The sequence below is a fragment of the Corynebacterium sp. ES2715-CONJ3 genome (assembly GCF_024814365.1).
Classification (GTDB): Bacteria; Actinomycetota; Actinomycetes; order Mycobacteriales; family Mycobacteriaceae; genus Corynebacterium.
The window spans coordinates 115,343-159,706 of record NZ_JANUXS010000006.1; the positions used below are offsets into that span (position 1 = coordinate 115,343).

Sequence of the window (44,364 nt, forward strand, 5' to 3'; positions counted from 1 at the left end):
AGGTGAGGAAGCGGCCGAGGATTGAAGGTGTAGAAAAGCAGGAATGCTTGTATTCTGGTCTTCTGATGAACGCTGAAGATTTGAATCAGAATACTCCTACCACCGGCACCGAGCGTCTCGGCTTCAAACCCGGGATGGTAGTCCAAGAAATAGGTTGGGACGAAGACTGCGACACAACCATCAGTGAAGCAGTCGAAGACGTCATTGGCTCCGAGCTTATCGACGAAGACTCGATTGAACCCTGCGATGCCGTCCTTTTGTGGTGGCGCAGCGAAGACGGCGACCTTGTCGATACCCTCGTCGACACCATACGAGTCCTCGATGAGGGAGGCTGTATTTGGCTTTTAACCCCAGGAACTGGGCAACTAGGCGCTCTCGAGCCGGGAATCATCTCCGAAGCAGCACAGCTTGCCGGGCTCGTACAAACTAAGGCGGAGCGCCTTAGCCAATGGCAAGGGTCCTGCCTGGTGCCAGGTGGAGTCAAGCACAGTTAAAGCGGTAGCAGCGCTCGTTAAAAAGATCTGTGTTAACGTGTATAAGCTGCTGTTTTGTATAACCTAAAGATTTACTGTTAGAGTAACTACTCGTTGCAGTACGCAAGACGTACACAGCGAGTATAAGCGCCTTTAGCTCAGCTGGGAGAGCAGCTGGTTTACACCCAGCAGGTCGGCGGTTCGAGCCCGTCAGGGCGCACCAAGAGAAAAGATCAGCAGCCATGTTTCTAGGTATCACCTTAGGCATGGCTGCTGATCGTTTATGCGGTGACCCCCCTAATGCGTACCACCCGGTAGCTATCTTTGGCCGGTATGCAATATGGGTTGAAAAGAGAATTTATCAACCCACCCGCACAGCTGGGGCCGCCTATGTGGCACTCACCGTTATCCCTCCAGTAGTTTCAACTCTAGCTATCAGTAGAATGCTGCCCCCACGCGGACGCGATCTTCTCCTAGGACTTAGCCTTTTTTCCTCACTCGGTGGCACCACCTTAGAGAGAATTGGGGATAGAATGGCATCCGCGCTCGAAGCTGGGGATGACGAGCACGCCCGCTCCTATATCCCTTGGTTATGTTCGCGCGACCCTGAGCTACTCAACCGCGCCGAGATGGCCCGTGCTACCACGGAATCATTGGCAGAAAATACCTCTGATTCTGCGATAGCCCCGCTGTGCTGGGCACTCTGTGGCCCAGCGGGAGTGGTTTTTCATCGCACTATTAATACTCTCGACGCCATGGTGGGGTATAAAAACCCCCGCTATCAAGAATTTGGGTGGGCAGCGGCACAGCTCGATGATATAGCCGCATATATTCCGGCCCGGGTGACAACCTTCTTCCACCTCATCTATGCGCTTAGGACGGGTCGATTGCCCGAGGGGATACGAGCGCTACGTACCCAGGCCCCCCATCATCCCAGCCCTAATGCAGGGCCCGTGGAAGCCACCGCTGCCGCCGCGCTAGGAATACAACTCGGAGGTCCAACGCACTACCACCATGGGGTGGAAATGCGACCCATTCTAGGTTTCGGCCAACCCCCAGATGTGCCAGCAATTAAGAGGGCCATTAAGCTCTCCCGCTTTACCCAATGGGGTACGTATTGCGCCATCGCGCTCCCGCTCATATGGCGAGCACATAAGAAGCGCTCAACCCCTTAAAGCGCCGATACCCCCCCACGTGTCGCTGGTATTGTCAGTAATCGCGCTGGTAGTAGTTGCGCTTCTGGTCACCGTAGCGAGAGCGCATCTTTCTATCAATTGCGTCCTCTAGGCTTGACTCTTGGTTCTTCTCTATGGTGTCTTCAGCCGGTATATCTGTACGTAGCGGGTCGGGGCCACTGGGATGATCGCTTGCCAATTGGGCCATCTGCTCTTCTTCCTCGCGTGCCCGCCTACGCTCTTTTGATTCCGTGAGAATGAAATACCCCAGACCCAATGGGGCCATCACCCCAAAGGCGATCCACTGGAAACCGTAGGAGAGATGATTACCTCGATCCAGCTTAGGGATGGGGATGGTTTGTAATCCACCGGGCTGATCTTCAGCTAATTGCGCGTAATCTCGCCCCAGATCAGCCCCAATAAGCTCAGCGATCTGTGCAGTATTAATGCCGTAGACCTGGATAGGTTGAGTCGAGGTCATAGGCTGAGTCGAGGGCACAGATTCATTGGTGCGAGCATGAGCAATAATCGTGGTTTCTCCGGTGGGTGCCGGCGGGATGACTGTGGTTGATCCGGCCTTTGATGGGATAAAACCTCGATTGATGAGGATTGTTGGACCGGAGTCGAGCTGAAAAGGGGTCAGTGAGTGGTACGCAGGGGTGCCACCTACGGGCCGCAGCCGTAGGGTTACCGCCTGATCGGGGAGATAATGCCCGGTCAGACTGACCCGCATCCATTCTTGATCATTGGTAATTGCCCCCGAGGCATCGAAGATTTCTTCATAAGGCTGCGGAGCCTCTTTGAAGGCTTGTTCAATATGGGCATTGCGGGAGACGATCATGGCGTCTTTGTTTAACTGCCATGGGGACAAAATGGTAAAAGCCGCATAGGAAAATGCCACGACCAGGAGAGTGGTGATAACCCAGCCGGGGCTAAGAAATGCCCTAATGCCAGTGGTGGTGGGACGAGAACGCATCATGATCTACTCGTCGAGATCAAGTTCGTGACGCAAGAAATTCAAGATACCTGGAACAGCCCGTTCAATCTGCACCCGGGCCACCTCAAAATCCGAAGGATAACCATAATAGGGGTCCTCCACCTCGAGGGAATCCGCATCGGGATCAAAGCTGCGCAGGAGGCGTACTCGAGAGGGATTCACTCCGTAGTTTTTGAGGAAATCCACATGGGATTGATCCATCGCTATGATGAGATCGGCGTTCTCGAAGTCCTCGCCAAACTGTTGGGCGCGATGCTGCGAGCCGTCATATCCAGCCTTGTTCAGTTCGGCGACTGCACGTTTATCGGCGCCCTGGCCGATATGCCAGCCGCCGGTGCCGCAGGAGTCCACGCGAACGAGATCTTTTAAGTTCGCTGTGGTTATCGCATCGTTTAAGATCACGTCGCCCATGGGGGAGCGGCAGATATTCCCCGTGCACAGCACAGTGATGTGATAACTCATAGTAATCCTTTCAAATCAGCAGGTCTGGTTAACTTATAGCGGGCCTGCTCCCACTCGTGAGCGCTCCCATAGCCCCACGTCGCGGCCGCAGCGGGAATCCCATTGAGCTGAGCGCCAAGAATATCGTGGTCCCGATCGCCAATCATAAGCGTGGTCTCTTCCGGTCGCGATTTAGCAAGAGCCTGGGCAATGACCTTTTCTTTGGAATCACGCTCTGGGGTGGAGCCAATAATCGCTGCAAAATAATCGGCGAGGCCATGAATCTGCAGAAATTTTTCAGCCGTGGCCTGGGGTTTATTAGTCGCCGTGACCAGCACATGCCCCTTATTTAGCGCAGCCTCGAGCACGTCGATGATGCCAGGGTATACCGACGCGTGTTGGATGCCGGAGTCGAGATAATAGCCCCGAAACCGCCCTACGGCCTCATCGCCTAAACCGATACGGGCAAAACTGACATTAATCTGTGGTCCGAGGAGATCCTGAAACCACTGCTCATCAGGGTCTGGAACCCCCAGATCATTAAGGGCACGCCGCACGCTGTGGATAATCCCAGGTGCGGAGTCGATGAGTGTTCCGTCGACGTCGAAGATCAGCAGGGCCATACGCTCTATAGTGCCACAGATTTTTCTCCTGCTATTAAAGTGGTAGCCATGCTTTCTCGAACCCACGGCGATACCGACGCCCTCGGGGCCCACCTCGATTTCGCGGTCAATGTCACAGGGCCACCACCACCATGGCTACGCACTGCACTCATCGATGCGCTCGGGGAGATCCACCGGTACCCAGCGGCCCCAGAGGTAGCGAAAGTGGAAGAACTGATCGCTGATTATCATCAGGTCCCACCCGATCATATTCTGTTAATAAGCGGCGCCTCCGAGGGTTTCGCGATGCTACCTCACCTCAAACCAGCGCACCCAGCGGTGATCCACCCTGGCTTCTGCGAACCCGAGCTCATGCTTATCGACGCTGGCTACATTCCAGAGCAGCTCATCGTGGATCCCCCCTTTGATCAGCTGCCTGAGATTCCCGATCACATCGATATGGTGATTATTGGCAACCCCACGAACCCAACAGGCCAGGTTCTTACTCCGGCGCAGCTGGCCACGCTGCGGAAGCCAGGCCGAACGCTCGTCGTTGATGAAGCCTTCCTCGATTGTGTGAGCGAAGAATACTCTATGGTCGGTGCTATAGCAGCAGCAGGTCCAGGGCGAGTGATCGTGGCGCGCTCGCTAACGAAAACCTGGGGGCTCGCCGGTCTACGAGTCGGTTACCTCATAGCTGACCCCGCTACCTTGCGGGAATTATGCCGTCGGCGCGCCCATTGGCCGGTGAGCTCCCTAGCGATCGCTGCGGCGCGCGCTGTCTTTGAAATAGGGATACCTCAGGGTCATCTAGAGCTAGCTCGTGCAGAGATGAGCGCCAAGCGCACGGCAATGATTCCACAGCTAGAAGCAGCGGGTCTGACCATAGCTAGTAACTCTTCCGCCCCCTTCCTGCTGGTTCGTGGGGGGAATGAGCAGCTACGAAGAAGGCTTCGCTTAAGAGGAATCGCGATCAGAGGGTGCGAGAGCTTCCCTGGTCTTGACCAAGGATATTGGCGGTTAGCGCTCAGAGATAGTTCCGAGGTTGAAAAGCTGATAGCCGCCTTCCGCGAAGAGGTCTTGCTAGATACGAACCCCTCAAGCGCGCCCCGTGGTCACAGTTGGTTCGCATAACAGCCGACCGCGGTGACGATATGATTGTTAGCTCTTAGTATTGGCACTTAGAGTGGGAACAGCTCGACAAAAAACAGATAGTTTTCTCCCCAAAGATATAGGCGAATATGATGCACCTTAAAGATATAATCCGCACCCTCGATCAGGCCTACCCGCCCCATCTTGCCGAAAGCTGGGACGCCGTCGGGCTGGTATGTGGTGACCTTGAAGCAGAAGTGAAAACTATATGCCTCGCCCTCGACTGCACCGATGACGTTGTCGATCAAGCCATCGCGCGCGGCGCCGACCTGATTATCACCCACCACCCCCTCCTCATGCGCGGGGTCACCTCCGTGGCCGCTCATACTCCCAAAGGGCGTATCGTGCATGCACTGATCCGCTCGGGCTGCGCTCTTTTCTCAGCCCATACCAATGCCGATAGCGCTCGCCCCGGAGTCAATGACAAATTAGCCGAGCTGGTGGGAATCACCCCAGGGCGCCCCATTGCACCGCAGCTCGACTCCCTCGATAAATGGGGAGTCCATATTCCCCCAGAGCATGCCACAAACTTAAAAGAAGCACTTTTTGCCATAGGCGCCGGAGCAATTGGTGGCTATACCGAGTGCGCCTTCCAATGGGAGGGGCAAGGAGAATTCCGGGCTGGCACATATGCCAACCCCACGATCGGGACCGCCGGAGAAAAAGAAACCCTCAAGGAGGTCCGCATTGAGTTCGTCGCCGCGCGAGGATTGCGCGCACGCCTTATGGACACTCTCCGCAGCGCGCACCCGTATGAAGAGCCAGCCTTTGATATCACCCCACTAGCCCCCACCACGCAGCTCGATAGCGCGCCGGGTCTGGGGAGAATCGGCGAGCTCCCAGAGCCCATGCGCTTTGCTGATTTCGTGCAACAGGTTGCTAATGCACTGCCTGAGACGGTGTGGGGGATTAGAGCCGCAGGTGACCCAGAGCGCATGGTGCAAACGATCGCTGTGAGCTCCGGCTCGGGCGATAGTTTCTTAGAGAAGGTGCGACAACTCGGCGTAGATGTTTATCTCACGAGCGATCTGCGCCATCACCCTGTGGATGAGCACCTGCGTGCCGGTGGTCCGCTGGTTATTGATACCGCCCACTGGGCTAGCGAATACCCCTGGACCTTACAAGCGCAAGAGATCCTCCGCCAGGCCCACCCCGAGCTTGATATAGAGGTTTTAAACTGTCGGACCGATCCGTGGACGCTCTCGGCACACCCGGAACACTAGGGCCCACAATCAGAGGCACCCACCAGCGGAGGCACTCACGGCCAAGGAGCCCAAGACCGGGTGTGCAGGATGTGCACCTTACGGTGGAGAACTGGCGGTGCTTGATGCCGCGTAAGCGAAAAAAGGGGGGGGGCTTACCAAGGCCCCCTTTTTTACTCCTGGGACGTGGAGGCTGGAGAGATAGTAGAAAATGCGCTCCATCCCTTTACCAGCCTCAATCTTCGCACCGCTTCATCTTCGCGGGATAGCAGACTGTTCAAGTTCTGGCGCAAGTTCATCCCCTGAAATCTGCTCTCGAATGTTCAGAGTGGAGGAGCAGCTTTTTATTTGTGCATACCTAAGGACCCACCAGTTTTCCTTTCCTACGAGATCTCTTAAGGTCTTTAGATTTCCACGTACTGTGGGTGGGCGCATCATAGCGCATGAGAAAATAAAAACGCGGCGGCAGAAATCGAAGCAGGGACACTGTGGCTCCAATAACCTTGGCCCCCACCCAACCGGTTAGCGACGGTAATCCTGTACTGTCTTACCGGGTAGCAAGCTGGTCATAGCCTCATAATTGTCTGTGCAGTGATAAAGCGAGGAGCAGAATTTGAAGGCTGCAACCCATGCGCATACGCAGCACGAAGTTACAGATTCAACAATGTGCAGTAGCCTTAAAATTGTAGACACTCCAGCCCACCTCGATCTCCGATTGTGATTCGCTGCTGTTAATCGTATTGGCGCTTATGACGATCGGATTTTCCCCCGATAATCGTCAACAGCGGGCCATCGCACTTGGGTGGACATACCGCACACCGTGATGAGGTGCGAAGCTAGGGTGAGAAGAGAACTCGATAGTTAGACCAAAAGGCACAAGGACAAAACCAAACCGTGAAACTAGAATCCCACCTGCAACCCTTACTCCTCGAACTTGCCACGGCTGAGCGCATTAGCGATACCGGGATCGCTCCAGCGGTCTCGGCAGAACAAAGCGAAGTAGACGCTGCGAAGAAAATTCGCAGCCGTGCTCGTGATTCTCTCGCTGCAGCACAGCTCGCTGTCGACGATATGGAATTGGAAATCCTGCGTATCCAAGAAGAAGAGCGCAAGATGCGCCGCCGCAAGGAGGACTCCGCACGGCAGCTCTCTGCCGCAACCGATAGGGAGTTGCGCAAGGACTTAGAAAAAGACTTGTATTCCTCTAATGCGCGAATCTCCGATCTCACCGGAGAACTCCAGGAAGCACACAACCACATCCACGCGCTGCGCTCCAATATCGATCTTCGTCGTGCTGATCTCGCCGCCGCCGATAAACGCGTGGAAGACGCTGAGAAGGCTCTTGAGAATCTAGGTGAGGATACCACTCTTATCGATCGAGCCTCGCGCATTACTGAGATTAGACAGGCTCTCCCCGCCGATGTTATTGCAGAATACGAGGCGCAGCGCCTCGAGAATGGAGTAGGCGCCGCCCAATTCAATGGTCGCAGTTGCGGTGGGTGCTTTATCATCCTGCCCCCTGCCGATCTCTCGGAGATCCGCCGTACCCCGGCCGATGAGCTCCCCCAATGCCCCGATTGTGGCTCCTATCTCATCCGCAATATCCAAGGGGCCTAGATGAAGCTGGTGATCTATTCCGACGGAGGCTCGCGAGGAAACCCGGGCGTGGCCGGCGCGGGCACCGTCATCTACGACGCAGATAACAACCTAGTACAGCGCATTGCTTATTGTGTGGGTACAGCGACTAATAATGTTGCCGAATATTATGGCCTGCTCAATGGGCTCATAGCGGCTCGCGACTTAGGGGCGAGTGATTTAGATCTTCGTCTCGATTCCAAACTGATTGTGGAGCAAATGTCGGGGCGCTGGAAAATCAAGCACCCCGATATGAAAGAGCTCGCCCTGAAGTGTCGCGGGGTCATGAAGTCTTTTAAGAGCGTGACTTTTACATGGGTGCCCCGCAAGGACAATGCCGCCGCTGATGCCCTCGCAAATGAGGCCATGGACGCCCTTGCCAAAGGTGCTGCGGTTGGTTTTCTCGCGTCGAGCGGTGACCGAAAACCAACAGGTGATACTGCTGCGCCGCAACCTAGCTCGCCCTTTTCACAGGAGCCGGATACAGATACCTCACACCTGAAATCCTCCGGAACATCGGCTCGTTCTACTCAGGGCGAGCGTGGTAAAGACTCGCAGCCGACTGCGCCAGCTCAGTCCAAGACTCGTGACCGGAAACCAAGTGTCATCCCTGAGGCGGGCTCTCAGCTGATCTTCGACGTGGATCTTCCCCCAAATTCCCCCGTGAAACCGGAAACATCCGCAGCTCAAGCCCCCACAATATCTCAGCCAGCTGAAGAGAATCAGCATCTTAATGGCAGCGATCACAAAGAGTTCCAAGGGGCAACTCCTCGGTGGAATGGCGCAACCACGCAGCCCACACGGCTCCTGCTTTTGCGTCATGGGCAGACTGAGTATTCCGCGCACAAGCGATACTCGGGTCGCAGCGATCCACCCCTTGATGAGACCGGTGCCCAGCAGGCTGCCGCCGCTGCGCAGTATCTCCGCAATCGAGACGATATCAGCGCCATTATCAGCTCCCCCCTTAAACGCTGCCAGGAGACTGCCCAGGCGGTAGCCGCGGAACTCGGCCTAGAGGTCACCACCGTCGATGCCTTTGTAGAGCTTGATTTTGGAGATTTTGATGGGTTGAGTTTTACAGAAGCCCACGATAAAGATCCTGAGTTTCACCAGTCGTGGCTGGGGAATCCAGAGATTGCAGCCCCCGGGGGAGAATCCCTTAGCACAGCTTATGAGCGCGTGATGGCCGGCCTTAATGAAGTGCTAGCAGAGCACGCTGGTGATACCGTTGTGATTGTCAGCCATGTCACCCCTATTAAATCCATTATTAGGGCAGTCCTTGGGGGTGCTCCGTCGATGGTGTATCACTTATATCTAGATCTGGCATCGCTGTCGACTGTGGAGTTTTATTCGGACGGGCCACGCTGTATGCGCGAATTCAATAACACGTCTTATCTTTCAAAGAATTAAGTCAATGGGGTAAGATTTTGAATCGCGAATGAGCCGGCCAGGCGATCGCGGCGCAACGTATCTACTCATCCTCATGGGGTGAGATTAGACGATGCGCCGAGGAAAGTCCGGACTCCAAGAAAGCACGGTGGTTGCTAACAGCAACCCAGGGTGACCTGAGGGATAGTGCAACAGAAAGGAAACCGCCGCTGCGTGCATATATGGACGTGGCGGTAAGGGTGAAAGGGTGCGGTAAGAGCGCACCAGCATCTGTGGTGACACAAATGGCTATGTAAACCCCACCGGGAGCAAGGCAAAAGGGCGCATCATCCCTAGTAATAGGAGGGTGTACCTGCCGCAGGCGCAATCAGGAGCTTTCTTCCGAGTCTGCGGGGTAGCTGCTTGAGGTCTCTAGCAATAGAGGGCCCAGATGGATGATCGCCCCCGAGTATATCGGGACAGAATCCGGCTTATAGGCCGACTCATTCGCCTTCGCTTTTCTTATCTTTCAAGGCGTGCTGGTTGGCCGGCATCGATCACCGAGACGAATAAACCATCGGCGCGAAGATCTGCCACCATATTATCCACGATCCGATCGGGAATAATCGCGATAACAGCGGGGGAGACCCCAGCTCGCGCCGCCCGTGCAGCCAGAGCTCCGCGCGACATCAGTAATTCCGCGAGTAAACGCTCGCTTTGTGGAATATTCAAAGTTTCGCTCATCACATGCTGTGAAGAGGTGAGGATAGGGTAAATCTCGGGGAGGCGACGCGAGCGCAAAGCAGCCGTTGCCTGCTGCACCAATTCCAGTTCTGTGGCATAAAAATGGAGCCAATTACGAGCCTCTGATAACGAGGGAATCGGGTCGATCTGGGATAGCAGATCCTTCGCCCCGGCTCGGTGGATTGCCCTGAGCCAATCCATAACCCGTGTTTGGGCATCGGGGAGAAGACGTAGAGATTCCGCTGCGAAAGCCTTAGTGGCCTGTTCAAAAAAGAGCTCGCGGCGCTTAATGCCCGCACCATCGCACTGTGCTTCTGGTGCCATCACCACAATGGCGCGGGTGTGGGTCGAGGGCTCGGTGGGATGCGCTGCCTGAGTGACAGAGAAATCCCCATAGTCGATGATATTAGTCATTTCAGCCTGTCCCCGGATCATGGCTGTATAACGCGCCCGGAGCGGGAAGTAATCCCCTGAGGCTACCGCCGTATGGTAGAGAATGTCGGCCAGCTTAGCTCTGATTGGCGCGTTATGCAGATCCTCCTTGTGGAAAGCAACCGCTAGTGCAAAAGCGGTATCTATTGCAGCCCTGGAACCCAGACCTGCGCCTTGAGGGATATCGTTGAGAACGGTGATATCAAATCCGCGGGTATCGCGTGACAGCATTTGGCGCTGGATTAAAGCGTTCGCGATAGAGGTCATGCGTGAAGCGAAAGTCACGGGGCCCTTAGTTGCAGTGCGGTCAAGGTGGACGGGAGAGCAAGAAGAAACCAGCTCGTAATTCGTATCTTCACGGTTGTAGACATGCACTGAGATTTGTTCATCTAAGCGAGGACTTGCCACGACTACCGTGCGGAGGTGAACCACAGACACTAGGGTTGTGCCTCCCGAATGGTCAATTCCGTCTCCTATTAGCGTCCAGGTAGCGGGGGCACTGGCAATTCTTTGAGAAGTACCTGGACATCTGTTGTTGTGTAGAGCTGAAATTTCCTGGATGGTCAATTTTGAGTTATGGTGCGCTAAAGATTCTACTGGCGTCACAGTGATCTCCTTCAAGTTAGTATCAGCGTCCGTTATGATAGTGCCGATCGACTTAACTCTTTCAGAGATAAGTAAAGCATGATGGCAAGGGATTGACTACTGCTGGGGCAGTCGGTGTTACTGCTGGTAGGGTAATTTGTTCGACCGGGATTGGAAGGTCTCCAAATGGGAAAATCTGAAAATAAGTGGTATATCAATACCGTAACCGGCCAGGTTGAATTAGGGAAACAATCGAGTGTTAGTGTCCGAATGGGTCCCTACTCATCACGCAAACAAGCTCAGCGCGCGTTCGAGATCGCAGCCGAGCGAACAAAGGCAGCGGACGAAGCTGATCAAGAAAACGACGAGTGGAGTTCCTCCTAAAAGCACTAGCCTTATATGTCCCCGAACCATTGTCAACCAACCTATTGGTCTAAAATGCGATGTAGGTGACTTTGCGCTGGGTTGTACTTCGTGAGGCGGGTTTGAAAAGTAATGTCGGCTTTTCATGTAATTGTTCCCTAAGCCAAGGGTGACTATAGATGGCAGGTCCCACTGTCTAAAGCCGGACATCCGCTTACCGTATGTAGAGATACCTCGATTGTTTGGTGAGGTAATTACTGGTATGCGATGCAAACACTGTCACGGTAGCCTCCGTCACCCCTGAACTCGATAACTCGGAAGCGAGCTCGAGAGCCTCGATAGATTGAATGGACCAAGTGGAGTTTACAGTCAGAACTGCTATAGCCTTTATATAAGGCATTCAGGGCACTACTGTGATGCGGTTAGTGAACGGTCGTGCAAATATTATCTGAACGGTTCGGCTGTTGAGATGTCCTAAATGTCGAGTCGGGCGGCTTTTAGCCTTCTCTGAGCGCATTTTCGAGCTTCGATGGACTGTGCGAGATGCGTGCCCCAGCGGATTGAAGCGTTTGAACCGCCGCATCGAGTAGACTGCGACCGTTAAGGTCATTCTCTTTCTGACTTATCAGCTCAATCTCCCACTCTCTCCAGTTTTTCCTTTTATCTCTAGGTGTCAACCTCTCCGTAGAGACGTGGTCGTCACAGAATTCCAGAATCGTCTTACCTTCTGTATCGGCTAATACAGTTTCGTGGCGCTCATTCTCGATGCGAGCTATAGCTATGAAATTCTGATTTAAGGTTATTGAATCTACGTACTCGGTAAGTTTGCGGGGAACGCCTTCCTCGTAGGCCTCGGTGGAGTGAATCTCGACTCGGCCGCTCTCACCGGGCAGTTTCAGAGTCCAGCCATCATCTTTACCACCTGAGCGGTACCGTAAGGTTATACGATTTTTGAATAGCAGAAAATCCTCCGTGTCGAAATATATGGCTGATAGGTTGTAAGTTCTTGTTTCTAGGATATCGCTGACCCCAGGGATTTGATCTAAGGGCGGATTTGGCATCGTCTCCGAGACCGCAAATTTAATTTCTCTCTCTATATTGTTCGTCACCATAGCGTCGATCCTAGATAAGCCGTTCGAATGCGCAAATATCGAGCTGTTGATTCTTGACGTGGGTGCCCATCCTTTGAGCTAGTGTAAGTGGAGTTTTTCCATGTCTGCTTCTCATCTCTCATTATTCCCGCCAATTTAAAATTATATTATTTATCTGGTTAGACGGATAGAAGCTGCGGTGCCAATAAAATTACTCATATTGGCGAAAGATCACATGTTGTATCTCAGTTTGATAGCAGCTGCCTGATTCCTTGGAACCGAATTGCGGCAACCTAGTTGTCGGTTTGGAAAGACTCGGACACTCGTCGATGAGTGTTATGTGATGCCTGTAACGGCAAGACAGTCGGATATCACATCGCGACATCGAAAGCTCCATTTCAGCTAAATGTCTCTTCATCCTGAAGGTTGCCCGAACTCAAGGGAATGTCTCCAAGAGTATTGGGGACGAGCCTGCGGATGATCGTTTTTGCACTATCGAGTCCAGAACTTTCGATTATTGAACACCGGGGAAAGATTAAGCATTCGGGCTTAGCGTTTTAGTAACAATAAGTTTTTTGCCCGGAGACGTTGTCTGTGGGCGTTACTGTAGCATCCAGCAAAAGCTCAACATCAGAGGAGGCTCAGATCTAGTGGCTCTCGTAGACTTTTGAGCTCAACGTCATCACATCCATTTAAAGCAAGCACGGGCATGAGACCTATTCACCTGAAATAACGCGATCTTATTCTGTTCACTAGTATGGCCTCATCCTCGACAATCAGCCCTCATTAGGAGTGTCTTGCCGAGTTATCTTCCTTTCTCGAAGAGTCACTGATTGCTTAGGTAGTACTTCAGGGGGGGGCTCGGACTGAGTCTATCGTTATGAAGTTTGGGACGCCTACCTTATTGAACGGGTGATCAGAGAGTTGAATCGTATGAATTCAATTTTCTAGCTACTGCCTCCTAACTCTTTAAGAAATCTGCTGACTTATTGTCTAACTAGACACCTATCTAAGTTATTAGTTCTGCATCGAGAGTCGACTTTCGACTATCTGCGTTACCACATCAGCTCATTAACCGGCTAGGTGGATTCGGCGCGCAGATTTGTGTTGTGCTTTCCCAACGGCTTTCAACTGTGAACGTTTGTTTTTCGTTTTGAGTGTTCCGGGGTCGGTAGTTGTTGTGCTGGTGCTACTGCGATCGTTTGAATTTGTTTAGTACAGTCCTTTCGTGCCCCCCAGCTTCAAAGTAAGTATCTGAGGCGTGGCGCAGTCGGGATCCGTATTTTACGGGTGCAGGTTCGAGACTCGTGGCCCTGCGAGAAACTCGGCCTAGATCACGAGCGTGATCTAGGCCGAGCGCGTAACGGGAGGCCTAACCGGGCCTGGTAATAGTTCTTCTGGAACCAGATTCGTTCTAATGGCGCCCTCTGGGAAGCGCAATCCTGGATAGTGCGGAAATAGTGGCCGTACCACGCGGCTATGACTCCGACTATGCCCAGAAGCGCGAGTGGGCCAGCAACGGGAGCGGCTTTTTCAGCTTCGAGTCGAAGCAGTGTAATGATCCGATCCATCTCGGCACGCAGTGGAGCAAAGGCACGATTAAGATCTTCACCGACGTGACCGATGCCACGGTCCCATTCCTTTAGGAATTCAGGCTGGTTGTCGTGGTGTGCGTGCTGGCCTGACATACCGAAGATGGATTGGATGAAGCGAGCAATCCACGGACCAACAACTGAGGCGACGCCCAGGGCCAGAGCAGTCAGTGTAAGAGCCCACGGTGAGAGACGATGCATGAGTGCGGCCAGCAATTCACTCATTCAGAGGGGCCAGTTTGGCGTAGAACGTGGTATTACCAACAAGTGGTCGCTGAGCGATCTGATAGCCGTAGGTGATTTCTTCTGTTGCCTCGTTGGTATACCAGCCCCTGAATACGTAACCCTCGCGAGGAACTACCGTTGGAATCGCGATATTACTTCTACCCAAAGAAGAACCTTTGTCAACGGCATAGAGCTGAGAGCGTGCGCCGTCTACTAGCCCACGCTCAGGATTAGCGCTAAAAGTTGCCGTAGCCTGGTTGGTTGGGGTGACCTGGTCAGTGGTGCGCCACTGTGCCTTGAATACTGTGTTTTTGGTGATGGGGTATAGGAGCGCCTCGTCGGTGCTAGAAAACTGGACTTCATCCTCGGCTCTCGTGGACCGATCGACCTCGATCACTTGCCATCCCGCCAAATTCAAGCTCGATTTCTTTTCGTGAGCGCTGAGTACTGGTTCGGTCAAAGCAGTGCGCGGGTTTGAGGGGATATCAAGGAGAGAATCGCCCCAGAGGACGCCCTCATAGGACGTCGGTGAAGCAATTAAGGCGCCTGGGATCTCGTCGGGTGTGCTTAGTAGGAGGCCTGATACACCCAGTGTAGAAGCTAGGTTCTCGAAACCGTCGGCAAAGCTCCGTCTACTGTAGTTATCCTTAGCGGTGAACGGGGAATAGTACTCTTTCTTCGGCGGAATTTTCGCTAGCTGTCTCGATGCGCCCGTGTTGAGTGACTATTTTGACGCCCTGTGGCTTAGCGGCGAGAACCCACTCGCCGGCCATCGTTGCGTATCCGGAGTAATACGAATAATCCGATCTATCAATGGCGAGATTTTTCTGATACGGAGGGCACTCAGTGCCAAAATCATTCGACTGTACCAATGCAGGGGAGCAGCGTCCCTCATGCCAGTATCGATCAATCATGAAGGAATGGTGGAAGAGCAGCGCTCCCTTGTGCGCCTGGTTCCACGGCATGGGAGATCAGTGAGAATAACTCTGGGTCGTGGTTCAGCTCCGCTCTATAATCGTCATCAAGCAGATCCATAAAAGTCGCGATGAAGTTGCCCGCTGGACTAAAACCCGCAAGAGACGGCGTTCTTGGTACCCAAATGTGAGTTTCTTATTCTTAGAAACCGATGGATCATTTCTCCTAGTGGCAGTAAAGCTCACGGACCGCTCCACAGCTTCCTTATCCGATAGCGGAGTGTAGCCGGGCGAGGACAGATTTAATGTATTTGTTGTCCGACCCGAGGTGCCTAATAAGGGATTACCGAACACGTTAACCTGCATAGTCGTTGCAAAGAGATCGGCATTTGCCGGATCGGCAAGTGCAGGAGTGATGTGTGTGGAGGCCAAGCTCGCGGTGAGGCACGCCGCGACGCCCAAACGGCTTCGTGGTCTAAATTGTACAGTTTTGCCTTTTCGAAGGTGCAACCCCATTAGTGATCTCGATTGCTGCTGGCAGCGCTGATAAGCATTAATTCCTAAGCAGCACAACATTTACGAGAGAAACCTAAGTTAAGTTTGAGAAACTTATATATCTAAGCTCTAAGGCCTGCAGTGTCCCGAGCAATCACTCGACTTCAAGCTGCAGGAAAATGTTCTCCTATCATCAGGTGCAAGAGCTTGCGTAGCCCTACCGCAGGGAAGCTATTTTGAGACCGCTGGCGATGGACTGCACGTAGCGCGCTGCTGCGGAGGAGGGGTTTGAGTGTGCGGTGAGTCCGGAGTTGGAGTTTTTCCTTGTGGAAGAACTGAGGGTTGATGGGCAGTCTCCTGTGCCTACGGATAACGGTGGGTATTTTGATCAGTCGAGCTATAATATCGCTCCGCAGTTTCGTCGTGATGCGATGATTGCTTTGGAGGAGATTGGTATTCCGGTGGAGTTTTCTCATCATGAGACCGCTCCTGGGCAGCAAGAGATTGACCTCCGTCACGCGGATATTCTCACTATGGCGGATTCGATTATGACGTTTCGCTATTTAATCAAGCTCATAGCCCAGCGCAATGGGGTGGGTGCTACCTTCATGCCCAAGCCTTTTAGAGATCATGCGGGTTCTGCTATGCATACGCATATGTCGTTGTTTGAAGGTGATGTTAATGCTTTCCATGTTCCTGATGATGAGTATTCGCTTTCGCAGACTGCGAAGCATTTTATTGCCGGCATTTTAACCCACGCCCATGAGATCTCAGCGATAAGTGATCAATATTAACTGTGCGTGGTTGGGGGCATTGAGAGGGAGGTGTGGGAGAGTAGGTTCGGGTTGTCTATGCTGGTCCTTTCTATGGCGGCGGGGATGTAGATGGTGTTTCTTCTAATTTGAGGTGTATTGGTGGTGATGGATAGCAGTTCTGTGCAATTTCGTAAGTCACAGGAGGGAGTAGCTGACTAGATAGGAAGCAGGGATGATGCAATCGAATTCGATCGCATCATCCCTGCTTTGTTTGACGGCTCTTAGCCCTTTCAGATAAAGGTACGGGGACTATGAGCTCTTTTTCGTAGTGGTGGTCAAGGCCATGCCTCCAAATGCCACGATGAGTCCTGCAAGGATGAGCCACAGGACGCGGGCGCCAATTGTTGCGAGAATAGCTCGAGCGTGCCTACGACGCTTGGTTTTGCTCAACAGCTATGTGCTTGACAATGCCCTTTTTGAGAGGCTGATTGGAGTGCGTTTTTGGGAGGGCCGGCTTTGGGTGCGCCGCTGGCCAGAATGGTGCCGGATGAGGCAAAATTGCGAGGATTGCTGGGATGAGCAGCAAAATCACGGCGACTAGTCCCCACCACCACGGTACGGAGGAGGTGTTGAGTACCTCGACCTCCAGAGGCTCGTTGGCGGTGTTGGGTTCAATAGATACCGTCACACTTCCGTCTGCGTTTTCAACGAGGGCCTGATCTGAATCCCCGAGAATGCTAAATCTTGGTGCATTCCAGGTGACGAGTGCGGAACCTTCAGGTAGCGTTTCTGAGAGCGTTACTTCGGTGCCAACCGGCAGGCTCTCTAAGGTGAAGCGCTCGTCTTCTTTGATGGTGAAGTCTAGGGTCATCTCGCTCAGGGTATTTTTATCCATCCAGGTTGCCTGCATGGCGTATTCGTAATCCTGTGAGGACGAGCCTGAGCTCAGGGAGGCTGGACCTTCAACGTGCTTGATAAGTGCTATCGAACCCATGTCGATGACACCGGCGTCCCACGTGGGATCTATACCCCCGGTGGCGCTGAAGGGCTGGTCGGTGTATTCCGTTGCACTTTGCAGGTTGGGGTTATCGGGGCCGAGTTCGAAATTGGCGCTCGTCCCCAACAGTGCGGGATCAGTATTGGAGTCGGAGTCTACGGACTGATCGCTCCCTGTGGTAAAGGACGTGAAAGAGTAAATCTCTTTTTGATCATCGGTGAGTTCGAACTTAACCTGGTAAGTGTCGGCTGGGAGGCTGTCAAAAATGTAGCGGCCGTCCTGGTCTGTTGTGGTGGTTTGGGTGGTGCCATCACTACTGATGAGGGTGACTTTTACACCTTCCAGTGGATTCTCACCTGGTGTTTGTTGACCATCCTGGTTGGTGTCAATCCAGACATAATCACCTACTGCATAAAGTCTATCTGAATAGGTGTTGGTGATTACAACGGGTGAGGTATCTACGGCAACCTTTATGTCTTTACCACCGGTGACCTTGAGGCTAAATCCAGGGATTTCAGCGGCATCTCGATCTTCGATGACGGAGCAGGTAGCACCGAGGGGGACGTTTGTGATTTCTTCTTGATTGGCTCCTATGATGGTGAGCTCGCCTGTTTTGACTTCGGTTCCATCTTTGACGCAGGTATAGGTGAAGGCGAAGGCCTTCGTGTCTGTTTCAGCACTTTCTGCACCTGACACTTTTTTCTGAACCGTGAAGTTAGTTAGAGCGGGTTTGAATGTGTTGGTGGCGTTGATCTCGGTGACGCCCTTGTTGCGCACGGTGAACGTGACCGATTGCTTGTCAGCTGCGATGACAACGTCATCGTTAGGGCCAGTGGTGCCTAGTTTGCCTTCGCCGAAAACGAGTGTGCTGGCAGTGTATCCGGGAATGTCGCCCGGGTTCATCTCTGTAATGTGAACTTCAGTGCCGGCAGGTAGGTTTTCGAGTTTGGCTGCGTTTTCCTCGCCCTCGCCAGCGGTGAGGGTTTCGTATCTGGGAGTTTCACCTGGTTCGGTGATTGTTGCGTTAAACGTTGCTTGATAGTCGCTGGGGAGTAGGTTATTTGCGACGCCGTTCACGCTCTTGAACAGGTTAACGTTACCGAAGCCCTCTTGACCGGAGCCATACGCGGAAATTACATTCTTAGCAGTAAGGGAAACCGAGACCTCCGTATCATCAACGGTAGCGGTGTTGTTGACCTTATCACCCGCCTGGTGGAACGTGGGTGGCACCGTGGTGCGAATCAGCGCGAGATAACGATAGTTATCTTCAGTGTTCAAAATCCTTATACGAGCAACGTTTCGGCCTTGATCGTCGACAGACCACTCAACTCGGAATTCACCTGTGGTTAGTTCGGTGGCAGTTCCTTTGCCCTCTGATACAAGTCCCCAGGAACCCCCTTCTGATGGTTCGGTCTCTTTATTGCGTCTTAAAACGGAGACGGACTGTTGCAACGTCGACGTGTCGGTAGATTCGTCGCGCTCGATAGGTTTGTCGAAGGCGTCGGTGATAACAACATCAGAGCCGGTTCCCGGGGCGTATATATTCCACACTATACGGGCTTCACCGCCGCTAGAGCCGGTAACTCCTTGATAGGTACCTTTCTTTGCTGGATTGTCTAATGCCGGTTCCGTTTTTGGGGCATCTACTTTGGGTTTGATCCCGCTAGTGATTGAGTTATCGCTTGCGATTGAGCTCAGATCAATGGTCGCACCCGAACCTCCGATTGGTACGGAAATATCGGTGATTGTTTCTTGTTTTACCAAGAAGATATTTGAATCGTAGCCGCCTTTAAGTTCTTGCTTATCCGTGACAAAGCTGGTAAACGTGCAAGTTACCTTTTTGCTTTCTTGAATGCAGTCGGCAATGGGATCCCCCGTGGCGTCTATCATTGCTACTGAAGCTTCCGGGAAGGCTGCCCATGAAGGCAGTTCGAACGTAATGAAGTCTCCTGGTTTGGCCTCCTCGGGGGTGCCGGCGTACGCACTGGCATCCCACGTCATAGAAAGCTTGACGCTCTCACCAACAGTGAGGGGCGAATCTGGAGTGAGCCCTGATCCTCGTTCGAGGGTGACTTCCTTAACGTAAAGGTCAGTTCGATCCATGCCCTGAGCGCGGGCCGATGGTACCGCATAGAGGGCTGTAAAAAACACCGCTAGAATCGATAGCAGAGTAGTTAATACCCTAAACGATCTGGCATCTGAGACGCCTAAGGGCCTGGGATAATTCACGGGTTCCTTTCTCGAATTTGCCACCTCAAGCTCTGGTTGAACCAAAGTGTGAACAAACTCCTTGACTGTGCCGCCCGGAGGCGTGCCTAGTTTTTGCACATCGTGCAAAACTAGGCAAACGAGCACCGTAAGCTTTACTGTAGATTAGCTACCTGTATGTCGCAGTAAATTACCAACCATTTAGTATGACGGCAGTCAATTTCACGGAAGTCTCTAAGAAAACCCTTTGAGTTTTGTACTTTTCTTTTAGAAACTATCGTATGGCGCAAATAAATCCCACGCTCAGGGGATATCGGCTTCAATATGTAGCTCGCACGAGCAAAACAAAAACCACCGCAAAGGGCGTACCCCCAGAATCTGGCACTTTCTCTATCGCCTGGAAAGAAGTCAGGCGTTAAGCTATTGTTCATGGATTCTCAACAGGAATATGTGCTGCGTACCTTAGAAGAGCGCGATATTAGGATTGTGCGTTTGTGGTTTACCGATATCATTGGTTCTTTAAAATCGGTGGCTGTGGCCCCAGCGGAGCTCGAGTCTGGGTTTGCTGAGGGTATTGGTTTTGATGGGTCAGCGATCGAGGGTTTTAGTCGAGTATCGGAGTCCGATACTATCGCGATGCCTGATCCATCGACATTCCAGCTTCTGCCTTTTAACGGCGAGGATTCGCGTTTCCAAGCTGCGCGTATGTTCTGCGATATTCTCACCCCTGATGGGAAGGCGTCGTGTGCGGATCCCCGCCAGGTACTACGTCGACAGGTGCGGGCAGCGGCGGAGGAGGGGTTTGAGTGTGCGGTGAGTCCGGAGTTGGAGTTTTTCCTTGTGGAAGAACTGAGAGTTGATGGGCAGTCTCCTGTGCCTACGGATAACGGTGGGTATTTTGATCAGTCGAGCTATAATATCGCTCCACAGTTTCGTCGTGATGCGATGATTGCTTTGGAGGAGATTGGTATTCCGGTGGAGTTTTCTCATCATGAGACCGCTCCTGGGCAGCAAGAGATTGACCTCCGTCACGCGGATATTCTCACTATGGCGGATTCGATTATGACGTTTCGCTATTTAATCAAGCTCATAGCCCAGCGCAATGGGGTGGGTGCTACCTTCATGCCCAAGCCTTTTAGAGATCATGCGGGTTCTGCTATGCATACGCATATGTCGTTGTTTGAAGGTGATGTTAATGCTTTCCATGATCCTGATGATGAGTATTCACTTTCGCAGACTGCGAAGCATTTTATTGCCGGCATTTTAACCCACGCCCATGAGATCTCAGCGATCACTAATCAGTGGACTAATTCTTATAAGCGCCTGCTCTTCGGTAATGAGGCGCCCACCGCCGCGACGTGGGGGGTGAGTAATCGCTCAGCAATGGTGAGGGTGCCCACCTACCGGTTGGCTAAGGAACAATCACGCAGGGTAGAGATTAGAACCCCAGATTCAGCATCGAATCCCTATCTTGCCTTCGCGGTTCTTTTAGGGGCTGGATTGAAGGGTATCCGTGAAGGCTATGAACTCATTGAGCCTGCTGAGGATGATATTGCAGCGCTGAGCCGCCGCGAGCGTATCGCTTTGGGCTACCGTGATCTTCCTGGTTCCCTCGACCAAGCGCTGCGTACGATGGAGCGTTCGGAATTTGTGGCCGATATTTTAGGTGAGCATGTTTTCGAGTATTTCCTCCGCAATAAGTGGAGCGAATGGCATGACTATCAGCGTCAGATCACTAGCTGGGAACTAAAGCACAGTCTCATGTTCTAGTTTCTCTCGGCACAAAGGGCAGGGTCGACAGAGCCAATGAGAACCACAAGAGCGACAGAGACGATTGGAACTGCTGGGACGACTGGGTCAACAGGGATGTAGTATAACCACTCTCTTCTTCACCCAGCCCCAGGCAAAGAAAGACTATTCGCAATGAATACGAGCCAACACACCCCCATATCCCATATCGCTGCAGCGCGCTCAGCACTCCCATCACTGGCAGTGCTGAGTTTGAGTGGCCCGCATGCGCACCAAGACCTTCTCGATCTTGGCTGGTGGAACGAGCAATCGCTCGATATTTTGTGGGATTTAGGTGGTGTGGGAGACCCGCAGCTGGCACTCAACTCCTTGGTAAGGCTTTTCGCCGCGCTAAAAGACCTGAAAGAGAAAGAAAACGATAGCGAGAAACTGTCAGCAGAGATCCGTGAGAACGCCACCTTCCGGATGCGGCTTTTTTGTCTTTTAGGGGCCTCGGCAGCATTGGGCGACTACCTCATCGCCAACCCGGCATCGTGGCCAAGTCTCGCCAACGAGGCCCCCACGCGCACAGAGATGTTCCATACTCTTTTAAGTGTCGTTGAGGCGCAACCAGCTGAGATCGAGGTGGAGGAAGGTGACGAGTATATAGATCCCGCCACGACTTCTCTCGATAGGCCGGGCACCTATCGGGCAGCCTTCGCAGGGCAATCAGCCGAGCGTGCCTTAAGCGCCGCCTATACCGGCCTGCTCATGAGGATAGCCGCGCACGATGTGGCGGGGACTTTTGCAGGAAAAAGCGGGAAGAGATCCCAACCGCGCATAGAATTTCGCACGATTACCCACCAACTCAGTGATCTCGCGGATGCCGCTCTCACGGCAGCGCTCGCTGTTGCGGTGCGATCTGTTTATAACGATCTTCCCGTAGACAGCAGGCTGGCGGTGATGGCCATGGGTAAATGCGGTGCTAGGGAATTGAACTATATCTCTGATGTTGATGTCATCTTTGTTGCTGAGCCAGCCAATACCCATGCCACCCGCACCGCCAGCGAGCTTATTCGGACCGGCTGTCGGTGTTTCTTCGACGTCGATGCTGCCCTGCGTCCCGAGGGCAAACGCGGCGCTTTGGTGCGCACCCTGGAATCCCATCGTTCTTATTATTCGCGCTGGGCGCAGACCTGGGAATTTCAGGCCCTTCTCAAGCATCGCCCCATGACGGGAAATATGGCCTTAGGACATGCCTATAGTGAGCAGCTCTCACCGATGGTGTGGTCGGCTAGCCAACGGGAGGATTTCGTCGGTGATATTCAAGCAATGCGGCGTCGCGTTTTAGATAATGTCCCCGACGAGCTTAAGGAGCGCGAACTCAAACTGGGGGAGGGAGGTTTGCGCGATGTGGAATTCGCTGTCCAGCTCCTCCAATTAGTTCACGGTCGCTCCGATGAAAGCTTGAGAACCCTTGCTACCGTCGATGCCCTTCATGCGCTGATAACCGGAGGCTATATTGGCCGCGAAGACGGAAGATCGCTCATCCAGTGCTATGAATTTCTTCGGCTTTTAGAACATCGCCTTCAATTGCAGAAAGTCAGGCGGACCCATACTCTGCCAGCTGCTGAGCAGAAGCATGCGCTGCGCTGGCTGGCGCGAGCATCAGGATTTCAATCCTCCCTGCTCAATAGCCGCACCACTAGCTCCACGGGTGCGATGCTAGAAGAGTTGCGCACGGTACGTTTGAAAATCTCCACATTGCACCGTCAGCTTTTTTATCGCCCACTGCTTGATTCGGTGGTCAACCTTTCCGTTGATCAGATCAAATTATCCCCAGAGGCAGCGCAGCTGCAGTTGGCCGCTCTTGGCTATAAATCACCTGCGCGGGCATTCGAACACCTCAAAGCGCTCGCAGCTGGAAATACTAGGCGCGCTAAGATTCAGGCGATGCTCCTTCCCACTCTCCTGGAGTGGCTGAGCGGTAGTGCCGACCCTGACGCAGGGCTGCTGAACTACAGGAAGCTCTCAGAACAGGCTATGCATCGCACCTGGTTCCTGCGGCTTTTGCGCGATGAGGGAATTGTGGGCAAAAGGTTGATGCATATCTTCGGCAATTCTCCCTTTACCGCTGAACTCATTATTTCCGCCCCTGATATCATCAAACAGCTCGGCGATGGGGCGACGGGGCCGAAACTCCTCGAGGTTAAACCCGGTAGTGTTTCTCAGGCCTTAGTGCGCGCCGCTGCGCGCCAGACGCATCCCGAGCGAGCAATCCAGGTCGCGCGGAGTTTACGGCGCAGTGAATTAGCCCGTATCGCTAGTGCAGATCTTCTGGGATTGATGGAAGTTGTAGAGGTATGCCAAGCATTATCCGGAGTGTGGACAGCCGTGCTCGAGGCGGCCTTACAGGCAGAGATTGCCGCTAGTATGCCTCCCGATGGAGTGGTGCCCGCACGAATCGCAGTCATCGGGATGGGGCGTCTAGGTGGTGCTGAGTTAGGTTATGGGTCTGATGCAGATGTGATGTTTGTATCTGCCGCGAACGACGGATCCGATGAGCATGAGGCTCTCCGATGGGCTGGTGGGGTATGTGAAAGGATGCGCAAGCGATTGGCTAAACCCTCCGGTGATCCACCCTTGGATGTCGATCTTGGTCTTCGCCCTGAGGGGCGCTCGGGCGCAGTTGTTCGTACCTTGGAAAGCTATCACCAGTATTATTCTCGGTGGGGTGAGACCTGGGAGATCCAAGCTCTATTACGGGCGCGCTGGGTAGCGGGGGATGCAGAATTAGGCTCAGATTTCACCGCTATGGTCGATCGTTTCCGCTATCCCGATGGCGGGGTGGATCAGTCCGTGATTCGCGATATCCGCCGCATGAAAGCACGAATTGACCATGAGCGCCTCCCGCGCGGGGCCGATCGCCACACCCACACAAAGCTCGGTCGGGGTGGTTTGGGTGATATCGAGTGGACTGTGCAGTTATTGACCTTGATGCATGCTGATGCCTATCCAGATCTAAAAACCCCCTCGACCCTTAAGGCTCTGGAGGTTATTGCTAGGCACCAGCTCATTAGTCCAGCGAAGGTTAGCCAGCTCGTTGATGCGTGGACCATGGCTACGAATGCTCGCAATGCCACGGTCCTCGTGCGCGGCAAACGCGCCGATCAACTCCCTCCTCCCGGTCCTGGTTTAGCCCAGGTGGCAGGCGCTGCAGGGTGGGATCCGGAGGATTCCCAGGGTTTCTTAGAAGAATATTTAAAGCTAACGCGCAGGGCGCACAATATTGTCGACGAAGTATTTTGGGGCGAGTCTTTAGGAGATCACCAAGACTAATTAACGGGCTTATTCTTCTCCTTTGGTGGCAGGGAAGAATCAACCAAAGAGATGATAGTAATGAAGGCTTACCTAAGTTAGGCTAGCGTAGGATTGTCAGCTCATGGTCTACGAGGTTTGGCTGACAAGGATTCCAGCATTACTCGCACTATTTCAACCAAAAGGAGCTCCATGACCACCACCACGGCCCCACTATCTGCCGAATTGAAGTCATCAACGGCAGCCGCTCACGAACAAGCGGAACACTCGTCCTATATGGACGACCTCATTGGTGGAAACCTCAATCAAGCCGCTTTTATCGCCCTACAACAGCAGGCATATCTCTTCTACCAAGCTTTAGAAGAGGCAACAGATGCAATCCGTGAGAGTGGTTTCGCCGGGGCGCTGTTAGATCCAGTTCTCAACCGCACTGACAAGCTTGCCAAAGATCTTGAAGTGCTCACCGGTGCCACGTGGAAGTCTCAGATCCGCCCGCTGCCAGCAACAAATGAGTATATTGCGAGGCTTCATGATATTCGTGATACCCTTGACGGCCCGCGCCTGGTGGCGCACCACTACGTCCGTTACCTCGGCGATCTCTCGGGCGGCCAAGTCATCGCACGGATGATGTCACGCCAGTACAATATCGGCCATGAAGCCTTGACCTTCTATGCCTTCCCTGAGATTGCCAAGCTCAAGCCGTATAAGGACCGCTACCGTGAGGAACTAGATACCCTCAACCTCACAGCCGATGACCGCGACCGTTTGGTGCGTGAAGCTAGCGACGCTTTCGTTTTTAATCACAATCTCTTCGCGGATCTCGATCGGGTTGTCCGTTAGGATCCTTTGAGGTCGCTAGGCTGCGACGATTCGGCCACAAGCAATTCTGTCTTTGAAAAAAGGGGAGCTGTTATATTACCCGCGCAGCAGGTATGTGTCAGTGGTCTAGTTCCTTGAGGGTCAACGCCAGTACGTGAGCGCAGTCAAAGCACGATGATGCATCTTCTGACTGCGCTTTACTCATATCTCCTTACCGCCAGAGCAGCTACGTATCAGTGAGAACGCGGTGGAAAACACGGTCGTGGAAAATAGGGGGATTCCCTGATGTTTTACCCACTTCAACTCGCTTATAGTGGAAGCCATCGCCACCGGCGAATAACCTGCTCAACCCCAAGACTATAAGGAAATAGAATGGCGCTCACATTTACTCTCGACCTCAACCAATGCACCCTCGAACAACTACGCGCATTTATGCGAGCTGTTGAAGCCAGCGGGATGAAGCCCTCAGCCGAACTTGTTCTGGAGGACCAACAATTAGTGGCGCGCATTAATAACCCGCACACCTCTCACCCTCAAGCGGAGCCAACTCAAGTGTTTGACCCCGTCAGCCTAGGTGATACTGCGGTGAACGCTTTGATTGATGCTTTAAAAAACCGGCGAGGATAAAATCAGGAAATATCTCCTTTTTAACCCGCCTAGAGAGTCAAGAGGGTAATGCAACGAAAAACAACTACCAACAAGTTCTACGCGGACCAAATAATAGGTGATAGATCTCGCGGTTTTGTTCCGCTGCAATAAGTCGGAATTTTTCGTTTGTGGGCTAGCGAGAAAAATAAATACCGTGGGATACCAACTTTGGCTAGTTTGACGCTACGCTAAAAGTCATGCACTATATCTCGACCCGCGACCCTCAGCGCGAGCCCAAGAAGTTCTGCGATATCCTCCTCGGTGGCCTTGCCCCTGATGGTGGCCTCTACCTGCCAGACAAATACCCTCAGATCACCGATGAGACACTCACCACGTGGCGGAGCATTCTCAGCGATGAGGGCTACGCAGCTCTCGCGGCTGAGATTCTTCCCATCTTTATTGATGATATTCCCGAAGCGGATCTACGACAGATCGCTGCCAGGGCTTATACACACCCGAAGTTCTCCTCACCCGAGATTGTTCCGGTGACCACATTAGATGAGGGCCTTTATATTGGGCACTTATCTGAAGGACCCACGGCGGCCTTTAAAGATATGGCAATGCAATTGCTCGGTGAGCTTTTTGAGTACGAGCTTGCCCGTCGCGGAGATCATCTCAATATTCTTGGAGCGACCTCAGGTGATACCGGGTCCGCGGCCGAATACGCCATGCGCGGGCGCAAGGGAATCAAGGTCTTCATGCTAACCCCGAAGGGGCGCATGACTCCCTTCCAGCAAGCTCAAATGTTTGGACTCGATGACCCAAATATTTTCAATATCGCCCTCGATGGTGTTTTCGATGATTGCCAAGATGTGGTCAAAGCTGTCTCGCGTGATGCTGAATTTAAGGCAAGATACCGCATCGGAGCGGTGAACTCGATTAACTGGGCGCGGTTAATGGCCCAAATTGTTTATTATATTTCGTGCTATCTCACGGTGACATCGTCGAATTCCGAAAAGGTATCGTTTAGCGTGCCAACCGGTAATTTCGGAGATATCTGTGCCGGCCACGTGGCGCGTCAAATGGGGCTTCCCATCGATTCACTCATCGTGGCCACCAATGAAAACGATGTCCTTGATGAATTCTTCCGTACCGGAAACTATCGGGTGCGCTCCGCAGCCGACACTCTAGAGACCTCCTCGCCGTCCATGGATATTTCGAGGGCGAGCAATTTTGAGCGTTTTATCTTCGATCTCTTAGGCAGAGATGCCGAGCGCATCGCTGAGCTCTTTGGAACCCAGGTTCAAAAAGGTGGCTTCTCGCTGATCGATGATGCGGCGCTGAAATCTGTTACCGGACACTATGGTTTCCGTTCCGGACGCTCCACCCACAGCGATCGTGTAGAAACCATTCGCCTATGCCATGAGCGTTATGGCGTGCTGATCGATCCACATACCGCGGATGGTCTCAAAGTGGCTCTCGATTGGGCCGATCAAATCACCACACCGATTATTTGTTTAGAGACGGCTTTGCCTGTGAAATTTGCCAGTACCATCAACGAGGCCATCGGGAAAGATCCAGAAATGCCGGAGCGTTTCCGCCAAATTATGCAAGCCGAGCGCCGCGTTGTCGATCTTCCCAATGATGCTGAGCGCGTCAAGCAATTCATCGCGCAGCACGCCTAAACCGACCACCTCCATCACTTTCAAGCAGAGTGGAAAGGGTTTGATATGTCACTCGAACGCACCGCCCCAGACGAGTATTTTACTGATTTCGATCCCGAGGCATTTGCGAAGAAATTCCTCGCCGATGCCCGTAAGCAGCAAGAGGAGGGGGAAGAATCACCCGATGGCGACGCCTGATTTTATCCACCACTTAAGACAATCGGTTGGCCATGAGATGTTGTGGCTTCCTGGGGTCACCGCTGTGGTGATCAAGGATGTACCTCCTGGGGCGCCTATCCACGCGGTGCCGGAAGTTTTACTGATCAAGCGAGCCGATGATGGCCAGTGGACTCCGGTTACAGGGATCTGTGAGCCGGGGGAGCAACCTCATCACGCCGCTATTCGTGAGGTGAAGGAAGAAACTGGGATAGATGTGCGCGTCGAAGCTCTTTTGGGGGTGGGCGCTACCCAGCCTATTGAATACCCCAATGGTGATAAGTGCACCTTTATGGATACAGCCATGCGCCTGTCTGTTATCGGCGATGAGGTCCCTGTGGTCAATGATGATGAAACCACCGAGGTTGGGTGGTTCTCAGTGATGCAGATGCCGAGGATGCAGCCGCGTTTTCGTCTCGTAATTGGTGATGCGGTGGCGCAATTGCGCAGGCCAGAGGGGTTCAAACCGCGAATGGGCTATGTCAAGCGCGACCGGGCACGCTAGTTGAAGAATCTTCCTAATGATCAAGACTATAAGGGCGGGGCACTAAGAAGATTTTCTTAGTGCCCCGCCCTTAATAACTGTCTGTGCTATCGCCTGTTCTCCTAGAAGAGGTTTGCGGCGAATGCGGCGAAGACAGCGCTGATCAGAGCGATCACTGTAGCAATGCCACCTAGGATCGCGCCCCAATCAACGGAAGCGGGTTCTTCTTGAACATCCTTCGGGGTGACCAAGAAGCTGCCAGTGGTTTCGGCTGCCTCGTAGTTCGCCGAAGCAGTATCGCGAGCAGCGACCGCAGCGGTAACCTCGACACGGGTATTTTCAGTGATTAACTGGCCGAGCTCTGCAATGGTGAGGTAGGTCAGTGCGACACCTTCGGAGTTGGTGCGAACAGATGCCGTTGATCCTGACGAGGAGAAGGTGACTTCTTCATCGGCAGCATCTTCACCGTTGTGCTGGACCTTGGCGCTGACGAGAATACGGTTATCCTTTACTGAACCCACCGGAAGATCTGCGAGTTCTCCGAGTGTAATGGAGGTATTCTTCATCTCTCGATCGCGAGGTAGAACGCTGAAGCTACCAGTTCCATCAACACCGCGCATATCATCTGCAGTTACCTTGGGGCGAGCCCGCAGAGAATAGGTTACAGCTTCTTCGGACGGCTCAACGGATGCAACGGTAACGGAGAAGGTGGCGTGGCCGTCTGCAAGTGGGCTTTCGCTGACCAATTCATCATTGAGGTAGAGCTCGATAGCGGTGCCATCAGGGATCGTGCCAGTGCTTGAGGTTGCGTGGACCGTAACCGGCACCGTTATATCGCCTGTGGTAGAGGCGAGTTCGCCCACTGGAAGGATGGTGGCGCGCACCGTCTCCAGTCGTGGATTCGGTTCAATGATCGAACCTGGCACCACGGTAATCCGAGGAGTAGTGAGGGTCTGAGTGGTGACCTCGTTGGTCTCCAAATTGGTGTATTCGAAGGTGACTTCGGTCTCGAAGTAGCCTCGCTCAAGATCCTCTGCCGTCACGGTGTGCGTGGGAAGTGGGCACTTCGTACCAATGATATTGAGTGACGAGTACCGGCACGTTCTAGCGCTGGGACGAGCGAAGTTGTTGAGCCCTTCTCCGCCCGAAGGCTCGACCTTAATAGCTGCGGTCTCATAATAAGGATTGACAATCGCGAACTCGTAGTTCACCAATTCGCCTACTTTCCACTCATTATTCTCGCGTGGATAGGTAAGAGCAGCCCAAGCTGTTGGCTCGGTGACGTTGAAATCCCAATATTCACCTGGACCAGGAACTTCAACTTCGGTTGCATCACGCAGGAGCAACTCAAAGGTACCAATGGAGTTGATAGGACCGTTTGCTACCGTGATCTTCACCTCATTGAGGCCGTTGTTGCCCTCGAGTGGAGCGACAGCCTTGACCTCCACGGTGGTGGACTCACCGGGCTGGAGGGAAATCCTAGATGGGGTGCTGGTAAACGTCCAGCCCGCAGGGCCTTCGAAATTAACAGCTTGGTTGAAGATTTCCACACCAGTGGTATTAGTGAGGGTCACAGGAACAGTGATATTGTCGCCAGCGCCAACGCTCTTGGTGGGGCTATCGACATTGAGGCAGCTCGCTCCGAGCCAGGGGAGGTTAAAGCGCCCGTAGTAAATATTGTTTCCGCCGGGGGCGTTATCTTCCCAGAGTATGCCGATATCACCGTTGGCGAGAGTGGTCAGGTTGGTATACATGATATTCTCGCGCTTGAATTCCCTGGAAACAGGCCACGTTTGACCATCGTCGCAGGACATGCGGATCGTGCCGTTGGCACGAGCTCTCGTCGAGGCGGTATTGGAGAAGAGGAGAACCTTGGCGAGTGCCGAGTCCTTAGGGGCATTCGGGAAGGCCCGAATGATAGAGGCGTTATTGCGAGGATCGGGCAGATTATTGTCGAGCTCTGGCTCCGTCCAGGTATAGCCACCATCGTAGGAGTAGGAGATCTTGCGAGCGCGCTCGGACCCGTAGGAGGAGCGAGAGTTATTCATCAAAACGCCGTTGGAGAGCTCAACGATTTTGTTCTCGTCCATGCCGTTGCCCCAGGGGCGTGAGGCGTACCAGGTCTCACCGTGGTCGTCGGAAAGCCAGGCGACTGCTTTCCAGTAGTTACCGTTGGTGATAACCATGGCGGGCTGGATCAAGCGGCCCTTGTGGCGTCCGTATTGTAATTGGATGCCATTGCCAGAAGTAGCAAAGCGAGCTTTCCAGGAAGGATCTGGGGTGATATCGCGGGTGATAACACGATCGTAAATCCACGTCCGGCCACCATCGGTTGATTTAGCGTAGGCGGCATGGATGATATTTCGGTCAGAGGGATCCGTGCCGGGCTTCGATGCGATGATGCCAGCGTCGAAGGACTTGACGTGGAAGTTAAAAATGGTGCCAGTCTCGCGGTCAACAATATATGACGGGTCGGAATACCCGACGGGCTTATCGCCTAGGGTTGCCGGGGCGATATCGATCTGCGCGCTCCAGGTCTTACCGTTATCGGTCGAGCGATTTTGCACGATTGCATTTGGGTAAGGAGCGTCACCGCAGTTGGCTGGACGACCATCATAAGAAGCGAGGACGTCGCCGTCCTTGGTGGTATTGAGAGCAGGAATACGATAGCAATCGTACTTATCGCCAGCGGTGGCAATCTGTTGCTCTTCGAAGAAGGGGTCCGCAGTGGGATCGGGATTGGCATCGAAGCCATAGGTCCCGTTGGCGGCGTGCCCTGGGATGCCGGTAAAGGTATCGGCGAGGGCACTCGGGGCGGCTTGAACCAAGCCGAAGCCGAGGGCGAGCGCGGATAGCGATGCTATCAACGCGTGGCGCCGTGTTTGGTTTTTCATAAAGGCACCTTTCACTGGAGAGAAGGAAGGCATAGTGCTCACTTGTCAATGGCACTGTGGATGTCTGTTAGTCCTCTGACGTCTTATGTTTTAACTAACAAGTCGAATCTTATTATAACCTTCAACACAATTGAAGAACTCCAATGAAAGATGTCACAGGTCATAATTTTTATTAACTTATAGGTTTTATAGCATTTCACTCAAAAAGTCTTATATATGTCCCATTGGTACAGGTATGAGAGGTGAACGCGGGGGAGTATTGACTATCGGGATGTGCCGTGTACCAGTTTTAAGCTGAGAATCTTGGGGGTGTTAAGTGGGGGTGGGGGTAGGTGAAAACTCCATAGATCGACGGTGGGGACTGGTTTTCTGGGGTAACTACGTGGTTACGGGGGTAGAAAAGGGGTTGGGGCACTGAGCGTAATGGGTCAAAAGCTGCATATTATGCAAATAAAATTATGAGGGGTCAGGGCTGAACTAGCTCGCTAAACAGCGTTTGACATGTTAAAAAGACCCCTAATTCTCTGGATGCCCCTCGAATAGTTTGCTGTATAAATATATTAAATATGCAGTGCTGCGTGTATATTGATCTAAATGAACGCCGTATTAATTGCTGTTGCCGTCATGTTGCTGCTCGCACTGGCTAGAGTGCACGTTGTTCTCGCGCTCTTTATAGGCGCACTCGTCGGAGGACTCCTGTCGGGCATTGGCCTCGATGCCACCATGGTGGCCTTCCAGGACGGGTTATCCGGAGGCGCCAAAATTGCTTTAAGCTACGCACTTTTAGGAGCCTTCGCGATGGCCGTCGCGAGCTCGGGATTGCCGGAAGCTTTAGCTCGCTGGATTATGGGCAAAATCGGAAGTGAATCACACAGTGCCAACACCCGTGCCGTTGCCATAACCAAGTGGTTAATGATCGCCGGAATTCTTGCCATGTCCGTGATGAGTCAGAATCTCATCCCCGTCCACATCGCTTTTATCCCTCTCATCATCCCACCGTTGTTGGCGGTGATGAATAAGTTGAACCTCGATCGCCGCTTGGTCGCGTGTGTCCTCACCTTCGGGTTGGTGACCACCTATATGTGGATCCCTGTGGGTTTCGGATCGATCTTCCTGAAGAGCATTTTGCTCGGAAATATCGAAGAAGCTGGTCTTGATACCAGCGGATTAAACGTGATGACGGTGATGACCATTCCCGCCATCGGTATGTTGATGGGTCTGCTCGTTGCGATCTTTATCAGCTACCGCGCGCCGCGATACTATAGCGATCAGCCGGTTGCGGAGACCACAGCGGCCACCGCGAACACGGCGAACACGGTGAACACGGCGGAAACTCCGGCCTCGCCGAGCACGCCAAATATACAGACCGCACCACCTTCACGCTATAAAATCGTGGTCGCCCTCGGGGCTATCCTGGCAACCTTCCTCGTTCAGGTGGCCATGCAAATTTTAGGAACCGAAGCCGATTCGCTACTGATCGGTGCGCTCATTGGTTTATCTATCTTCTTACTGACAGGTGCAGTGAACTGGAAGGAAGCCGATGATGTTTTCACAGCTGGCATGAAGATGATGGCACTGATCGGCTTTATTATGATCACCGCTCAGGGCTTTGCCTCGGTAATGAAAGCAACCGGGGAAGTGGAATCCCTAGTCAATTCCTCAGCAGCACTGATTGGGGATAATCAGGCACTCGCTGCACTTGTGATGCTGCTGGTTGGACTAGTGGTCACCATGGGTATCGGCTCGAGCTTCTCCACCTTGCCGATTCTGGCCACGATTTATGTCCCTTTATGTATGACGCTCGGCTTTAGCCCTGCGGCCACTGTCGCTATTATCGGCGCCTCGGGTGCGCTCGGGGACGCAGGTTCCCCTGCCTCCGATTCGACCTTAGGTCCCACTATGGGCCTCAACACTGATGGGCAGCATGATCACATCCGAGATTCGGTGATACCCACCTTCCTCCACTTCAATATCCCACTCATCGCAGCGGGGTGGATTGCGGCTATGGTTCTCTAGCCCAATAACGACCAAAAGAAGAGAGGTATAACTCCAGGAGTGGAGTTATACCTCTCTTCTTATATCCTCAACCCCCCATTACAGGACGAGTAAAAAGCCATTTTCCCCAGAAATCGAAGAAATAGGGAGCCTATAACGGGAAGCTGAAAAGAGAAATGCGTCTAGCAGTCGAAATACATCTCAAACTCCTGCGGAGTCGGACGCAAGCGCACAGGGGTGATCTCGTTGTCATATTTGAGCTTGATATAAGTTTCAATAAGATCTTCCGTGAATACCCCAGTATCTGTAAGGAATTCATGCCCCTGCTCGAGAGCGCCCAAAGCTGCCTCCAGTGAGGTAGGCGCCTGCGGAATGGAAGCAGCCTCCTCAGGTGGGAGCTCATAGAGATCCTTATCCACTGGAGCATGGGGTTCAATGCGGTTTTTAATGCCATCCAGACCGGCGAGCATCATCGCTGCAAAGCCAAAATAGGGGTTACCGGAAGGATCTGGTGCGCGGAATTCTACCCGCTTAGCCTTCGGGTTCGAGCCCGTGATAGGAATACGAATAGCAGCCGAACGGTTTCGCTGGGAATACACCAGATTAATTGGTGCTTCGAAGCCAGGAACGAGCCGGTGATAGGAATTGAGCGTGGGATTAGTAAACGCCAAAACCGCACCAGCGTGGTGCAAAATACCGCCAATATAATAGCGCGCGATATCAGAGAGCCCAGCATAACCGGATTCATCGTGGAATAGTGGCATGCCGTCTTTCCACAGGGACTGATGCGCATGCATTCCGGAGCCATTATCGCCAGCTAGTGGCTTGGGCATAAAGGTAGCAGTCTTACCGCGACGGAAGGCGACATTTTTAATGATGTATTTGAAAGTCTGTAGATCATCGGCGGCATGGAGCAAAGTATTGAATCGATAATTAATCTCCTGCTGACCACCTGTACCTACCTCGTGGTGGAAGCGTTCGATGGCGAAGCCAGATTGAGCCAGCGTCCGCGTCATTTCATCGCGAATATCCTGACTTTGGTCATAGGGAGGAACGGGGAAGTAGCCGCCCTTGAGTCTGGTTTTGTACCCGCGGTTTGAGGAGCCATCTAGGTTAGTGTCCGCGCCGCGATTCCACCAGCCTTCATCCGAATCTACCTCGTAGAAACCACTATTGATATCGGTGGAATAACGGACCGAATCGAAGAGATAAAATTCCGCCTCCGCACCAAAATAGCAGGTATCAGCGATACCGGTAGAGGCTAGATATTCCTCCGCCTTCAAGGCCACCGTTCGTGGATCGCGAGAAAAAGGTTCCTGCGTAAACGGATCAACCACAAAGAATTTGATATTAAGCGTTTTCGCGGCACGGAATGGGTCAAGCGCAGCGGTCGCGATATCGGGTATCAAACTCATATCCGACTCGTCAATGCTGGTGAAGCCACGGATTGAAGATCCATCGAATGCGAGGCCCTCCGCCATGGCATCTTCGTCCAGGATATGGGCTGGGATGGTGAAGTGTTGCTCGATACCGGGGACGTCGGTGAAGCGAATATCAATGAATTCGACGTTCTCGTCCTGAATAAAGCGCAAAACATCTTCCGCTGATGTGAAAGCCACGCGTTTCTCCTTAAATGGGTGATGCTGATATACGAGGGACGCTCCCGCCACATGGTGAGAATAGTCAATCCTTCATATCTTATAGTACGTACGTTTCTGTCGAGTGACCAAAAAGCTTCATTTTTTTGGGTGGACCTACCCAAAGCAATGATAAATTAAAGATATGTCTAAATCGCAGCGCAGGTCCTGGTTAGACGGGCCCGAAATCCCCGCGGAATTCTCCGAGCACGGCCCCGCACGCTGGCCAGGAGAACACTTAGGCCTACCAGCACATGGCCCAAACTCTCTAGCATCGGTCATAAGGCGCGCCGGGGGAGTGACCATTGATTGGATCGGCTGCTGGATAGTTGCTGCCTTTATCAATATATTCACCAGCGTGTTGGGCGGCACCGCAACGTTGACGTATCTTCTCTTCATTGTGCTCGGTGTTACCACCGTTACCCTATTTGCCCGCACCCCTGGGCAAGCGGTACTCGGCATGGGAGTCGCACGTATCGATTCAGCCAATGAGCGCGTTGGCTTTGTGCGGGCTCTTGCCCGTACTGTTTTTACCGCTCTTGTCCTGCCTGCCGCCATGGTTGATACTGATGGGCGCGGCATGCACGATAGAGCCACGGGAACCGCCGTCATTATGGCTTAAAAAATCCCCGACCGTGGTCAGGGATTGCTCTTTATGGTTTCTCTTGCCGAGATGCGTGCCGGCGAGCGCGCCTATTCATTCCAGATACCCGCCCGCCCTTGGGCAGCGGACCTTTGGGAATCCCCGCGAGTCCTTGAGATTGAACCTTATCCATGGCATCGACGCGCGCGGCAATTTCGTAGACATCATCTTTTTTGTAGATCCGCTTGAGCCGTACCAAACGACTTTGAAGTTTGCGCAGCGGCACCTCATCCTCGCCGTCGCCGACGATCATGCGGGTGACAGGAACACCTGGAACCAACCTATTCAGGCGTTTTTCCTGCTGCTTAAAAAGGGGCTCGAGGCGGTGCTTTTCGCCCTCACCGACCAGGACGATACCGCAGACACCGATGGTGCGATGAACGAAATCCATATGAGTGTTTGAAGCAACAGCAGGTTTGGTTTTCCACACCACACCCAATCCGCTGCGCAGATTCTCTAAGGCCCACCCCGCGGCACCGGGCTGATCTGAGGCTTGGTTATAGACACTATTTTGCAGGCGCCTGGAAAAAACCCACATTGCTAGCGCCAGACCGGCACTTAGTCCAAGCGCGAGCATAAACCACTGGCCACCGACGAAGACGCCGATCAGGAAGAAGACGAGACCCATACCTAAGATACTGAGCAGCATCAAAGGCACTAAGGCCTTATCCTGCTTGCGCTGCATATTAAAGGCTTGTCTTAATTGCGACCATGTCTGTCGACGTTGGGCACGTTTAGCCGCGCGCTGTTCTTTTTTCGATACCTTCGGATCTGCCATGTCCTCTAGATTACCGATCAAAAGTCAAATAGGGGAATTTTAGCGGAAAGATCCTACGGGAGTGTCCTGGCTTTCGCCATATTTTTCCAAGAGCGTTGAAGCTTCCTGCGCTGTGCTCCCAGTAGCGGTATCCGCTAGGTGGCTGAGATTATCGGGCAGAGTCTCCCCGCGCGCCGCCAGGGCCTCCGCGTACAGCTTGCCAGCCCGGTAAGAAGACCGAACCAGTGGCCCCGACATCACAGCTCCGAAACCGATCTCATAAGCGAAATCGCGATGCTCGATGAATTCCTCAGGCTTCACCCACCGGTCGATGGGGTGATACAGAGGTCCAGGGCGCAAATACTGCGTGATGGTGATAATATCGCAGCCCGCCTCATGAAGATCCACTAATGCCTCCCGGATTTCCTCAGGGCTCTCACCCATGCCCAAGATGAGGTTCGATTTAGTAATCAACCCATAATCGCGGGCTTGCCGGATCACATCCAAGGAGCGCTCGTAGCGGAAGGCAGGGCGAATGCGCTTAAAAATCCGCGGTACGGTTTCGAGGTTGTGAGCAAATACCTCCGGGCGTGAGTCAAAGACCTCTGCGAGAAGATCTGGTTTGCCGGAGAAGTCCGGAACGAGATTTTCCACCCCGGTGTGCGGGTTGAGCTCATGGATCTGCCGTACAACTTCGGCGTAGAGCCACGCGCCTTCATCGTCCAGATCATCACGGGTCACTCCGGTGATGGTGGAATAGTTAAGTTGCATCTCTTTCACGGATTCCGCAACCCGGCGCGGCTCGTCACGATCGAGAGGTTCCGGCTTGGCGGAATTGATCTGGCAGAAGTCACAGCGGCGCGAGCAATTAGAACCACCAATGAGGAATGTCGCCTCTCTAGATTCCCAGCACTCGTGGATATTTGGGCATCCGGCCTCTTGGCATACGGTATGCAGGCTGGCACCAGAGACTTTCTTCTTCATGTCTTGGTACTCAGGGCCTGTTTTTACCGCGGTGCGAATCCAGCGCGGCTTAGACTCAATAGGGGTCTGGGAATTACGCGCTTCAACTCGTAGTAATCTGCGTCCGTTCGGTGCTGTACTCACACCTTGGAATGTACTAGCTAAACCGCTATGTGTCGAAACCTTAACCTTGAGCCCGTGGAGTCTTCGTGGGGTCACTGGCTACGTCGAAGCTATGGTCACTGACGGCCAAACTGCCAGCAAAGGCGTGCTCCAGAGCGGTGAGAGTGGGCTCAATCATCTCCTCCACAGTGATCTCTCGGCCTAATTCAACGCTGAGAGTGGTTACCCCCGCATCTGCAATACCGCAGGGAATAATGTGGTCATAGTACTTCAGAGTATTACAGCAATTCAGGGCTAGTCCGTGCATAGTGACCCCCCGCGTGATCCTAATACCCAATGCAGCAATTTTGCGGTGGAAGTGATGATCACCAGGGATCCACACACCCGAGCGCCCGTCTACCCGGCCAGCGCCTTCTAAGCCCTTATTGCGCACCACTTTTATGAGGGCCTCTTCTACACGACGCACATAATCCACCACATCAATGGGATCGGCAAGTTTGATAATAGGGTAGGCCACCAGCTGTCCTGGCCCATGCCAGGTAATCCGCCCTCCGCGATCCACGTTGATAACAGGAAGTCCGTTGTGGGGGCGGTCTTCTGGTTGGGTCCGCTTGCCCGCGGTATAGATCGAGGGATGCTCGAGAACCAGAATGGTATCGGGGATCTCCTCAGCTGCGCGTTGCTGTGCGAGCTCCGCTTGCATCTCCCACGCAGTGAGATAGTCCACGACCCCGAGGCGCTGAATGGCGATGGGCGCATCGGAGTGGCGGATCGAGAGATGTGGGGGGAAGAAGGGCTTGCGCGGAGCTGTCATAATTCTTCAATCTAGTTCTGGACCCCACAAATTCCCAATTACCACCGCGTATCACCGAGTGCATAACTCGCGGTGATCACGGATGTTACCTGCTCCTAGGCGTCCACTCCATTTTCTTTGGCGTAGTCTGCGGCAGTCATGAGGTCTCCTACTGCGGAAACCTCTACGCTAAAGAGCCACCCCTGGGAGTAGGGATCATCATTGATGAGGGAATAATCATCGTGGACATCGTTATTGACTGCGACTACGGTGCCAGAGACAGGGGAATAGAGATCGGATACTGACTTTGTGGATTCTACTTCTCCGCATATATCGCCAGCGATCACCTCCTCACCCACACCTGGTAGTTCGGCGAAGACAACCTCGCCAAGGCGATCTGCTGCGATATGTGTGATTCCAACCTTAACGGTGGTACCTATGGCCTGATCTTTCAGGCGATCGATCCATTCGTGTTCGATTGAATAGGAAAAATCTTGAGGTAGAGACACGGTGTACTCCTTAGTGCTTGTGTTGTCGGTGATAAAAGGGCAAGGGCGTGGTGGTGAAGGGATATCGTCTGCCCCGAATCTCGGCCTCTATAGGGGTTTTATTGTGGTGATACCCATGCTCAATATAGGCTAGGGCAATCGGATATCCGAGGGTGGGCGAAGGCTGGCCCGAGGTGACAACTCCAATGTCTGTGTTGCCGACAAAAAGACGATCGCCCGCCCGCGCCGCCCGCTTGCCCGTTGAACTGATACCCACAAGAATTTTTGTGGGGTGCTGTGCTGCTAGGAGAGCATCACGACCGATGAAGTCGCCCTCGGAGCTTATGACAAAACCGAGCCCGGCATCATAGGGATTTTTCTCTCGGGTTAATTCGTGGCCGTACAGTGGCATGCCCGCCTCCAAGCGGAGTGAGTCGCGGGCTGCTAGGCCACAGGGTAATAACCCCAGTTGCGCGCCTTTATCAATAAGGAGGGGCCACAGCAGATGGGCCTTGTCGGGGGTGAGAAAGATTTCGAAACCATCCTCACCGGTATAGCCGGTGCGTGCAATGAGGATATCCATGCGGGCGATCGTCGTCTCGGTGGCGCTGTAATAACTAAGCGTACTGATCTCACTGGGGTCTGCGGCGAGCTGCTTGAGCAGATTTTCGGAGTTCGGTCCCTGAACCGCGATAAGAGCGACCTCGAGGGTGGCGTCATGCAGGACTATAGTAAAGCCCTCAGCGCGCCGGGTGAGCTCTTCGACCACTACAGCGGTATTACCGGCATTGGGTACGACCAGAAAGCGCTGCTCTCCCAGGCGATAAACGATGAGATCATCGATAATTCCGCCGCGTTCGTCGACGATCATGGTGTATTTGGCCTTGCCGATTTTTATCTCCGAGAGCGTAGATACCAGGGCATAATCTAAGAAACGGGCGGCATCTTCGCCGGTGATGAATACTTCACCCATATGGGATAGATCAAAAAGCCCCACCCGCTCCCGTACCGCGCGGTGTTCTTCTAGCTCTTTGCCGTATTTCAGCGGCATGAGCCACGGGCCGAACGCTGTAAAAGTGGCAGATAACTCCTCGTGCTCATGGTGGAGAGGGGAATGTATCAACGTGGTCATAGGGATCCTTACTGTTGGGGTTCTGCAAAAGCTGCTGGCGGCGGGCAGGCGCAGGAGAAATTGCGATCTCCCCATGCCTCATCAAGGCGGGCTGATGCGGGGAAGTACTTCGTTGTGCTCGGTCCGGCGGGGAATCCAGCCTGTTGACGGCTAAAGCTATGCTCCCATCCATCGGCCATTAGTGCGCGAGCCGTGAACGGGGCGTGGCGGAGGAGGGAATCCTCATAAGCTACCGCGCCAGACTCAATCTCTGAGATCTCTTCAGCAATGGTGCGAAGAGCTGCGATAAAACGATCCAACTCGGATTTATCTTCGGATTCCGTGGGCTCGATCATTAATGTGCCAGGCACGGGGAAGGACAGGGTTGGGGCGTGGAAGCCGAAATCGATCAGCCGCTTCGCCACGTCGGTGGCGGTGACGTGGGTGCGTTCGGTGATATCTCGCAGATCGATAATGCACTCGTGGGCTATGAGACCGCCCTCGCCGGAGTAGAGGATGGGGAAGAAATCGCGCACGTGATGGGCAATATAATTAGCCCCAAGAATAGCCATTCCGGTCGCCTCCTTTAATCCTTCAGCTCCCATTAATGCGATGTAGGTCCATGAAATGGGTAACACGCCAGCTGAACCATAAGGGGTGCCAGAAATCGGGATGCCCGCGAGCTCCGCGGCGGGGACTGCGGGATCGACACGATGGGCAGCTGTAGGTAAGAAGGGCACAAGGTGCTCGGCAACGGCCACGGGACCTACTCCAGGCCCCCCGCCACCATGGGGAATGGTGAAGGTTTTGTGGAGATTCAAGTGGGATACATCGCCGCCGAAATGCCCAGGACGGGCGATCCCGGCGAGCGCATTGAGATTAGCGCCATCGATATATACTTGTCCTCCCGCGCCATGAACCTTTTCGCACACTGTGCGAACCGTATCCTCAAAGACGCCATGGGTTGAGGGGTACGTGATCATAATGCCTGCGATTGCGCCGGCGTGGGCTTCTAGTTTGGCTTCGAGATCTTTTAAATCGATAGAACCATCGGGGGCAGTTTCTACCACGACAACACGCATATGGGCCAAGGTAGCCGAAGCCGCGTTGGTTCCGTGCGCAGACTGCGGGATGAGCATGATATCGCGGGCATCATCACCTCGGCTGAGATGGTAGCGCCTAATGGCGATCAGACCCGCAAGCTCCCCTTGAGAACCCGCATTCGGTTGGATGGATACGCGAGCATAGCCAGTAATAGTGGCCAGCCACTCTTCGATTTCTGCGATGAGATCCAACCATCCCTGAGTAAAGCGGACTGGCGCAAAGGGGTGGATATGGGCAAATTGAGGCCATGAAATCGGTTCCATGGCGGTGGTGGGATTCAGTTTCATCGTGCACGAACCCAAGGGGATCATGGTGCGATCGAGAGCTAAATCTTTATCCTGCAACCGGCGCATATAGCGCAGTAATTGAGTTTCAGAGTGCGCTGAGGAAAAAATTGGGTGCCTTAACGCTGGTTCCTCGCGGCATAGCGATGGTGGATAGGGGCGCGCAGGAGCTGGCTGGTATGGGGCGTTGAAGGCAGTAAGTAACTGCACGACATCACGCTTGGTGGCGGTTTCGCCGAAAGCGACTGAGACTTTATTCTCACCAATGACTCGCACGAGATAGCCTTGATCGGCGAGTGCGGTGGCGATGCTCTCGGCTCGGTTCGGGCAGATGACGGTTACGGTGTCAAAGAAATCAACACTGGATAGCTGCCCGCCTGCTACGTCGATTGAATGGGCAAAGTCAGAGGCTAGGGCGTGAACGCGGTGACTAATGGCGCGTAAACCTTTAGGGCCGTGCCACACGGCGTACATCGACGCCGCCACTGCTAATAGGGCCTGCGCCGTGCAAATATTACTGGTGGCCTTCTCACGGCGAATATGCTGCTCGCGGGTTTGCAGAGCGAGGCGATAAGCGCTAAGGCCCGCGGCATCCTTGGATACACCAACGATGCGCCCCGGCATCAAGCGCTTCAAGGAATCCGTACACGACATAAAGGCAGCGTGAGGCCCACCGAAATAAAGCGGTACCCCAAATCGCTGCGACGAGCCTACCGCAATATCGGCGCCCAATGTACCGGGAGAACGTAAAACCTGGAGGGCAAGCAGGTCAGTGACTACAACGGTGAGCCCACCACGAGCGTGAATATCGGAAATAATGGGAGCGGGATCGATAAGATCGCCCTCGGTCCCGGGATAAGCGATCACCGCGCCGATGAGATCGTCGCCCTTGGTGCCGGCAATATCATCACTAATGACTACCTCGAGTCCTAAGGTGCGTGAACGCTCCGCCGTTACCGCGAGCACCTGAGGGTGAAGGCGAGAATCGATTATAACGCGCCGCCCTTTTCGTTTCGCTCGAGCCATCAGTCCCACGGCCTCGGCGGTGGCGGAGGCTTCATCTAGCAGGGAAGCATTGGCAACGGGTAGGCCAGTAATCTCGATGATCATCGTTTGGAAGTTCAGCAGCGCTTCGAGTCTCCCCTGGGAAATCTCCGGCTGGTAGGGCGTATAGGCGGTATACCAACCAGGATTTTCTAAAATATTGCGCCTAATAACGCTGGGCGTGATAGTGGAGTAAAAGCCTTGGCCATAAAAGGAATGCAATTCCACATTGCGGTTGGCATATTCGCGCAGCTTGGCGGTGGCCTCGTATTCGCTGGCTGCTGGCGGAAGATCAATGGTCTGTGTATCGATAATAGACTGCGGCATCGCTGCAGTAATGAGCTCATCTAATGAGCTAAAGCCCAGACTGTTGAGCATATCGGCTTTGTCCTGCGAGTCGGGGCCGATATGGCGATCCATGAACTGTGCGGATAGGTAAGTATCTGACATACGGTCTCCTAAGACCTAGGTTACATTTATGCAAATGTGTGATGTAAACCATTGTATGCTGCTTGCGAGGTTTTGGCCGGGCTTCTACGGTAGCCATGCCGTGGACACAAGCTGAGGCACTGCTTATGCAGACCGACGCGCTGACCAATATGGTTGAAATAGTTGGTTATGTGGAGACAGAACTTAAATGCTGTGGAGAATAGCGCTACGTTTTCTCTACCTGCAAGGACGAAAATGCCTGGAGCTAGCAGCGCGCTGCCTAAGCGCCGTCAGGTTGCCATCTGGCTGCTGAAAATAGCCAAGGTTGATTCAAATGGGCAGCCCGCAAGGACTCAGTTCGCACTTGGTGATCGGAAGAAAGAGAGGAGACCAAATTTTCCTCACCTCTGCCCCCCCCGGACAGCAATAATCGAAGCGCAGAAGATTTTACAATCTAAAGTTCGAGACCTTCGGTGCACCAACAACAAGGAGCGGCTTCCACGTGGTGTGGAAGCCGCTCCTTAAACAATTCTCAGATCTTCATGCTCTGAGATATCAGGTAGGCAATCTCTTAGAGTTCGAGATCCGCTTCGAAATTGCCAGTCTCCAAACGATCCTTGATCGTCTGAGTAAAGCGGCCAGCGTCCGCTCCATCGACAACTTGGTGATCGTAGGTGAATGGGATATAGCACATCTGGCGGATCGCAATCGCATCACTACCGTTAGCGCTGATCACCACTGGCCGCTTCTGGATAGCTGCGGTGCCCAGAATACCTGCCTGTGGTGGTACCAGGATTGGCGTATCCGACAAGGCTCCAGCCGAACCGATATTTGTGATGGTGAAGGTAGCTCCGGTGAGATCTTGTGGCTTGAGCTTATTATTGCGAGCTCGGTCAGCCAAGTCAGCAATCTGTTGGGCAATCTCAGGGAGGGAAAGATCTTGAGCCTTGTGGATCACAGGGGTGAGCAAGCCACGGGGGGTATCAACCGCGATGGCGATATTGACATCCTCGTGATAGGTCATTTCCTTTGTCTCAGGATTATAGGAAGCATTGACATTCGGGTGGGAAACCAAAGCTTCAACGGTCGCCTTGACGAAGAACGGCAGGTAGGTGAGGTTGACACCGTGCTTGTCTTGGAACTGCGGCTTCTTTGCCTTACGCAGTTGAGCAATAGCGGTGACATCGACTTCTTGCAAGTGAGTCAGTTGAGCTGCCGTCTGTAGGGCTTCGACCATCTTCTTGGCGGTGATCTCGCGGATACGGTTGACCTTCTTGGTGGTACCGATGAGGTCTTGCTTCTCCGGATCAACAGCTACCGTCGACCAGCGAGCCCGAGGTCCGGTAGCTTCTGGTGCTGCTGGGGCTTTGCTGGTGTCAGCAGCGGGCGCGGCCTTTTGCGGTGCATTCTTCTCTTCAGCAGCCTTGATAACGTCCTGCTTGCGGATGCGTCCGCCCACGCCGGTGCCGGTGAGAGTTGAGAGCTCGATGCCGTGTTTATCGGCCAGCTTCCGAACCAATGGGGTGACGTACGGAACTCCATCAGTATTGACCTTGGTTGAGCCTGTCGCTTCTTTCGGTTGCGACTTCGACTCGGACTGAGCTGCTGGTTGTGCTTGTGGCTTGGCTTCAGCTTTGGGCTCTGGCTTAGCCTCAGGCTCTGGCTCAGGCTCGGACTTGGCCTCTGGCTCAGGCTCGGACTTGGCCTCTGGCTCTGGCTCAGGCTTGGTCTCTTCCTGAACGGCATCGGGGTCGCCGATGCGCACAATGACGTCACCGACGTCAACGGTATCGTCTTCCTCGAACAGGATCTCCACGATCGTGCCGGCCACGGGGG

Annotated in this window: 34 protein-coding genes, 1 tRNA gene, 1 other RNA gene and 3 pseudogenes; 20 read left to right on the forward strand and 19 right to left on the reverse strand. The window is 53.5% G+C overall.

The window, feature by feature from the left end; genetic code table 11:
* The first annotated feature begins 65 nt into the window (after nt 1–65).
* From NXT00_RS08275 to cbiB, 3 genes are all read left to right on the forward strand, one after another.
* On the forward strand, nt 66–494 hold the full coding sequence (locus tag NXT00_RS08275) for a DUF3052 domain-containing protein (RefSeq protein WP_259079989.1): 429 nt from the start codon (nt 66–68) through the stop codon (nt 492–494).
* Between the two features lie 126 nt (nt 495–620).
* Nucleotides 621–696, forward strand: a tRNA-Val gene (locus tag NXT00_RS08280).
* A 19-nt stretch (nt 697–715) separates the two neighbouring features.
* The gene (gene cbiB / locus NXT00_RS08285; RefSeq protein WP_259158697.1) at nt 716–1,648 is read left to right on the forward strand and encodes an adenosylcobinamide-phosphate synthase CbiB; all 933 of its coding nucleotides are present in this window, start codon (nt 716–718) and stop codon (nt 1,646–1,648) included.
* Nucleotides 1,649–1,682: 34 nt separating this feature from the next.
* Here cbiB and NXT00_RS08290 read toward each other — a convergent pair whose 3' ends face one another.
* The 3 genes from NXT00_RS08290 to NXT00_RS08300 are packed head-to-tail and all read right to left on the reverse strand — an operon-like array spanning nt 1,683 to nt 3,709.
* Complete coding sequence (locus tag NXT00_RS08290) at nt 1,683–2,627, reverse strand: SURF1 family protein (RefSeq protein ID WP_259158698.1); 945 nt, start codon at nt 2,625–2,627, stop codon at nt 1,683–1,685.
* Between the two features lie 3 nt (nt 2,628–2,630).
* On the reverse strand, nt 2,631–3,107 hold the full coding sequence (locus NXT00_RS08295; RefSeq protein ID WP_259158699.1) for a low molecular weight protein-tyrosine-phosphatase: 477 nt from the start codon (nt 3,105–3,107) through the stop codon (nt 2,631–2,633).
* Nucleotides 3,104–3,709 carry an HAD-IA family hydrolase gene (locus NXT00_RS08300; RefSeq protein WP_259158700.1) on the reverse strand — a complete coding sequence of 202 codons (606 nt, stop codon included), beginning with the start codon at nt 3,707–3,709 and terminating at the stop codon, nt 3,104–3,106. The genes NXT00_RS08295 and NXT00_RS08300 overlap by 4 nt, the downstream gene beginning before the upstream one ends.
* A gap of 48 nt (nt 3,710–3,757) precedes the next feature.
* On the opposite strand from NXT00_RS08300, the gene cobC reads away from it, so the two are divergent.
* The 5 genes from cobC to rnpB all read left to right on the forward strand — a co-directional run bounded on the left by cobC (nt 3,758) and on the right by rnpB (nt 9,555).
* The gene (gene cobC / locus NXT00_RS08305; RefSeq protein WP_259158701.1) at nt 3,758–4,822 is read left to right on the forward strand and encodes an Rv2231c family pyridoxal phosphate-dependent protein CobC; all 1,065 of its coding nucleotides are present in this window, start codon (nt 3,758–3,760) and stop codon (nt 4,820–4,822) included.
* Between the two features lie 107 nt (nt 4,823–4,929).
* Entirely contained in the window at nt 4,930–6,063 is a 1,134-nt protein-coding gene (locus NXT00_RS08310; RefSeq protein ID WP_259158702.1) for a Nif3-like dinuclear metal center hexameric protein, read from the forward strand.
* Nucleotides 6,064–6,936: 873 nt separating this feature from the next.
* Nucleotides 6,937–7,659, forward strand: coding sequence for a zinc ribbon domain-containing protein (locus tag NXT00_RS08315; RefSeq protein WP_259080009.1), 723 nt, complete (start codon nt 6,937–6,939; stop codon nt 7,657–7,659).
* Complete coding sequence (locus NXT00_RS08320; RefSeq protein ID WP_259080011.1) at nt 7,660–9,087, forward strand: bifunctional RNase H/acid phosphatase; 1,428 nt, start codon at nt 7,660–7,662, stop codon at nt 9,085–9,087.
* Between the two features lie 29 nt (nt 9,088–9,116).
* An RNA gene (gene rnpB / locus NXT00_RS08325) (RNase P RNA component class A) lies at nt 9,117–9,555 on the forward strand.
* A gap of 12 nt (nt 9,556–9,567) precedes the next feature.
* Here the strand turns inward: rnpB and NXT00_RS08330 are convergent.
* Nucleotides 9,568–10,827 (reverse strand): galactokinase family protein, encoded by a 1,260-nt coding sequence (locus NXT00_RS08330; RefSeq protein WP_259158703.1) that lies wholly within the window; start codon nt 10,825–10,827, stop codon nt 9,568–9,570.
* A gap of 165 nt (nt 10,828–10,992) precedes the next feature.
* On the opposite strand from NXT00_RS08330, the gene NXT00_RS08335 reads away from it, so the two are divergent.
* Complete coding sequence (locus tag NXT00_RS08335) at nt 10,993–11,190, forward strand: hypothetical protein (protein ID WP_259158704.1); 198 nt, start codon at nt 10,993–10,995, stop codon at nt 11,188–11,190.
* Between the two features lie 476 nt (nt 11,191–11,666).
* Here the strand turns inward: NXT00_RS08335 and NXT00_RS08340 are convergent, their stop codons facing one another.
* From NXT00_RS08340 to NXT00_RS08355, 4 genes are all read right to left on the reverse strand, one after another.
* Entirely contained in the window at nt 11,667–12,281 is a 615-nt protein-coding gene (locus NXT00_RS08340) for a CYTH domain-containing protein (protein ID WP_259158705.1), read from the reverse strand.
* A 1,313-nt stretch (nt 12,282–13,594) separates the two neighbouring features.
* The gene (locus tag NXT00_RS08345) at nt 13,595–14,077 is read right to left on the reverse strand and encodes a hypothetical protein (RefSeq protein WP_259158706.1); all 483 of its coding nucleotides are present in this window, start codon (nt 14,075–14,077) and stop codon (nt 13,595–13,597) included.
* Complete coding sequence (locus tag NXT00_RS08350; protein WP_259158707.1) at nt 14,070–14,537, reverse strand: InlB B-repeat-containing protein; 468 nt, start codon at nt 14,535–14,537, stop codon at nt 14,070–14,072. Before NXT00_RS08350 ends, NXT00_RS08345 begins: the two co-directional genes overlap by 8 nt.
* A 187-nt stretch (nt 14,538–14,724) precedes the next feature.
* Complete coding sequence (locus NXT00_RS08355; RefSeq protein ID WP_259158708.1) at nt 14,725–15,042, reverse strand: hypothetical protein; 318 nt, start codon at nt 15,040–15,042, stop codon at nt 14,725–14,727.
* A 716-nt stretch (nt 15,043–15,758) separates the two neighbouring features.
* On the opposite strand from NXT00_RS08355, the pseudogene NXT00_RS08360 reads away from it, so the two are divergent.
* Nucleotides 15,759–16,277 (forward strand): annotated as a pseudogene (locus NXT00_RS08360) (glutamine synthetase); the annotation flags it as partial.
* Nucleotides 16,278–16,550: 273 nt separating this feature from the next.
* Here the strand turns inward: NXT00_RS08360 and NXT00_RS08365 are convergent.
* A complete protein-coding gene (locus NXT00_RS08365) occupies nt 16,551–16,691 on the reverse strand; it encodes a hypothetical protein (RefSeq protein WP_259080339.1) in 141 nt (46 codons plus the stop codon).
* Nucleotides 16,669–19,389 carry a DUF5979 domain-containing protein gene (locus NXT00_RS08370; RefSeq protein WP_259158709.1) on the reverse strand — a complete coding sequence of 907 codons (2,721 nt, stop codon included), beginning with the start codon at nt 19,387–19,389 and terminating at the stop codon, nt 16,669–16,671. The genes NXT00_RS08365 and NXT00_RS08370 overlap by 23 nt, the downstream gene beginning before the upstream one ends.
* A gap of 486 nt (nt 19,390–19,875) precedes the next feature.
* Between NXT00_RS08370 and NXT00_RS08375 the strand changes: the two genes are divergently transcribed.
* The 7 genes from NXT00_RS08375 to NXT00_RS08405 all read left to right on the forward strand — a co-directional run bounded on the left by NXT00_RS08375 (nt 19,876) and on the right by NXT00_RS08405 (nt 28,284).
* Nucleotides 19,876–21,216 carry a glutamine synthetase family protein gene (locus tag NXT00_RS08375; protein ID WP_259080341.1) on the forward strand — a complete coding sequence of 447 codons (1,341 nt, stop codon included), beginning with the start codon at nt 19,876–19,878 and terminating at the stop codon, nt 21,214–21,216.
* Between the two features lie 153 nt (nt 21,217–21,369).
* Nucleotides 21,370–24,513: a bifunctional [glutamine synthetase] adenylyltransferase/[glutamine synthetase]-adenylyl-L-tyrosine phosphorylase gene (locus NXT00_RS08380; protein WP_259158710.1), complete on the forward strand. Its 3,144-nt coding sequence runs from the start codon at nt 21,370–21,372 to the stop codon at nt 24,511–24,513.
* Between the two features lie 171 nt (nt 24,514–24,684).
* Nucleotides 24,685–25,332 (forward strand): heme oxygenase (biliverdin-producing), encoded by a 648-nt coding sequence (locus tag NXT00_RS08385; protein WP_259080346.1) that lies wholly within the window; start codon nt 24,685–24,687, stop codon nt 25,330–25,332.
* Between the two features lie 351 nt (nt 25,333–25,683).
* Complete coding sequence (locus NXT00_RS08390; RefSeq protein WP_259080347.1) at nt 25,684–25,938, forward strand: hypothetical protein; 255 nt, start codon at nt 25,684–25,686, stop codon at nt 25,936–25,938.
* Nucleotides 25,939–26,156: 218 nt separating this feature from the next.
* Nucleotides 26,157–27,584: a threonine synthase gene (gene thrC, locus NXT00_RS08395; RefSeq protein WP_259158711.1), complete on the forward strand. Its 1,428-nt coding sequence runs from the start codon at nt 26,157–26,159 to the stop codon at nt 27,582–27,584.
* 45 nt (nt 27,585–27,629) lie between these two features.
* The gene (locus NXT00_RS08400) at nt 27,630–27,761 is read left to right on the forward strand and encodes a hypothetical protein (RefSeq protein ID WP_259080351.1); all 132 of its coding nucleotides are present in this window, start codon (nt 27,630–27,632) and stop codon (nt 27,759–27,761) included.
* Nucleotides 27,748–28,284 carry an NUDIX domain-containing protein gene (locus NXT00_RS08405; protein WP_259080353.1) on the forward strand — a complete coding sequence of 179 codons (537 nt, stop codon included), beginning with the start codon at nt 27,748–27,750 and terminating at the stop codon, nt 28,282–28,284. The genes NXT00_RS08400 and NXT00_RS08405 overlap by 14 nt, the downstream gene beginning before the upstream one ends.
* A gap of 101 nt (nt 28,285–28,385) precedes the next feature.
* On the opposite strand, the gene NXT00_RS08410 is transcribed toward NXT00_RS08405, so the two are convergent.
* Nucleotides 28,386–31,157 (reverse strand): exo-alpha-sialidase, encoded by a 2,772-nt coding sequence (locus tag NXT00_RS08410; RefSeq protein ID WP_259158712.1) that lies wholly within the window; start codon nt 31,155–31,157, stop codon nt 28,386–28,388.
* 624 nt (nt 31,158–31,781) lie between these two features.
* On the opposite strand from NXT00_RS08410, the pseudogene NXT00_RS09480 reads away from it, so the two are divergent.
* Both NXT00_RS09480 and NXT00_RS08415 read left to right on the forward strand, forming a co-directional pair.
* A pseudogene (locus NXT00_RS09480) lies at nt 31,782–31,952 on the forward strand (sodium:proton antiporter); the annotation flags it as partial.
* A gap of 138 nt (nt 31,953–32,090) precedes the next feature.
* Nucleotides 32,091–33,173, forward strand: a pseudogene (locus NXT00_RS08415) (Na+/H+ antiporter NhaC family protein); the annotation flags it as partial.
* Between the two features lie 161 nt (nt 33,174–33,334).
* Here NXT00_RS08415 and glnA read toward each other — a convergent pair.
* Nucleotides 33,335–34,771: a type I glutamate--ammonia ligase gene (gene glnA / locus NXT00_RS08420; RefSeq protein ID WP_259080358.1), complete on the reverse strand. Its 1,437-nt coding sequence runs from the start codon at nt 34,769–34,771 to the stop codon at nt 33,335–33,337.
* Between the two features lie 163 nt (nt 34,772–34,934).
* On the opposite strand from glnA, the gene NXT00_RS08425 reads away from it, so the two are divergent.
* Complete coding sequence (locus tag NXT00_RS08425; protein WP_259158714.1) at nt 34,935–35,411, forward strand: RDD family protein; 477 nt, start codon at nt 34,935–34,937, stop codon at nt 35,409–35,411.
* Nucleotides 35,412–35,442: 31 nt separating this feature from the next.
* Here the strand turns inward: NXT00_RS08425 and NXT00_RS08430 are convergent, their stop codons facing one another.
* The 7 genes from NXT00_RS08430 to sucB all read right to left on the reverse strand — a co-directional run.
* Nucleotides 35,443–36,210, reverse strand: coding sequence for a DUF4191 domain-containing protein (locus NXT00_RS08430; protein WP_259080362.1), 768 nt, complete (start codon nt 36,208–36,210; stop codon nt 35,443–35,445).
* A gap of 39 nt (nt 36,211–36,249) precedes the next feature.
* Nucleotides 36,250–37,296 carry a lipoyl synthase gene (gene lipA / locus NXT00_RS08435; RefSeq protein WP_259080366.1) on the reverse strand — a complete coding sequence of 349 codons (1,047 nt, stop codon included), beginning with the start codon at nt 37,294–37,296 and terminating at the stop codon, nt 36,250–36,252.
* Nucleotides 37,297–37,336: 40 nt separating this feature from the next.
* The gene (gene lipB, locus NXT00_RS08440) at nt 37,337–38,089 is read right to left on the reverse strand and encodes a lipoyl(octanoyl) transferase LipB (RefSeq protein WP_259158715.1); all 753 of its coding nucleotides are present in this window, start codon (nt 38,087–38,089) and stop codon (nt 37,337–37,339) included.
* 95 nt (nt 38,090–38,184) lie between these two features.
* Entirely contained in the window at nt 38,185–38,577 is a 393-nt protein-coding gene (gcvH, locus tag NXT00_RS08445; protein WP_259080370.1) for a glycine cleavage system protein GcvH, read from the reverse strand.
* 10 nt (nt 38,578–38,587) lie between these two features.
* On the reverse strand, nt 38,588–39,688 hold the full coding sequence (gcvT, locus tag NXT00_RS08450; RefSeq protein WP_259080372.1) for a glycine cleavage system aminomethyltransferase GcvT: 1,101 nt from the start codon (nt 39,686–39,688) through the stop codon (nt 38,588–38,590).
* 8 nt (nt 39,689–39,696) lie between these two features.
* Complete coding sequence (gene gcvP, locus NXT00_RS08455) at nt 39,697–42,519, reverse strand: aminomethyl-transferring glycine dehydrogenase (protein WP_396124966.1); 2,823 nt, start codon at nt 42,517–42,519, stop codon at nt 39,697–39,699.
* Nucleotides 42,520–43,099: 580 nt separating this feature from the next.
* A partial coding sequence (gene sucB, locus NXT00_RS08460) for a 2-oxoglutarate dehydrogenase, E2 component, dihydrolipoamide succinyltransferase (RefSeq protein ID WP_259158717.1) occupies nt 43,100–44,364 on the reverse strand: 1,265 nt, incomplete at its 5' end.

Bases quoted from the DNA above. Each gene is read 5' to 3' on its own strand.
- NXT00_RS08310 (WP_259158702.1), top strand. From the start codon at position 4,930: ATGATGCACCTTAAAGATATAATCCGCACCCTCGATCAGGCCTACCCG.
- NXT00_RS08290 (WP_259158698.1), bottom strand. From the start codon at position 2,627: ATGATGCGTTCTCGTCCCACCACCACTGGCATTAGGGCATTTCTTAGC.
- gcvP (WP_396124966.1), bottom strand. From the start codon at position 42,519: ATGGATCGCCATATCGGCCCCGACTCGCAGGACAAAGCCGATATGCTC.
- thrC (WP_259158711.1), top strand. From the start codon at position 26,157: ATGCACTATATCTCGACCCGCGACCCTCAGCGCGAGCCCAAGAAGTTC.
- NXT00_RS08390 (WP_259080347.1), top strand. From the start codon at position 25,684: ATGGCGCTCACATTTACTCTCGACCTCAACCAATGCACCCTCGAACAA.
- NXT00_RS08430 (WP_259080362.1), bottom strand. From the start codon at position 36,210: ATGGCAGATCCGAAGGTATCGAAAAAAGAACAGCGCGCGGCTAAACGT.
- NXT00_RS08275 (WP_259079989.1), top strand. From the start codon at position 66: ATGAACGCTGAAGATTTGAATCAGAATACTCCTACCACCGGCACCGAG.
- NXT00_RS08295 (WP_259158699.1), bottom strand. From the start codon at position 3,107: ATGAGTTATCACATCACTGTGCTGTGCACGGGGAATATCTGCCGCTCC.
- NXT00_RS08355 (WP_259158708.1), bottom strand. From the start codon at position 15,042: ATGCCGTGGAACCAGGCGCACAAGGGAGCGCTGCTCTTCCACCATTCC.
- cobC (WP_259158701.1), top strand. From the start codon at position 3,758: ATGCTTTCTCGAACCCACGGCGATACCGACGCCCTCGGGGCCCACCTC.
- NXT00_RS08425 (WP_259158714.1), top strand. From the start codon at position 34,935: ATGTCTAAATCGCAGCGCAGGTCCTGGTTAGACGGGCCCGAAATCCCC.
- NXT00_RS08300 (WP_259158700.1), bottom strand. From the start codon at position 3,709: ATGGCCCTGCTGATCTTCGACGTCGACGGAACACTCATCGACTCCGCA.
- NXT00_RS08320 (WP_259080011.1), top strand. From the start codon at position 7,660: ATGAAGCTGGTGATCTATTCCGACGGAGGCTCGCGAGGAAACCCGGGC.
- gcvT (WP_259080372.1), bottom strand. From the start codon at position 39,688: ATGACCACGTTGATACATTCCCCTCTCCACCATGAGCACGAGGAGTTA.
- NXT00_RS08335 (WP_259158704.1), top strand. From the start codon at position 10,993: ATGGGAAAATCTGAAAATAAGTGGTATATCAATACCGTAACCGGCCAG.
- NXT00_RS08405 (WP_259080353.1), top strand. From the start codon at position 27,748: ATGGCGACGCCTGATTTTATCCACCACTTAAGACAATCGGTTGGCCAT.
- lipB (WP_259158715.1), bottom strand. From the start codon at position 38,089: ATGACAGCTCCGCGCAAGCCCTTCTTCCCCCCACATCTCTCGATCCGC.
- cbiB (WP_259158697.1), top strand. From the start codon at position 716: ATGTTTCTAGGTATCACCTTAGGCATGGCTGCTGATCGTTTATGCGGT.
- NXT00_RS08380 (WP_259158710.1), top strand. From the start codon at position 21,370: ATGAATACGAGCCAACACACCCCCATATCCCATATCGCTGCAGCGCGC.
- NXT00_RS08410 (WP_259158712.1), bottom strand. From the start codon at position 31,157: ATGAAAAACCAAACACGGCGCCACGCGTTGATAGCATCGCTATCCGCG.
- NXT00_RS08400 (WP_259080351.1), top strand. From the start codon at position 27,630: ATGTCACTCGAACGCACCGCCCCAGACGAGTATTTTACTGATTTCGAT.
- NXT00_RS08340 (WP_259158705.1), bottom strand. From the start codon at position 12,281: ATGGTGACGAACAATATAGAGAGAGAAATTAAATTTGCGGTCTCGGAG.
- NXT00_RS08385 (WP_259080346.1), top strand. From the start codon at position 24,685: ATGACCACCACCACGGCCCCACTATCTGCCGAATTGAAGTCATCAACG.
- NXT00_RS08345 (WP_259158706.1), bottom strand. From the start codon at position 14,077: ATGAGTGAATTGCTGGCCGCACTCATGCATCGTCTCTCACCGTGGGCT.
- NXT00_RS08375 (WP_259080341.1), top strand. From the start codon at position 19,876: ATGGATTCTCAACAGGAATATGTGCTGCGTACCTTAGAAGAGCGCGAT.